This is a genomic window from Chryseobacterium sp. ISL-6 (assembly GCF_018613715.1).
GTDB lineage: Bacteria > Bacteroidota > Bacteroidia > Flavobacteriales > Weeksellaceae > Chryseobacterium > Chryseobacterium paludis.
Genome location: NZ_JAGGPT010000001.1, coordinates 1 through 57,671 on the forward strand (window position 1 = coordinate 1; position 57,671 = coordinate 57,671).

Sequence of the window (57,671 nt, forward strand, 5' to 3'; positions counted from 1 at the left end):
CCCGCTACTAAGAATAAAGTGTTTTCGGTAAACACTCTAAAGATACACCGCGGGATGGAGCAGTAGGTAGCTCGTCGGGCTCATAACCCGAAGGTCATCGGTTCGAGTCCGGTTCCCGCTACTAAAGCAAAAAGAGAATCACATTGTGGTTCTCTTTTTTGTTTGAAGTTATTTTCATCTTTATATAAAAAAAACATACAGTTTTGAAAATTATTTGCACTGAACCGGCAGGAGATTACTTTAATTTTTTCAATAGGATTTAGAACAAGTTTAGGCTTAAAATAGCCTCTTTATTATTTTTTTGTGGCACTAATTATGGTCTTAATTCTATCATAAGGATAATTCAATAGTTTTATTTCTGAGCTATCTTTTATTATTTTAAGATTTTTAATTTTATGCAATAAGATTCCTGAAAGTATCATAATCAGATTCTTTTTGATCAATGAGTACAATTGTTTGTTGCTTTTGTTTTTTTAGTCCTGCTGATAGTGAAAGCATACGCTCATTGTCACTGTAGTTTGTACTGTAGTCAACTATTGGTTGGCTTATTTTTTTATGGCAACTTGCAAAAATTATCAAAACAACTATTGTAAAATATCTCATATCAGTGTATATAGTAAATATAGCAAAATTTTATACCATTCCAGTTCCAGCGCCTGTGCAGTTGGCTACATTATTATGTATAATGAAAGAATATAAAAGATGTTTTTTGTATTATAATTTTCTGTATTTCGTTCTGTTTACTTTCTAAATAACTCAAATAGATTTAATAACATACAGATTATTGGATGAAAAATAGAGCTTTGAAACTGTGAAAAGATCAGTTTGTCTATAAATATGTGAAAATTGAATACATATTCTTACTAAAAGTTAAAGTTTCTGATTGGGTCTAGTAAAGTAAAGTGCTAATTTTATTCATGAAGAAATTGGTATCGGCTATGACTTACTTTAAATTTCCAGATGACCTATTTCTATTACTCAAGTTATGAATATTCATTTCAATATTTGTATACTCTTTGGGAACTATATAATAACATAATGTTTGGTGAGAATAAAAAAATAAAAAATAAATATCTGGGGTGAGGTTGAAACAGGTATAGTATTACTTTTTGGTGAAAAAAAATCCCGCTTTAGAAGCGGGATTATATATTATTGAGCGAGTTGATTATAAGGTGTTAAGTTGATGTCTTCAGCCATATTCTGCCCCAGAAACTCGGTCTTTTGACCCCCTTTCATTCTATTGGCTGCATTATTTCCGTTAAAGTACGCTTCATTTAGCTTAGTTGTAATTTCTCCTGGATTGAAATCGATCTTAGTATCTCCTTCAACACCCAGATATCCATTCTTCTTCGTTAGATACGTAATGTAGTTTTTGTAATTGATTAAAGTATTTCTCAAATACTGAGTATGATACTCCATACATTTTTTTGCTTTTTTAGAAGAATTGTTCAGAATGCAATTGTTCATATTTCCTCTGTATAAACGCCATTCAGATTCTAAAATACCATATTCCTTTCCTAATGCGATCTTTCCGTTGGTAAGAATATTATTGTCCCCTTCTTTGGTTGCTATCGCCTGTAGGTGTCCGATAACAGCTGGAACCGTTTTTTCAATTTTAGTTTTTGCTTCTTTTAAAGCGCTGAAATCTGCAGCAGGAGAACCCTTCTTTTGAGCAGTTGTCACGTTAAAAATAAGTAGTAATAGTACAATCAGTAAATTATATCTTTTCATGAGAAATTTTTAAAGCACTAAAATAAATATATTTTCTCAGTTTAAACATATTCATTTTAATTTTATTTAATAAAATTTAACAAGTTTTAAGAATTTAGATTATAATTCAATGATTTAGTATTGATAATTCAGCTGATAATGAATACGCATTAAAAATTTAACATATTTTAATTAAAAATATTTAATTGATTATCAGTTAGTTATGATTTATTAAGGTTTATCACTAAAAAAATAGTTGTTTGATTGATATTTATTTCTACATTTGTATAACTAATTTCATAGTGATATAGAAATTCATACAATATCATTAATGAATAAATGAACAGGATATGATAATTCAGACTTTAACAAAAGCAGAAGAACAAGTGATGCAATACCTTTGGAAAATTGAAAAAGGATTTCTAAAAGATATTCTTGATTTATTTCCAGAACCTAAGCCACATACCAATACGGTTTCTACTATTTTAAAAGTATTAAAGGATAAAGAGTTTGTGGATTATAATGTATACGGAAGGCAGCACGAATATTTTCCGTTGATCACTAAAGAACAATATTCTGGGAAAACCATGAAAAGCCTTGTGAAAAACTACTTTAAAGGTTCGTACAAAAGTGCAGTTTCCTTTCTTGTAGAAAAAAACGAAATGACTGTTGAAGATCTTGAAATGTTATTAAGCGAACTCAAAAAGAAAAACTGATGGAAACATTATTTCTATACTTTGGAAAAGTTATTTTATGCTCAGGTGTAACGTTTTTGTATTATCAGTTGTCTTTAAAGGACAAGACATTTCATCATTATAACAGATTTTATTTGTTATCGGCCATATTACTGTCATTATTATTACCCCTTATAAAGGTAGATGACTTTACAATAGAAGTGAATAATGAGGTGTACCTGTTAATAAATAAAGTACAGAATTTTAATTCAGATAAAAACATAAGCAATGACCACATTTATTTTAGAATTATTTTTTCAGCTTTGGGATTGGTTTCTCTCTATTTTATAGGAAGATTCATCTACGGGATCATCAAGATCCAGCAGCTTAAAAATCAATTTCATAAAGAGAGTTTTGATGGGATCAATTTTTACCATACCAATCTCACTGAAGCACCTTTTTCTTACTTTAAGAACCTATTCTGGAAAAATTCAATTGTATTGAACTCTGATATAGGTAAACAGATCTTAAAGCATGAAATGGTACATATTGAGCAGAAACATTCATTTGATAAAATTTTTATCGAAGTGGTTACTTCCGTTTTCTGGTTCAATCCGTTCTTTTATCTCATCAAGAAAGAACTTACATTAATCCACGAATATCTGGCTGATAAAAAGGCCGTCAAACAATCGGACACAAAAGCATTTGCGCAGATGCTTTTAGCAAGTCACTTTTCCGGAACACAGTTACCTGCAACCAGTCCGTTTTTAAGTTCAAATCTAAAAAAACGATTAAAAATGTTACAAAAACCCAAAACCAAATTCGGATATGCGCGAAGAATTTTTGCATTACCGGTTTTATTTACTGTTGCTTTTGCCTATATGGTAAATGCTAAGAATAAGGAAATTAAAGAATCGAATATAGCTATTCATGAGGCTGTAGCTCAAATTAAGGAAGAACCTCGGGTGAAAAATATGACCGAAATTAAAAAGGACACTATTACACCGGGTAGACTAAGCAAAATTGATGAGCCTCAGCAAAAAATATTAAGAAAAAGGGAAACTGAGAAACTAAAAGACCTTGGAAAGAAAATTCAGGAAAAAAGCCTGGCCTTAAAAGAGCTTAAACCTGAAAGTAAGGAGTTTCAAAAGAATGTCGATGAACTAAGTACACTTTCTGCAGAAATGGGAAAAATTACAAGTTCTGATGATTTTAGAATGGCTTATACGATCAATGCAAATGAAGTGAAAAAGATCAATGATTTTTTCAAATCTGATGAATGGAAAAATAAAGTAAAAGATCTTAAGAATAATATGGATATCGAAATTCCAGAAATTCCAGAAATTAACTTTGATTTCTCTGAGGTTCCGTCACCCCCATCACCTCCTAATGCTCCTCGAGTGAAAGTAATGAAATTCAAGGATATTAAAGACATGAAATGGGATGCTGCAGAACTTACTAAAGCTTCTGAAAATGCAAAAGGGGCTATGGAGTACGCAGCAAAAAGAGCTAAAATAGACAGGAAAAGAGCAAAACTTAATGAAAAAAGGGCTAAACTGGATGTTGAAAGAGCTAAGCTTGAAGCGGAAAGAAGAGCTTTAGATGGTAATAACAGAAGAGCGTATATATTTAATTCCAGTACCAGTTTCAGTGATTTAAAAGAGCCGGCTATGTTGATGCATGCAGACTTTGTAAAAAAAGACGGAAATGGAAATATTACGATGAATGGAGTGAAGAATTTTAAATTTAATGGAAATGATGATGCCAAAATTTTTATAGATGGCAAGCAGGTTACTAAAAAAGAGATGGAGGCATTAAATCCAGCTAACATAAAGAGTATGAATATTAATAAACGTTCAAAGGACGGAGATTCTTCCAGCGAAATAAGAATTGAAACCAAAAAATAAAGTTCCAACTGGCTTTGTTAATATTAAGGAAATTTATATTGACAAAGCCTTTTTTATTAATAAACTATGAAAAATAATATTCTACTCTTTTTGCTTTTAAGCCTATTTGCTAATGGACAGGTAAATCGATTTTATTATGATTACAAATATATTTCAGATTCCACCAATAAAGCAGATGTGAAAAGTGATGTAATGCTTTTGGATATCGATAAAAATGGTTCAAAATATTACAGTCGGGAAAAATTTGTATCTGATTCTACAGCAAAGGCTGATATTGCAAAACAGATGAAAGGCGGATTTGGGGGAAGTATCAATATCAAGAAAAATATAAAGCCGGGAATGATCTTTACAAGCGTTACAAAGACCTATCCCGACTATAAGGTGTCACTTTCAGAAAGAATAGGAACAACAACCTATAAAATATCGGAAGATCAAAAACCTGAATGGAAAATTCTTTCTGAAAAACAAAAAATAGGGGAATATAATACTCAGAAGGCAACAGCAACGTATGGTGGCAGGGAATGGATCGCATGGTTTAGTACGGATATTCCTTTTCAGGACGGACCATATAAGTTTTATGGACTACCAGGTTTAATTGTAAAATTGGAGGATAAAACGGGGTCGCATATAATGACTTTAGTTGCGAATAAAAAAACAACTATAAGTTCAGAAGAAGACGTGCAATTGCCGGGTGTTACAATGATTGGTTTAGGTGGTAAAGATATTGAGGTAACTAAAAAGCAATTTAAAAAAGCCTGGAAAGATTACCAGACGGATCCTACAAAAGACATGAAGCAAACCATGAGTACGCTTCCTCCCGGTGCTGTAGTAAGGATGAAAAATCAGGATGGGAAAGATATTGACACAAATGAGATGTACAAGAGCATTGAAAAGAAAGCAAAAGAAGATATGCAAAAAAACAATAACAGAATAGAACCTGATTTATACAAATAATAAAAAATCCCGAAACTGAATTTCGGGATTTTTTTTACCATATTGTTGTTAGCTATTAAGCTAATTTCTGAGAATCTGCGATGAACTGAGCCAATCCGCTATCCGTTAAAGGATGTTTCAATAAGCTCAAGATTGGAGGCAGTGGAGAAGTAATAACATCTGCACCGATCTTAGCACAGTCGATGATGTGCATTGAATGACGGATAGAAGCTGCTAAAATTTCTGTTTCATACATATAGTTATCAAAGATCAAACGAATCTCCTGAATAAGATTTAATCCGTCAGTTGAAATATCATCTAATCTTCCTAAGAAAGGAGAAACATAAGAAGCCCCTGCTTTCGCTGCCAAAAGAGCTTGTCCTGCAGAGAAAATTAAAGTACAGTTTGTTCTGATTCCTTTATCTGAAAAATATTTTAACGCCTTGATACCATCTTTGATCATTGGGATTTTTACCACAATGTTTGGGTGGATTGCTGCCAATTCATCACCTTCTTTTATCATTTCTTCATAAGTAGTAGAAAGTACTTCTGCAGAAATATCACCATCTACGATCTCGCAAATTGCTTTATAATGGTTTCTGATAGCTTCAGCTCCCTGAATTCCTTCTTTTGCCATTAACGAAGGATTTGTGGTTACACCATCTAAAATCCCAAGGTCTTTTGCTTCTTTAATTTGCTCTAAATTAGCAGTGTCAATAAAAAATTTCATTTTGTTAAATAGATTTATTTATGCAAAGATAATGAATACTTTGTGAGTGGAAAATTAATGGGGAGATACTTGCTGTTTTGTTAGAAGTTGAAAATTAAAGTTATCATTTATGAAGAATATAAATAAGAAACAATTTTTTTAAATTTGTTATCCATGAAAAATAATCTGTTTACAGCCCAGCTTGAAATTATCGGGATCAATCCTTTTATTTTTGTTCCAGAAGAGGTTTTAAAAATAATCTTTGAAGCTTCGGAAAGAAATAAAAGTCCAATACCGGTTAAAGGAACTGTGAATGGTGTAGAGTACAAACAGAATTTGATGAAGTATTTAGGGGAATGGAGGTTGTACATTAATCTTATTATGCTGAAAAATTCACCAAAGAGAATTGGAGAAATGTTGGAAGTTTCAATAGAATATGATAGTTCAGACAGAAGTATAAGCATTCATCCGAAACTGGATCAGGCAATTAAAGAAGATCCTGTTACGCTCCGTAACTTTGAAAATTTAATTCCTTCAAGAAGGTTAGAATTGATCAAGTACATCAACAATCTGAAAACTGAAGAAAGTATTCAGCGTAATATTGAAAAAATCATCAGGCATTTAAAAGGGGAAACTGATTTTTTCGGAAAGACAATTAATTAGAAATAAACCATTACAGTAAAGATTAAAAAAATCCGGGAAATTTTTCCCGGATTTTTTTAAACTATGAATTTAAAGTTTTGCTAAGTTTTACAGCATCCTGATTGCTAGGATCATACTGTATCGATTTAGCGATATGTTCTTTTGCTTTTGCAGGATCACTTTTCTGTTCTGTAAAGGCCAGATAAAAATAGGCGTAAGCTAAGTTCTTCTTATTTTGTTCCACTTCCTCTGGTTTTACAGTAGCGATATACTTTTCATAAGCAATTTTTGCATTGGCATCATCTTTAGCGGCTTGATATGCATAAGCCTGACTATAATAAGATGGAGCCCAGTCTGGTAATAATACAGATATTTTTTTCCAGGTAGCAACTGCGTTGGTCCAGTCTGACGCTTCTTGATATGCTGTAGCCAATTTTCCTAGTGATTCTGTATCCTTTGGATTGGCCTCGATTTGTTTTTTAAGGGCATCTATAGTAGTCGGACTTGACTGAGTTGCAGCAGTAGTAGCTGCTGTATCAGCTGTATTATTTGTACTGTCCGTTTTAGTAGTTTGTGCATTTAAAAAACTGGCACTTCCTACAAATAATAAACCTAAAAATAGATTTTTGATATTAATTTTAATCATTTTCATAATCTTATATTTTAAAATTCTATAGTCTAAAGTTCAATAATAATTCCACAAAGGCTCAAATTTTAGAAGCTTTAAGTTTTTTTAGAAAATATTAACGGATAAGTGTTTTTTTTTAGCTTAATTTTTGATTCGTTGATGTTTGAGTTTATCTTTGTAGTTCAACTATTTTTTTTACAAACCATATAATTTCCTTCTATGAATATCATATTAGCCTCAACATCCACAATTTTCGGCGGAGAATATTTAGAATACTTAAGAGAAGAATTAATACAGTTATATAAAGGAATTGACGAGATCATTTTTGTTCCTTTTGCCAGACCAGGTGGGATTTCCCATAACGATTATACATCAAAAGCCCGTTCTTTCTTTGAGACAATCAATATAAAGGTGAGGGGTCTTCATGAATTTGAAGATAAAGTTGAAGCTTTAAATAACGCCAAAGGATATTTTACAGGCGGCGGAAATACATTTTTATTGGTTAAAACTTTACATGAAGAAAATGTGATGAAAGTTTTAAAAAATAATGTAGAAAGTGGAAAACCTTATTTAGGATGCAGTGCCGGAAGTAACATAGGAGGACAAAATATGAAAACTACGAATGATATGCCGATCGTATATCCACCAAGTTTCGATTGTATGGGACTGGTTCCTTTTAATTTAAATCCACATTATTTAGATCCAAACCCTGAATTAAAACATAATGGAGAAACAAGAGAGACAAGAATTCTTGAATTTTTAACCCAGAATGACTTAAAAGTAGTTGGACTTCGTGAAGGAAACTGGATCAGAAGAATAGGCGAGAAAATTACTGTTGAAGGAAGTGAGTTGACCCGAATTTTCGAAAAAGGAAAAGAACCTTATGAAATTGAGACCGGAAGTTCATTAATTTAATTCAAACAATCTTTTTTATATTTGAATAAAGAATTGAATACTTAACATTTGTTTATCGTATAATAGATTTATGCAAATGAAGGATAGATCAATTTTATTAAACTAAAATTCAATGAAAAAAACACTTGCTGTTCTTATATTTTCTACACAAATAGTTTTTGCTCAAGATATTACTCAAAAATTAGATGATGCTACGAAAGATTTGATGAACTCTTCGGGAGGGATTGCATCCAGTTTATCTTTTTATGTAGCAGATGAAAAGGGAAATTTAATTTATGAATATCAAGGTAATAAAGGACTTTCTACAGCATCTACACAGAAAATATTTACAGCAGGAGCGGCATTGGAAACGTTAGGGAAAGATTATACTTTCAAAACGACATCAAGCTACTCAGGTGCTATCTCAGGAAGTACCTTAAATGGAAATCTTTTTATTGCTTCCAATGGAGATCCGACCTTGGGAAGCTGGAGGTATGAAGCTTATAAGCCCGAAAGTTTTAAGAAAAAACTCATTGAAGCTATTAAAACATTGGGGGTAGCAAAGATTTCTGGAGATTTAATTATTGATGATTCTTATTTTGATCATCAGACTATTCCCGGCGGCTGGCCCTGGGATGATCTTGGAAACTATTATGGAGCTGGAGTATGGGGAGTGAATTGGCGAGAAAATCAATTTGACATCAATATAAACGGAACTGAATTTAAAAGCTTTTCTTATCCTTTAGAAGGGGTACAATGGCTAAATGATCTGAATGCTGGTGGAAGTTCCGACCAGAGTCTTATTTTTACTGCACCACGCTCTAATGTGGCCCTGATTAATGGAACCTTACCAAGCGGTAAAACAGTAACGGTATCAGGAGCTACTCCTAATCCACCATTACAGTTAGGGGTGGAGGTGAAACAGTGGCTTAAAGAATCAGGAATTGATTTTTCGGGAAAAGTAATTACCAATTCGCAACTTGAAATGGAAGGAAAACAACCTCTTGAAACTCCAAAGAAAAATATAATCCTTACATATCAATCACCAACATTGGATAAAATTATTTATTGGTTTTTAAGAAAAAGTATTAACCTTTATGGTGAAACGTTAATTAAAACTTTAGGAAAAGAGAAAAAAGGAAATTCAAGTTTTAAAAGTGGAGTAGCTTACCTTAAAGAATTTTGGAAATCGAATGGTATCAATCCGAATATGATCAATTTTGCGGACGGAAGTGGCCTTTCTCCACAGAATTATGTTTCAGCAAAAGCAGAAGTACAGGCTTTATTATATGCTAAAAAACAATCTTGGTTTGAATCTTATTATGATGGTTTTCCTACTCAGGAGAATGGGATGAAAATGAAAAGTGGTACCATGAGGGATACAAAATCTTTTGCAGGGTATCAAACGGCTAAAGATGGAAAAAAATACGTATTTTCTATAATTATTAATAACTATCAGGGAAGTGGAAATGCAGAATTGCAAAAAATTCTGAATATTCTAAAATAAAGGAGTAATGAAAAATCGTCCGTTTTTATCGAGGATCAATAACTGGTTTGTATTTACATTACTTACGGTAATCGTTATTGCCTTGATCGTCTCTTCGAATATTCTCATTAAAAACTTAAGAGAGAAAGAGGCAGAAAGGATAAAAGTTTTCGCTACTGCCATAAAAATTTTACAGGATAACAAGCAGAAAAGCTCAGAAACACAAGAACTATTATTTGCGATCTTAACTGAGAATGATCAGATCCCATCGATTTTAACGGATGAAAATAAAGAACCTTTTATTTTTGAAGGAAGTTCACGGAATATTGCGAAAGAAATTCTTGCAAACCCACAGGAACTAAGAAAACTGATCGCAAAAATGGAAAATAATTATGCACCATTTGAAATTGAAGTGGCCAATGGTGATAAGCAGTTTGTTTTCTATGATAACTCATCACTGCTTAATAACCTAAGGTACTATCCTTATTTTCTGGGTTTATTCATACTCTCTTATCTGTTATTTTCATTCTGGTTCCTAAGAACGATTAAAAAGACCGACGAAGGATATGTCTGGGCCGGATTAGCAAAGGAAACAGCCCACCAGATAGGAACACCTCTTTCATCCATGATTGGATGGATGGAAATCATGAAATTGGAAAGTCCGGAATCTGAAGGGATTTATGAGATCGAAAAAGATATAGAAAGATTGAGAACCATCTCCGAGAGATTTTCGAAAATTGGATCTGTACCGGAGCTGAATGATATGAATTTTAATCAGATGATTCAGGAAAATTATGAATATTTAAAATCACGGATCTCTAAGAAGATCAGTTTTACCTTACAGTTGCCAACATATGTTATTTTGGTTCCCCACAATAAGATTCTGATGAGCTGGGTGATTGAAAATTTAGTTAAAAATGCGGTAGATGCAATGAAAGGGGAAGGTTCATTACAGATGTCTGTTTTTGAAAGAAATAAAAATATTCTGGTGGAAGTAAAAGATAGTGGAAGCGGAATGACAAAAAATCAGGCGAGAAATGCTTTTAAACCCGGTTATTCTACAAAGAAACGGGGGTGGGGATTGGGATTGTCGCTGGCAAAAAGAGTGGTACAGGAATACCATAATGGAGATATCAAAATCTCACAAACAGAAGTTGGAAAAGGAACTACTTTTAGGATAACCATTAAGAAAGCTTAATTAATTTATATTTAGTCTTACTATACTTGAATAAAACAAAAAAGCGGGGATTAGTCCCCGCTTTTTTGTTATTGTCATTTTGTTATTTCTTGCCAGTTAACCACTGATCCTGCAGTTTTTGTTCCGCTGGTGTTGGGCTAGCTTTAAACTGAAGTGATTCTTTTGTCAGTTTATCTAAAATTGCTTTTCCCTTAAGATCTATTTTATCAGTCTTGTCACCATTTTTTCTTAAGACAGTTACAGTAACATTTTGTCCGTCCTTAATTGTTTTGGTATAACTGATGAAAGCAGGTATGTTTTTAACATCAATCGTTTTTCCGTCTATTGCAAATACTTCATCCGTGATTTTAAAACCTATACTTTTTGCAAAAGGAGATAATGGAGAATTCTCATCAAAAATAAAAGTATTATTTTTTTCATTAAATCCTGTTTGATTTGGATCTTTGATCATCCAGAAAATAGGAGGTGTTTCCTGTTTAGTGACTTCAACACCAACCTGACTTAAATATTCTGCATAAGGAGTTGGTTGGCTGCCGGCAATATATTTGTTGTAGAAATCTTTGATCTGTGGATATCCGGTAACAGTGACTAACTCATCGATCAGTTTGTCATCTTTAAATGGCTTGTTTTCTCCAAATCTCTGAGATAGCTTTCTGATCATATCACGATATCCCATTTCACCATTCGACAACTTCCTCAATTCAATATCCATACACATTGCAAGCAATGCTCCTTTTTCATACACATTTCGGTATTGATCTTTATATGGTTCTACAAGTACATTTTTACTCATTACTGTAAAAGGCATCGTATCATTGAAGCTTTTTGAATTGCTTATTTTCTCGCCCATTCTCTTCAGGAATTCATCTTTATTGATCAATCCTTCCTGAATCTGGAATAAATTAGCAAAATATTCTGTTCCACCTTCATACATCCAAAGATGCTGAGACATTTTAGGATCTGCATAATTAAAATAATGAATTTCTTCAGAATGTGTTTTCAGTGGATTTACTGTGTGAAAAAACTCGTGAGAAACAACATCTGTAATCGTTTGGTCAATCGCTTCTTTCGGCATTAATTCAGGTAATACAACACTTGTAGACTCATGGTGCTCCAGTGCTCCGAAACCTTTGATGTGTGGTCCGTCTGAACCAGAAAGGTAAAGCATAATTGCATACTTTTTATTGGTATTCATATCACCCAAAAACTTCTTCTGAGCAACAACCATCTTTTCAAGATTTTCTTTAAAATCTGCAGCTTTATATTTTCCTGTTGGTGAATATACCCCTAAAACCAAATCCATACCTCCTGCATTGAAAGTAATATAATCAGGTTTTGTATACATTAATGGAGAATCTGTTACTTTAGCATAATTAGCCAGGGTAAAAGTATCTGTAGCTTCTGATTTATCCTGATCTACCAATGCTGTGGTTCCATAAAAATCATTTGGTTTCTGAATCACCAGCTGATAAGGTACATCCTGCATATCATCGATATACCCAATGAATCCATGAGTATTGATCAGGTATATTTTTCCTTCCTCGATATCTGTTCCTGAAGGAGAAAATACTGCTTTATGTTTTTCAGTATTACCTTCATCATCGAAACTATCGTTTACCAGATACGTTATCTTCGTTAAAAACTGTGCATTTTTAAGAGCATACGAATTGTCATCCACTTTAGTAAAAGCCAATTCTTTTCCTTTGTTGTCTAAGAATTTAATGCCTTCTATAAATCTGCCATAATCATCCACAGAATACGTTCCGGGAACTGTTTTTGGAAAATGGAATTTTACATTACCGGATTTCATTTTAGGGAACTCCATGGTAACGGCCACTTTATCGTCTTTCACATTGACTAAGTCAATATTGGTTTTAATAGACTGGGCATTGGCCAGAACTGCGGCTAGAATACCTAAGCTAAGTGCTATTTTTTTCATTGATTAGAATTTATAGTTAAGTAGTTGCTCTAAAAATGATTTTGTTACAGATTGAAGTCAAATAACGTATTAAACTTTTCTTAAATTTTATTCACATAAAGTGACTAAAAAATAAAAATACTGAATTTATGATTTAATAATCTTGAATTTTTACTTCTATTGCACCTTCTTATAGTTGATATAATAATTCTTATTAAACTCTATTGGGGTACCTTTTTTCAACTTTACCGTCTGCCATTCTTGGGTTGGAGTTATCGTTTGATCTCCATCTATTCTGATAGGAAGTTTAATATTCTTAACGACGTTCGTATATCTGAATTTTAACGTTTCTCCTTGCTGAGAATATTCAAGTGTAGGAATTTTAATTGTTCTTAAGTATTGATTAAAGATACTTGAAAAATCAATACCCGATTTAGAATTGATATAATTTTCAATTTGTTGAGTAGTTACAGTCTGATGATAGAATTCTTTATTTAAACCTCTTAAGATCTGTCTGAATTTGTCATCGTTATTGATTATCTGTCTGATGGTGTGGATCATATTCGCTCCTTTAGGATACATATCTCCACTGCCTTCATTGCGAACTCCATATTTACCAATAATCGGAACATCGTTACTTACAATATTTCGAATTCCGATTGCATAAATATCCGCAGATTTTTTATCCAGGTATTTTTCGGTGAAAAGAACCTCAGAATAGTTGGTGAAGCTTTCATGGATCCACATATCAGCCTGGTCTTTTGCTGTAATATTATTGGCAAACCATTCATGTCCGCTTTCATGAATAATAATAAAATCCCATTTCAGTCCAACCCCAGTTCCGGATAAGTCTTTTCCCAGATACCCATTCATATATTTATTTCCGTAAGCAACACTACTTTGATGTTCCATTCCCAGGTAAGGGGAGTCAACCAGTTTATAAGAATCTTCATAGAAAGGATATGGGCCAAACCAATACTCAAAGGCTGAAAGCATTGGCTTTACCTGTTGGAATTGTTTTTTTGCTTTATCTAAATTGTAATCCAATACCCAATAATCCAGATCCAGTTTTCCTTTTTCACCATTAAAAGTATCTTTAAAGTTTACATATTTTCCAATGTTTGGAATGATAGAGTAGGCATTAATAGGATTTTTAACCTCCCAGGTGTATGTGGTTTTATCGCCTTCTGTTTTTTTATCAATTAATTTTCCATTCCCCACACCTACAAGATCTTTAGGTGTAATAATCTTCATGATCATTCCATTGTCAGGTTCATCACTCCAGATATCTTTGGTAGGAAGCCATATTGAAGCTCCGATTCCTTCATCAGCAACACTCATCCATGGATTTCCATTTTCATCTTTGGTAAAAACCCAGCCTCCATCCCAAGGTGCCTTTTTAGCAATGACAGGATTTCCGGAATAGGTAACATCGATGGTATATTTTTCTCCTTTTTTAAAATTCTTATTGGTCGTAATAAAAATAAAATCACCATCCTGTTTGAATTCACTAATAGGAAGACTTCCTTCTATTTTATCAGCTTTCATAGGTTTTTGGAGATCAATTTGAAAGATGGGGTTAGTTACGTCCTTGATGATCTCAAAACTGATTTTATTTGTTCCCTTGATGCTTTTCTGGTCGAAATCGGGTTCTACCGAAAGCTCATACTTCTTAACATCCCAAAAGTTTCTGAATTTAGTGTTAGACCCTTTTAAAGTATCTTGTTTTGTAAAGGTTTCAGGTTTCTCGAAGAACTGACCAAAAGCCAGGCCTGATGCAAATAAAAGTGTATATGATAGTTTTTTCATTTTTAAACTTTATTAATAATCTTTTCAAAAATAGAAAATTAAATTAACAGCAAAATTGTGAAAAAGCAAAAATATAAATAATGGAAAGAAATTGTCCGTATTAAAAGCATAAAAAAGCCCGGCTGCATTGCCGGGCTTAACCTAAAGAATTTTATTTTTTACTTTTTAATAAATTTCAAATTGGAAGTTGTGTTTTTGTCTTCTATTGAAATGACATAAGCTCCTGCAGTCAGTTTTGATACCGAGATTTTATTATCTGTGATCTGGCCAGTCATTACAATCTGGCCAGTCATATTAATGATGGTATATTTGGCTTTTGCGGAAACTTTAGTTACGTTTAATAGGTCGCTTGTTGGATTAGGATAAAGCTGAATGGAATCATTGTCCTTTGTTATGTTGTTGGTATTAAGTGTATTATCCTGTATTCTGATTGGGTAGTCCTCAATCTCTCCGTATGATGGACTGATACATGCATCTAGTGGCTGCTCGTCACTCATCATCACTCTCATTATAGTATCTTTTCCTGTATAGGCATTTGCAGGTACTGAGAAGGTTCCGGAAACAGGGGTTGTTTCATCAGGAGCACTGGTGAAAATTATTTCATAATCGGAAAAGATTCCATCTCTATTGAAATCTATCCAAGCGGTTACTCCATCGCTAAATTGACCTTCCGGCCATTGTTTTGTTATGCTAATTTCATTACCTGAAGATCCTTTTGTAAGGGTAATTAGTTTTGTAGGATCTGTAGTATAGTCTGTATAAGGTGATGGACCACTGTCATTTGAAATAGCAGACATTCCATTAGGGGTTACTGTAACATTGGATATGAATTCAAATCTAGGAAATGAAGAAACTGTACAAGGAGAAATTGTAAGAGTTGTGAAGTTAATAGATGTAGAATAGTTCCCGATAGTGGATCCACATATATTGGCTATCTGAACTTCATATTGGGTATCTTCATCTAATCCGGAAGCATAATAAGAGTTTGTTGCTACAGGAGTTGTTGTCCATGTGGCAGTTCCTGTTTTTCTATACATTAGTGAATAGGTAGCTCCTTGCAGGGCAGGCCAGTTTATGCTGGCAGAAGATTTTGTAATCCCGGAAATAGAAACTCCTGTTGGAGCTGTTGAAGAACAGGCTTCTGAGGCTGAGACAGTAGCATTGCCTATGGCATAAAATATATTATCGACAGCACTTACCCTTATTTTTAAACTTGAACCTGTGGCAAGCGAAGCGAATGAATAGGGCTCTGCTCCATCATTAGGGGTCGATGGGGTAATAACTGTCCAAGTATTTCCATTATCTGTAGTATAGTCTATTTTAACGTTTGATACATTATAGATGCTGTTATTAGTATCTACAACATCCCAGGTAATAGCTCCGGGTATATCATTGTACACTGTAGATGAGGTTACTTTAAATGGCCCATCATTCCCAACAACTATTTTGGCTAGAGCACTTTGTGTCTGCTGTTGAGTAACAGCTGGATTATTGTCTCTTACAGTTACCTTAAAGTTCATTTCTCTGGTTACATCGGATACGGTTTCCCAATCCTGAGTGTTGGTAAGGGTTCCATTAAGAACACTTGAAAACTTTGGAAAATATCGTGTTGGGGAATCTGTAGGAAGTAATGATCTGAAATTGGCTCCATCAGTTCGGGTAGGACTTACCTGATCAAGCGTAGTTGATGCAAGATCATATTGCTCCCATGTATAGGTCATCGGGTCATTTTCTGTATCTATTGCAGAGGCTGTCAATACGAAGGCGGTTCCTTTGGGAATTGTTTTATTAGTAAATGCTTGTATTGTCGGTGGAGTGTTTGTAATAGGGGTTACAATACCGCAATTTTGAGAGTTTGTATATGCCTGTACCTGTTCAATGTTTCTGATGTGAAAATAAGGATCTGAATTCATCTGTACATTAGCGGTGGTAATTCCTGCATATCCCATAATCGTTGACCCTGATCCGGGCTCCATTTGAGAGCCATGTAGCTTAGTAGACATTGTGTGTTCAGCACCAAACTGATGGCCTAATTCATGGGCAACGAAGTCTATATCAAAGGTATCGCCGTATGGTTGATCAACTGTGCTAGGTGAGGTGATCCCTGCTCCTTTTGAAGTTTTATCATCATTATTGAAAGGGTTTCTACATACATTTCCGATATCACCAGCAAGTCCTCCGGCACCTCTGTGTCCAAAGAAGTGTCCAATATCGTAAGCGTTGTTACCTATGGTAGAGGTAAGGGTTTGTTGGATCTCTAAAATCCATTCCTCAGGATAGTTCCACCTGCTCTTTTGTACATCCCATATAACATCTGAATAAGGATCTGTAGCAGGATCCGTAAATATCAGCTGTGGGAGATCCTGAACAATCATATGGACACCAAAGTCCTTTTCAAAAACACCATTTACCCGGTTCATGGTTGTATTGATGCGGGCTGCAGCACCAGGAACACCTCCTGCGAGTTGGGTATATTCACCATTTACAGAGATCGCTAATCTGTACGTTCTGTATTTCTGGTCATTACTTTTAGCCAAATTTCCTATATTATTGCCATTTCTTTTTGATCGCAATAACTTTTTCATCTGCTTTTTTGATTGCTCAGATTCGGATGTTTTACATTCAAAAGGACTCCCGTCCGATGTTTTATTAGATTTAAAGAATACTCCGTATACATCTTTTTCTTTATTGATGGGTTCTATAAATTCATATTGCCCTGTTTTGGTATCAAAAAGCATCGACTGGAAATCATTGGGAGCAGTACTGAATCTAATCTGCTTACTGGGATTATCCAATCCAACACCTGAATAGGCTCCAAGCTCATATCTGTCAGCCATTGATTTTTCAACTGAAGGGGAACTGTAAACAGAGAATCTTTCAATCCTGCCGTTTGTTGTAGGTAAAGAAATAACTACAGGAGTAGCTCCTTTTCCAGCTTCTGGTGCATTTTTCAAAAGCTCTCTCAGGGAATTGAGATCAACTTTATAAGAATAGATTACCTTTACTTCTTTCCTTATTGGAGTGATCTTTTGGGAAATAGGCTCCCAACGCTGTGCATGTAAACTCGTTAGGCTGGTAGCTAACGCAAATGCGAAAATAAATTTCTTGTTCATCGTGTTTATAATTAAATTGATTTAATTTATGTTTTTGTTGCAAAAATAAACATTTAATTATAAGAATATTTGTTTTTATGCTTATTTTATGATTTTTGTTTGTTTATATGAGTGTTTTTTTTATAATAATGATAATTTGTTTATTATTTGTTTTAATGCTGTTGTTTTAAAGAAAAAAATAATTTGAGTATTTAATGTTTACAGGAAAAAGAGCCGATTCTCAATGATGAAAACCGGCTCTTTTTATTATAAATTAATTATTTATTTCTGAACGACAGGAAGATTTCCGTCACGCTTCTGAACTTTTTTGTAGGTGTAAGAACACATTACAATACTGAATTCATACAATAAAAGCAACGGTAATGCTGCCATGATCATGCTTAAAACATCTGCAGGAGTTATAATAGCAGCGACTACCATAATAAGAACAATGGCATGTCTGCGGTAAGTCCGCATGAATTTTGGATTTAAAATTCCTATGCTTGTAAGGAAGTAAATCAGAATTGGAAAAAGGAAAACAACCCCCATTCCCAGAACTACCTGTAAAAACAAAGTGGTATAATCACTTAAATCGTAAAGGGGGATAATGATATCTGAAATCTTAAAGATCACCCCAAAGTTAACCGCAAAAGGAAGGATTAAAAAATATCCGGATAAAACTCCTGACATAAATAAAATCCAAACTGCATTGATAATGAAAATTGAGTTTTTCCTTTCATTAGGATGTAAAGCAGGACCTATAAAACGCCATAATTCCCATACAATATATGGAAATGCCAAAACAATCCCGCCAAAAATAGAAACAGCCATCATTACATTGAACTGTTGGTAAAGTCTTTGTACACGAACAGGAAATTCTTTAGGTAGATGAATACTATCACTTCCTAATATTATTCTTGAAAAATGATTGACAATTCTAAAAGTAGGGAAGTCATTTCTTGTAGGTCCAAAAAAGATATGGTCCATGATCCAATTGATATTAAAACCAATAATAAAAGCGGCGATTATAATAGCAATAATTGAGCGGACAAGATGACCTCTTAATTCTCCAATATGTCCCAGAAAGGACATTTCTTTACCTTCACTCACAGAATATGTATTTAAGCTTCAAATTTATGAAATATTTATAGAATCTGGTTTTTAATTTATCAGGGCTTAAGTCTGGCCTTTAAATAAAACTCCAAATATCTGAGTTTAGTTAATTCCTTCGTCCAGCAGTTTATGCAGATCTATAATTCCGAAATACTTACCATTCTCAGTAACGATAAGTTGTCCGATGTTATTTTCTTTCAGAACTTTCATAGCTTCTTTAGCTAAAACATTTTTTTCGATTGTTTTTGGATGAGCAGACATGATATCTTTAGCCAAAACCTTGGAAACGTCTTCACCTTTCAGAAGCATTCTTCTTAAATCCCCATCTGTGATCACGCCGATAATTTCTTCGTCGTTGGTGACTACAGTGATTCCGTGGCTTGATGCACTGATTGAAATAATAACATCTCTTACAGGAGCATCTTCTGTAACCTGAGGTTTTTGTGAAGAAAGAAACTGTTCAACTCTTGAGGTTAAATTTTTCCCTAAGCTTCCACCAGGATGGAATTTTGCAAAATCATTTTCTTTGAAATCATTAAGTTCCATCAAGCAGATTGCCAAAGCATCTCCAAGAGCCATTTGAATGGTAGTGGAACTTGTGGGAGCGAGTTTATTGGGACAAGCTTCCAAATCAACATGGGTATCAAGAATAATATCAGAAAATTCTGCCAGTTTACTTTTTTTATTACCGGTCATTCCAATTAATGCAGAAGAATAATCTTTTAGAAACGGAACGAGATTGGTAATTTCCGGAGAGTTTCCAGAATTTGAGATACATAAAACAACATCTTGTTTTTGAATTACTCCCAGGTCTCCATGAATGGCTTCTGAGGCGTGTAAAAACTGAGAAGGAGTTCCTGTAGAATTTAATGTGGCCACAATTTTATTTCCAACGTGAGCTGATTTTCCAATTCCTACAACGATTAATTTTCCTTTCGCAGAATGAATAACCTCTACTGCTTTTACAAATTGATCATCTATTCTGTTCTTTAATTTTTCAAGTTCTGAAATTTCTATTTCTAATGTACTTTTTGCTATTGAAATGATATTATCTCTTTCCATTTTTACCTTTACAGTTTGTATACAAAATTCTTCCGATATAAATTTATACTTTAAAAAGAATATTTAATATAAATTTTATTTTTTATAAATTCGTTCGCTTTTATTATAAGCAAAAATTTTATAACTTTGGATTAGATGCAAATTTAGCAATAGAAAATTAGATGAGCGCAAAAAAAGCCAATTTATCAGGCGAATTGAAAAAGTATTTCGGGTTTTCTACTTTTAAAGGTCAACAAGAACAAATCATAGAAAACCTGTTAGAGGGGAAGGATATATTTGTTTTAATGCCGACAGGAGGAGGTAAGTCATTATGTTACCAACTTCCGGCACTTATTTCCGAAGGGACGGCAATAGTAGTTTCTCCCTTAATAGCTTTAATGAAAAATCAGGTAGATGCCGTAAATGGTCTTTCATCTGATGATGGAGTAGCCCATGTTTTAAATTCATCATTAAATAAAACACAGACTAAACAGGTCTTTGATGATATTAAAAGTGGTAAAACAAAATTACTCTATGTTGCTCCGGAATCATTAATTAAAGAAGATTATCTCGATTTCCTTAAGGAAGTTAAAATTTCTTTCTTTGCTATTGATGAGGCACACTGTATTTCAGAATGGGGGCATGATTTCAGGCCTGAATACAGAAATTTAAAAACAATTATTGATAAAATCGCAGATGTTCCTGTGATCGCACTTACCGCAACGGCAACCCCAAAAGTTCAGGATGACATCCAGAAAACCTTGGGAATGATTAATGCATTGGTATTTAAAGAAAGTTTTAACAGGGCCAATTTGTTCTATGAGGTTCGCCCGAAGGTTAATGTAGATCGGGAAATCGTTAAATTTATTAATCAGCATAAAGGTAAATCAGGAATTATATACTGTTTGAGCCGCAGAAAGGTAGAAGAGTTTGCCCAGTTATTACAGGTGAATGGGATCAATGCACTACCTTATCATGCCGGTTTGGATCAAAAGGTAAGAGTGGCTAATCAGGATAAATTCCTTATGGAAGATGCTGATGTTATCGTTGCTACCATCGCATTTGGGATGGGGATTGATAAACCGGATGTCCGTTTTGTAATCCACTATGATTTTCCAAAATCCTTGGAAAGTTATTATCAGGAAACAGGACGTGCCGGAAGAGATGGCGGAGAAGGATATTGTTTAGCTTTTTATGATCCTAAGGATATTGAAAAGCTTGAGAAATTCCTGGCTCAGAAGCCTGTTTCTGAAAGAGAGATCGGGTTGCAGCTTTTAAATGAAGTAGTAGGTTATGCTGAAACTTCTATGAGCAGAAGACAGTATATTCTATATTATTTTGGGGAAATTTTCGATCCTGTTACCGGTGAGGGAGCTAAAATGTGTGATAATGCATCGAATCCACCAAAATTAAAAGATGCCACGAAAGATTTGAAAAAGGTTCTGGAGCTGATCAAAGAAACCGGAGAAAAATTTAAATCTAAAGATCTGATCTCTGTTATCGTAGGAAAAGAAAATGCGGTGACAAAGTCCTATAAATTAGAACAAACTTCTTATTTCGGTTTCGGAAAGGAGGAAAAAGATAATTACTGGAAAACAATTCTAAGACAGGCGACTGTTCAAAACTTTTTACAAAAGGATATTGAAACTTATGGTGTTTTAAAGATTTCTGAAAAAGGGCTACAGGTTTTGGATAATAAATTAGAACATGCCTTTTTAATCGCCGAAGACCGTGAATTTGATCTGTCACAAACAAAAGCAGAGAGCGATCAGGTTCAAATGGAAGCGGGAGGTACTATGGATAAGAATTTATTTGGACTTCTAAAAGAACTAAGAAAAAAGGTAGCTAAAAAATACGGAATTCCTCCTTACACGGTATTCATGGATCCTAGTTTGGAAGACATGACGATTCAATATCCGATCACGTTGGAAGAAATAGCTAAAATTTATGGAGTAGGTGAAGGAAAGGCAAAAAAATATGGTAAGGAATTCGCAGATTTTATAAAAACTTACGTCGAAGATAATAATATTGAGCGTACTCAGGATATGGTTTTGAAGCAGGTTGCCAATAAATCCAGCCATAAAGTATTTATCATTCAGAGTACAGATAAAAAAATTGATCTTGAGGATATTGCAAGAGCCAAGAATTTAACGATGAATGAATTGTTAAAAGAAATGGAAAGTATCGTTTATCAAGGGACAAAGCTGAATATCGATTATTATGTTGAAGATAATTTTGATGAAGATATTGTAGATGGTTTCATGGAATTCATGAATGACTCTGAGAGTGACAGTATGAAAGTACTTTTGGATGAATTCGGAGATGAGCTTTCTGATGAAGAGGTAAGAATGCTAAGGATAAAATTCATTAGTGACGTCGCTAATTAAATTTAAAAATATGAACCTTATCCGATATTATGGGTAAGGTTTTTTTACTATAATGAAAAAGATTTCTGTTATTTTTATTCTGCCTGACTTGGAAACCGGAGGTGCAGAAAGGATTATTACCACTATTGCAAATCATCTTTCAAGGGATCGTTTTGAACCTAAGATTTTGCTTTTGCGTAAACAGGGTGGATACCTTGAATTCCTCAAAAAAGATGTTGAAATCATTGATATCAATACGAAAAGAATCAGACATTCATTAAAACCTATTCTTTCGGAAATCTATCGAAGAAAACCGGATATTGTATTTTCTGGATTTGGAGAAGTTAATGCCTATTTATCTTTATTTATAAAGCTTTTTCCAAGGACTAAATTTATCGCCAGGGAAACCAATGTGGTGAGTGAGCATGTTACCCGTAAAGAAATCAGGTTTTTCTATAAATTTTATAATAACTATCAGCAGATCATTGCACAAAGTGATGATATGATGAAGGATCTTACGAAGAATTTCAATATACAGACTCATAAGATCGTAAAAATAAATAACCCTGTAGATTTTGATTTTATTGATCAGAAGCTATCCATTTCCAAAAAACCGGAATGTTTTAAATATAATTACAAAAATGTTGTAGCCATAGGAAATTTATCTTCCAGAAAAGGATTTGATAATTTATTAAAGGTTTTTTCAAGATTAAAGAATGAAAATATTTTACTTCATATTTTAGGTGATGGTAAGGACAGAGAAATCCTACATCAGATGAAAGATTTTCTGGGACTAAAACATGTTTTCTTTCATGGAAGGCAGGAAAATCCATATCAATATTTAAAATATGCAGATCTCTTCATACTTTCTTCCAGATATGAAGGCTTTCCTAATGTACTGTTGGAAGCCGGAGCCTGTGGAACTTACGCTTTAGCTAATAATTGTCCCGGAGGAATTAATGAGATCATCCAGCATCAGGTTAATGGCGAAGTTTCTGATATTGATAATCATGAAGATTTTTCTCAAAAGATCATGAGTATTTTACATAAAACGTACGATAAAGACGCTATTAAAAATTCTATTAAATCAAGATTTTCAAAGAATATTATCCTGGATAAATATGAGAAAGTGCTGTTAGACCTTATGAACAGGTAATTTAATAGATATGATCATTGAAGGGGTTTCTTTTTCAGGAATAGCAGTAGCGCTTTTATGTATACTTCTTCTTCTTTCAAAAAAACGGAAAAGGCATGATGATCATTATTTGATCTTATGGTTACTAGTCTGCATAACCAATCTGAGTTATTATGCATTTTCCAATTTCCTTCCTGCAAGTTTACAGAGTTTTGGGTTTACACTGCCCGTACTCAGTGTAGCTATGCTCTATCTGTATGTGATTTCGATGACTTTTAATATCCAATTTAGGTTCACATACATTCTGAAACATGCCCTGTTTTTCATAGTTTATAATTTTGTTTTCATAATGGTTTCCATCTTTTATGAAAAAATTGTATTCATTGATGGCATCCCTTATTTTAGTGCCCGGGGAAACAACCTGCTTATTAATGCACTGACTTTGCCGATGGCAGTTGCTCCGATACTATATATAATCTTCAGTTTTTTAGCATTGAAAAAATACCAAAAGCTCCTTCCTGAATATTATTCAACTTTAGAGAAGATTAATTTAAACTGGATGCAATACATCATTCTTTCTCTTATTATTCTTTTTTTCATCGTTATCGGGATTATATCATTTGGGACAAAATTAAATGCAATTCCTATCAATCATATTTTTAAAATAGTGGGTGCAGTACAGGCAATCTATATATCCTGTATTGTGTTTTTCAGTTTAAGACAAAGCATTGTTATCAATCAGAATATTTCTTTCACTAATGAGAATAAGGAAAAGACAGCTTTGCCCGATGATAAACTCGTTGGACTATCCCAAAATGTACTCGCCTACATGGCTGATGAAAAACCATATCTTAATGAAGAACTCAGCCTTTCCGTTTTATCCGCTTCATTGGGGTTATCAACAAACCAGCTTTCACAAATCATCAATCAGACATTGGATACTAATTTTTATAAGTTTGTCAATGCGTATCGGGTAGAAGAAGTAAAATGTAGGCTGAAGAATCGTGAATATAACCGATATTCTATTCTGGGTATTGCTTATGAATGTGGTTTTAATTCAAAATCAACTTTCAATAAAATATTTAAAGAAGAAACAGGTATGACACCTTCTGAATATAAGAGATTTTCCCAAACGAATTAGGTCCTGATCTATAGAATAAGACGAATAAGATAGGTGTTTTAATGATTTTTGCATTCAAAAATATATGGACGCAAATTTTCATTTAACCAATATTATCATTCATGTTATAAGCGGGACTATTGCGCTTTCTATCGGTTTTCTTATTCTGCTTAAAAAGAAAGGAACACTATTTCATAAAAAAGCAGGTGTTTTGTTTGTATTCTTTATGGTTTTGATCATTATTACAGGTATTTTAGGAGTTGTAGTTTTCAAGCGTAATTTATTTTTACTCGTGATCACAGTTTTGGCGGGTTACAATACGTATTCGGGAGTAAGAATTGTGAAAATAAAGACCAATACTTTATACCTACAGGATGTGTTAGTAATGATACTGGCAATGATCATCACATTATTTTTTTTATATTATTTAAAATCTATTGGTTTTTATTGGAGTCCTGTTGTTATTTATTCAACAGTAGGATATTTATTTCTGGTTATTTTCTATGATGTAGTAAGATACTCGATTCCTAAATTCAAATATGGTAACCTTTGGATGTATGAACATTCCTGTAAGATGATCAGTGCATTAAGTGGATTATTATCAGCTTTTATAGGTACAGTTTTATCAGATTACAAACCTTATAGTCAGATACTCCCTTCCGTATTGATGACTTTTGTGATGGTACTTTTTATCATACAGATTTACCGGAAAAATAAGAGACAGCATTTGTAAAAATCTCCTGTCGATTTTAAATAAATTACTATATTGCTTCCCAGTCTAAGATTAAATCTATGAATCCGATCTCAAAAATCAACTGTACATGCGAAAGTCCACCCATTAGCTATAAAGATTATGATAGTTATGAATTGGGAACGGACCATACCAATGGAAGATATGGTGAAGTAACGATTGAAATATGCAGAAGATGTAAAAGAAAATGGGTTAAATATTTTGTTGAATATGAATCTTTTTCCAGATCAGGAAGATGGTACCGAGGAATTATTAATGATAAAAATATTGAAAAAATTACTCCTGAAAATGCCATAGATTATATTGAAAACATGGAATGGTATCTTTATGGTGGGTCTTATTTTTCGCATACAGGAGCAATAGGAAAAGGGAAAGTATATGTTGATTTATAACTTTCAGAAAATGGATAACGGGTGGTATTTTAAAATTGATAAATCTCACTTTGGTGCTTGGTAATTTATCATTAAATTTGTGAGACTTAAGATAGATAATAATAACAAATTCATAAAATAACATGAGTCAATTCGATGTTACCGTAATAGGTTCTGGTCCTGGTGGTTATGTTGCTGCTATTCGTGCTGCACAATTAGGCTTCAAAACAGCAATTATTGAAAAATATTCAACTTTAGGCGGAACTTGTCTTAACGTTGGATGTATTCCTTCAAAAGCACTTTTAGATAGTTCTGAACATTTCGAAAATGCAAAGCATAATTTTGCAAGCCACGGAATCATTATCAATGAGCCGCAGGCAGATATTGCAAGAATGATAGAGCGTAAAAACGAAGTTGTAGATCAGACAACTAAGGGAATCCAGTTTTTGATGGACAAAAATAAAATCACTGTTTTTGAAGGATTGGGAAGTTTTGAATCTGCTACTCAGATCAAAGTAACTAAAAACGATGGTTCTTCTGAAACGATTGAATCAAAATATACAATCATTGCAACAGGTTCTAAGCCGTCTTCACTTCCTTTCATTACGCTTGATAAAGAAAGAGTGATCACTTCTACAGAAGCGTTGGCCCTTAAAGAAATCCCTAAGCATTTAGTAGTAATCGGAGGGGGTGTAATCGGTCTTGAATTAGGTTCCGTATATTTAAGATTAGGAGCTCAGGTAACAGTAGTTGAGTTTATGGACAAGATCATTCCTGGAATGGACGGTGCATTAAGTAAAGAATTGACTAAAGTTCTTAAGAAACAAGGAATGAAGTTTATGCTTTCTACGGCTGTTTCTGCAGTGGAGAGAAATGGAGATACTGTAAAAGTTACCGCTAAAGATAAAAAAGGAGAAGAAGTAGTTGTAGAAGGAGATTATTGTTTAGTTTCTGTAGGAAGAAAGCCTTATACAGAAGGTCTTGGGCTTGAAAAAGCAGGTGTTGAGCTTGATGAAAGAGGAAGAGTAAAAACAAACGATCACTTACAAACTAACGTTTCTAATATCTACGCGATCGGAGATGTGATCAAAGGAGCGATGCTTGCTCATAAAGCGAGTGAGGAAGGTACTTTGGTTGCTGAAATATTAGCAGGTCAAAAGCCACATATCAACTATAACTTAATTCCTGGTGTTGTTTATACATGGCCTGAAGTTGCTGGTGTTGGTAAAACTGAAGAGCAACTGAAAGAAGAAGGTGTTGCTATTAAAGTTGGTTCATTCCCAATGAGAGCTTTAGGAAGAAGCCGTGCAAGTGGTGATGTTGATGGATTGGTTAAAATCATCGCTGATGAAAAAACGGACGAGATTTTAGGAATGCATATCATCGGAGCCAGAGCAGCTGACTTAATTGCAGAAGGCGTAATTGCAATGGAATTCCGTGCAAGTGCTGAAGACGTAGCAAGAAGTTCTCATGCTCACCCAACGTATGCAGAAGCGATCAAAGAAGCTGCATTGGATGCTACAGGTAAGAGACCTATTCATATCTAATATTTTATTGAAAGATTAAAAATTTCAAAATTTAAATAAAAAAAGAGAAACCTATTTTAGGTTTCTCTTTTTTTTGGCATAGAAATAGAGATGCACATATAAAGTAAAATAAATGAAAAAAATATTTATTGGTTTAGTATTGTTCGCCGGAATTTATTCTTTTGCTCAGGAAGCTGGAAAAGCAGGTGAACTCTTAAAAAATGAAGCTTCAAAGACAGAAATGCAATCTGCAAGAACACAAGGTTTCGATAATAAAAACAGCAACAAAAATAATTCAGGTTTTAGGAATCAGAATAATCAAAATAATGGTTTCAGGACTCCAAATTATCAATGGAATCAAAACTATGGTTATGCCGAAGTTTTTCTAAGAATTCCAGAATTGGGTTACTTTACCGTTGAACTAGGAGATCAGGCAATTTCTAATGGTTCGGGTAAATATCGTTTTTTTGATTTGCAGTCTGGTAGAATGCCAATATCCATTTATGATAATGGTTTTCTAATTTATAAAACCACTTTAATGCTTCGGAATAATAACAGATTGGTATTGGATTTTTTTACGAATGAAGGCTTGTATCTATTGGATTCATATCCTGTCAAGAGCCAGTCTTATGGTTTTAATGATTGGAATGATGTATGGAATGATCCTTATGGGAATCAATCAGGAAATTGGAATCAGTCAGGAAATGCGATGGATGATCGTACTTTTAGTCAGTTTTTTGAAATGTTGCAAGACAATGAGAAATTTGATGATGGAAAAATTCGTATGATCAATCAGCAAATGCGTAATTCAATGTTTTCTTCTCGGCAAATAAGAGACCTGGTAAAGTCTTTAAGTTTTGACAAAAATAAATTGGCGCTGGCTAAATCTATGTATCGTAATTGTGCAGATAAAAACAAGTATTTTTTGGTTTATGATGCCTTTGATTTCGATAGCAGCAAACGGGAATTGATGGAATTTATAACAAAATCATGATAAAAGGAAGGGAAGCTTAGTGCTTCTTTTTTTATTGTATCACTTTCATTTTCTCATAAAATTTAGATGATTTTACCGGAGCCATATTAAACTGTACTCCAAAGTAATTCCTTTAAAATTTTTTTTCTTTATCAATTTTTAAATCATAACCTGTATTGAGATGCTTGAAATTAAAGAGTGATAGGCTTATTCTTGGTTCTATAGAATATGGATTTATCTATCTTCAATGATTATTTATTAATGATTAATTTTATATTTCCGTACCTTTGCAGACTAATTCAATCATTAATGCAACTCGGAAGAACTCAGACTTTAAAAATTTCAGAAAAAAATAATTCAGGATGGATCTTAAGTGATGAATCTGGTGAAAAAGCTTTTTTGCCTAAGGTGTTCACTCAGGAAGATAAAGAAATTGATGATGAGGTTGAGGTTTTTGTTTATCAGGATGATGGTAAATTAAAAGCAACAACCGAAATTCCATTGGCTGAAGTGGGAGAGTTTGCTGTAATGAGCTGTGTAGAAAGTCTTCCTAGTGGAGCTTTTATGGATTGGGGAATTATTAAAGATTTATTTATTCCTTACAAACAGCAAAAATCCAAGATCATTGAAGCAAAGAGATATCTTGTATATCTTTATGTAGATGAAGATATGGACCTGATTACAGGGACCACAAAATTCAAAAGAAATCCTCAATATGAAAATCTGCCATTCCAAAAAGGCGATAAAGTAGATTTGATCATGATGAATGAAAGCGAAATAGGCTGGAATGTGATCATCAATAAAAAATATATCGGATTGATTTATGCTTCTGATGTTTTCAAAAAACTGTATCCATTATCTGAAGAAACAGGGTATATCAAAACAATCCGTGAAGATGGTAAGATAGATGTTTCTTTACAGCCTGAAGGATTTGAAAACGTTGATGAGTTTAAACAAAAGATACTTAACAAGCTTGAAGAAAATTATGGACTTCTTCATTTATCAGACAAGTCCTCTCCTGAAGAGATCAAAGATGAGATCCAGATGAGTAAAAAGAACTTCAAGAAAGCGATTGGAGGACTCTATAAAGATAAAATTATCGATATTTTAGAAGATAAAATTAGATTATTGTAAAAACAAAACGAGCAGAAATTTCTGCTCGTTTTTTATTTTAGTCTCTGTTTTTAATGAGTAACCATCCATTATATATCCTTCCGTCTGATACTTTTATTAGGTACCAATAATTTCCTGTTGATAATGGAGTTGAATTGTATTTTCCATCCCACTCAAAGGGTTTTTTATTAATGATGTCTTTAAATACCGGGATGCCTTTTCTGTCATAGACTCCTATTTCAGTTCCAGTATAATTTTCCAGACCTTTTATTCTCCATTTGTCGTTGAAGCCATCACCATTAGGCGTGATCATGTTCGGAATATTAAAAATAGAAAAGTTTTTTTGCCCAATGATACATCCTGATTTCGTTCTTACATAAACAATGTATTCTCCCATACTCAGATTGGTAAATACATTAGAATCCTGCCAGTTGATATTATCTAACGAATATTCATAGTTTCCGGTTGCTGAAAGAAGTATTGTTGCGGAATTATTGGTAATGGTTACAGAAACAATCTCTGCCAGAATAGAGTAGCTGACTTGTGTACTGGCAATGTTTTCACAACCGAAACTATTAGTCACTTTCACGGAATAATTTCCTGGAGTTGAAACCACAATCGTTTGTGTAGTCGCTCCCGTATTCCAAAGGTACGATGTGAATCCGGCTCCTGCATCTAAAGTTATAGTCTTACCCTGACAAAAATCAAGCTGATCCGGAAAGTTGATCTTCGGTTTTGGATTTAATGTTAAACTCAATCTTACCACGGTGAAACATCCATCAGCGGTAGATACTTTTACATGAATAACGGTGGAACCGATGCTCATTATATAACTGGATGGGTTTGGAATAATATTTCCAGTACTGTCCGTATAAACAAAAGTATAATTGTTTGGATTAGCAATGATATTGGCTTCATATGAATGAAGATTAATACTCATTGTAGCTCCTGTTGTGTCATTGCATATCGCAGCTGTGAGATCCTGAGCAGGAACATTATTCACCGATAAAGTAACTGCAATAGCTTGTTTCTCAGATTCACATCCATTTATAGTTTGTGTTACAAAATAAGTTTGTCCGTGAATTAATGTTGTACTAAGTGGTAGAATGTTTCCTGCTCCATCATAAAATACCAGGGAAGTTCCTGTAACGACCAGATTAGCTAATGTTGGATTTATTGAGGCACAAAAATCCTGAGCTGTATTGGCTATTGGTTTAGGAGTCGTATTTACGGTTACCTGAATGGCTGTTTTATTACTTTCACATCCATTAATGGTTTGAGAAGCGTAATAGGTTTGTCCGTTTACAAGTGCTGTTACAGGTGTTAAAATATTTCCATTAGCATCATACCATTTGATATTTTGACCTGTAATTTGAAGGTCTGAAACTTTGGGCTGATTCGTTAAACAAAATATTTGTGTTGGATTTGTTGTTACAGGAAGAGCCGGGGAACTGATAATTACATTTTGATTTTGTGTTGCCGTATTCCCATGACCATCATTATAGGTCCAATGAACGACATATGTTCCAGGAATTGAATAAGAAAGCGGGTCCGTAGTTGTTGCATTGATAACTCCAGCGCAATTATCTGTTGCGGCAGGAAAATTAGAAATTGTTGTATGACAATCTCCTGTGATATCTGGTAAGTTTGCAATATTGGGAATTGGTGCTATATTATCTCCAACTACTACATTTACAGTAAAAGTTCCATCGCAACCTAGTGAACCAGAAATATGGCAGGTGTACGTTCCCGAATTGGCTACTGTAGCATTTGGAATTGTAGGATTTTGTTGATTAGAAGTGAATCCATTTGGTCCTGTCCAGTTGTACGTTGTTCCGCCGGTTGCATTTAATTGGATGATTGAACCATTGCAAACAGGAGAATTTGAAGAAAGTGGATTAGGATTTTGAGAATTTGAATTATATTTGTACAAAAGCACATCAACATGTCCGTTTCCACTGTTATTATTTATAGTGCTTCCATTCATTACTATTGGTTTACTAGTAAAATTTGCAGAAAGATAAATATCGTCATTATTGACAAAAATTTCGTTAGCTGCATTTAATGTATCATATTGATAGGTTGGAATAGTTGTATTTGATTTGACTAAATATTCTGGATTAAAATTACTTAAGTTAATCTTGAATAAAACAAGATCTTCATAGGCATTATTTGTGCCTGGATTAGAACCTGTAATTGTTGTGTTTCCAAGTGTTAAGCTATTAGCAAAGCTTCCAAATACATATAAATAATTATTAGTTTCTGCAAAATACGCTTTGTTTAATGTTCTCGTATTACTATTACTTTCTTTTGGTATTTCTAAATAGGAGTTGTTGTAAAACTTTAAATATCTTAATAAACTTAAATTATTAGTATCAAATTCTGTAATTATACTTTGTATTACTCCATTGCTTGTACTGTTTGTAGTAAAGGGTATACTATCTATTTTTGTTGAAATTGCAAAACTACCATAAACATACATTTTATTGTTTATTTTATTATAGTGTAAGTTAGTTGGGCAATATGCCCAATAAGAACTGGTGTTGTTTGAAATTTCCTTGGAGAGTATTAATTGTAAATTAATGTCAAACTTTTCGATCTTACTATATTCAAAGTTGGCGTGAGATTTTGATATATAAATATTTCCATCATTATCCATTTCTGAATCTTTAAAGAATTCCATATTTTGACCTAATTGTATTGCATTATAAAAATTTCCATTAGTGTCAAATTTTGCTATAAATGCACGGGGATAGGGCTGAGTATTACCACTATTATTAATTAGCTGTACTTGATTTGAAAAATTTAAAGTATAGCTAAAAACTCCAGTAACTATTACTGTGTTTTGATGGATAAAAATATTCTTTGCGAGCCTATTGACCTCTCCTGTAAATTCTTTTTCCCAAATTAATAATCCATTACTATCATATTTAGTAAGTTTATTTACATAATTCATATAATACCCTGATGTACCTAAAGTGTAAATATTACCTTGATCATCTATAGTAAATGATTGTATATTTTCTGTCTTTGTCCATATTTGATTGCAGTTAAAATCAAATTTGATCATCTTGGAGTAGGTACTATTATCATAGTGATAAACATATAAAAAACCATTATTTGTTTTTTTTATTCCAACCATTTCATCATGAACCCAATCTCCAAAGTTTTTAGAACAATTATTACATTGTGAATAAATAATATTTGATAATAATGAAATAAACAAAAATAAAGTTTTCCGCATCGATTTTTAATTTGCGGCAAATATATAAAAATGCCTCACTTTATTGGGATTAAGAATCATTAATCTCTAACTGTTTGTTTTAAAACATGATGTAAATCATAATAATTGTTTAATTATTTTGTTTAACAATTTTGTCAAAAAAAATTTTTGATTTACATTTGCACAAATTTGTTTAACAAAAATGTCAAACCAAGCAAAAAAAGACCAAACACAAGAATTGATCAAAGAAACCGCGAAGAATTTATTCTTTGTGAAAGGGAAATTTGATGCTACTACGCAAGAGATTGCAGATGAAGCCGGGGTAAACAGAACGCTTATTAATTACTATTTCCGTTCCAGAGATAATCTGATGCAGATCGTTTTTAATGAAGCGCAGAAGGTAGAACAGGAGAAATCTAAGATTATTCAAAACTCTTCTTTACCATTTAAAGAAAAGATGAGCCAGTTTATAGAAGGCAGTTTGGCTACAAGCTTACAATATCCTTATCTGGAAACGTATATTGTTTCGCAGATCAATAAAGGAAACTGCCACCAGAAAGATATTGAAGAGGAGGATTTGAAAAAGATGTATGAAGATATTGAAAAGGAAATGGAATTGGGAAATATTGAAAGAATGAAACCCATTCAGTTTATATTAAATATGGTTTCCCTTTTAGTTTTTCCAAGTGCCATACGACCTCTTTTAATGGAGAATCTAATGATAAGTGATAAAGAATTTGATAAGATTATATCAGAGCGAAAAGAGATCATACTTAACATGTTATTTAAAAATTAGTTAAAAACTTAAAGTATTTTTAAATATGATACGTCCTTTAGGAATAAAGTATTTTGAGAACAACATTCTATTAAAAAATAAACGAAGTAATAAATTATGAAAAGAAAACGTATAACTGCAATCAAGCTAAAAATTGGGATAGCTGCAGCATTTATGATTTTCGGCTATTCATCAGTGTCTGCTCAACAGCAGGTTTCCCTACAGGAAGCTATCAAGCAGGCGCTCCAAAATAAAGCAGAAGCCAAAAAAGCTGCTTTACAGATCAAAAAAGCTGAATACAAAATTGATGAAGCCAGAGCAGGGGCATTACCTCAAGTTACTGGTACTGCTGCCTTAACCTATAATCCTATTATTCAGCAGTCGTTGCTGGAATTTGGTGGACAAAGGATAACAGCTCAGTTGGGACAGCCTTGGAGCACCAATGCAGGAATAAATGTTCAACAGGCCCTATTTGATCAAAGAGTTTTTACTGGTCTTAAAGCTGCAAAATCAACAAGAGAGTTTTACATCCTGAATGCTCAATTGACCAATGAACAGATCATTGAAAATGTAGCGACGGCTTATTATCAGGTTTTTGTACAGGAAGAAAACCTTAAAACGGTAGAAGTAAGTTATTCAAACACCGAAAGGGTAAGAAATGTGATCAAAAGCTTATTGGATAATGGATTGGCCAAATCTATTGATCTCGACCGTACAAATGTACAGCTGACTAATATTGGATCAAACAGACAGCAGCTGATCAATTCCGTAGAACTTTCAAAAAATGCTTTAAAGTTTTATATGGGAGTTCCTATTGATACCAAAATCGAACTTGAAGAAAAAACGATTGAACCAAGACCTGAGCTTATTATGAGCAATGTGAATCTGGACGATCGTTTAGAGCTGAAAGTAAAGAACAAAAACAGAGAGCTTCTCGTGTTTAATAAGAAAGCGACGGAAGCTTATCTTTATCCTACTGTAAGTCTTCAGGCAAACTATGCGTGGGCTGCAACAGGAAAGAAATTTCCTCTTACCAATGGTCTGAGTAATGGTGTACTTTGGAGTGATTATTCTGCAATAGGATTGAATATAAATGTTCCGATCTTCACAGGTGGTGCTACAAAAGCTAAGATCCAACAGGCGGAAATTGATATTCAGGATTTAGATCAGGATATTCAGAATACCCAGTTAAGTTTAAGTTTGGATTATAAAAATGCAATTTCCAATATGGAGAATTCAATCATTAATATCCAGAGCATGAAAGATAATGTAGGCCTTGCAGAAAGAGTACAGAAAAATACTCAATCCAATTACCAGAACGGTTTGGCTACGCTTACAGAAGTTTTGGATTCTGAAAATGCTTTAACAGAAGCGAAACAGAATTATTCAAATGCATTGTTAGACTATAAGCAGGCTGAGATCAAATTAATTAAAGCTAAAGGAGAATTAAACACACTACAAAACCCATAACTAAAATGAAAAAAACTTTAATATATATCATCGTAGCAGCCGTACTTATAGGTTTAGCGGCATATAAGATTGCAGGAAACAAGGAAAAACAGACGCAGGAAGTTAAAGAAGTTGCAAAACAGGTTGACAAGATCAATGTGAATGTTGTTACTGTAAAAAGAGAAAATATAGATACAGATTATTCTGCTAACGGTACTTTTTTACCAAAGCAGGAAATGAATCAGGCTTCTGAAATTGCCGGACGTATCGTGAGTGTTTTGGTAAAAGAAGGTTCAAGAGTTTCTGCTGGTCAGACTTTAGCAACTATTAAAAGAGATGCTATCGAAGTTGATGTAACACAGGCTCAGAACAACTTACAAAATGCCATTATAGATAACCAACGTTATGAAAATGCATACAAGACTGGTGGTGTTACTAAACAACAATTGGATAACTCAAGATTACAGTTAAAAAATATGCAGGCTGCCGTAAAAGCTCAGGGAGTAAGAGTAAATGATACAAGCATCCGTGCAGGTATCAGTGGTACCGTTAACAAAAAAATGGTTGAACCGGGAAGTGTTGTTGCAATAGGAAATTCAATGTTTGAAATTGTTAATATCAACAGCTTAAAACTTTCTGTATTAGTGGACGAAAGCCAGATTGGAAGAATTCAATTGGGTCAGGAGGTTCCAATTAACGTAAACGTTTTACCAGAAGGTTCTTTCAGTGGAAGAATTACATTTATTGCTCCTAAGAGTGATGCTTCTTTAAATTTCCCGGTTGAAATTGAGATTCAAAATAACGGACAACTGAAAGCAGGTATGTATGCTACAGCCATATTTAAAACCAATCACGGAGCTGAAACTCAAAATATGTTAACTGTTCCTTCAGAAGCATTCGTAAATGGAGTAAGTTCAGGTCAGTTATTTGTTGTTCAAAACGGAACTGCCAAACTGATCAAAGTAACGATTGGAAAAGTATACGGAGATAAAGTACAGGTTTTATCTGGTCTTACTGATGGACAACAGGTAATTACCAGTGGACAGATCAACTTGGATAACGGGTCAAAAATCAATATTGTAAAGTAGTAGACCATGAAGTTAGCAGAAATATCGATTAAAAGACCATCGTTAGTTATTGTATTATTTACAATTCTGACATTGGGAGGTATCCTGAGTTATACACTCATGGGATACGAATTGATTCCGAAGTTCGAAACCAATATGGTAACGATTTCTACGACCTATCCTGGAGCTTCTCCTGCAGAGGTGGAAACTTCCGTTACCCGGAAGATTGAGGACGCCGTTGGATCTTTGGAAAACGTAAAAAAAGTAGAATCTTCTTCATACGAAAGTTTATCTGTAATCATGGTTCAGCTGAACGATGGAGCGGATGTAGATTATGCTTTGAATGATGCTCAGCGTAAGGTAAATGCAGTTCTTAAAGATCTTCCGGATGATGTAGATCCACCTTCACTGAACAAATTCTCTTTGGATGATTTACCAATTATCACGATGAGTATTTCATCTGATAAATTGAACAATAAAGAGCTTTATGATCTTTTAGATAAAAAAATAGAACCTATTTTCTCTCGGGTAAATGGTGTGGCACAAGTTGATCTTGTGGGTGGACAGGAAAGAGAAATTCAGGTAAACCTTGATGAGAAGAAATTGCAGGGTTATGGACTTTCCATTGCTGATGTACAACAGGCTATTCTTTCATCAAACTTAGATTTCCCTACAGGTAGTTTGAAAACGAGAACTTCAAAATCTACGATCAGATTATCAGGAAAATATAAGTCAACTCAGGAAATGAACAACCTTGTGGTTTCTAATAAAGATGGAGCTCAGGTTCGTTTATCTGATATTGCAACGGTTTTTGACTCTCAGAAAGATGTTGAAAAAGTAGCAAGGTTCAATCAGTTTCCTACGATCTTAATGCAGGTTAAAAAACAATCGGATGCCAATGCGGTTGCCGTATCTGAAAGTGTTCAGAAAACGATTGCAACAGTAGAAGCAGCCTATAAAGTTCAGGGAATAAAAGTAAAAGTAGTAAATGATACTACAGACTTTACCCTTGAATCTGCCAACCACGTAATTTTCGACTTATTCTTAGCGATTATTCTTGTGGCAGTGGTGATGTTATTATTCCTTCACAGTATTAGAAATGCCTTCATTGTAATGGTTTCCATTCCGGCTTCATTAATTGCTGCTTTCATTGGAATGAACCTGATGGGGTATACTTTGAACTTGATGAGTTTACTTGGACTTTCCCTTGTGGTGGGTATCCTTGTGGATGATGCGATCGTGGTACTGGAAAACATTTACCGTCACATGGAGATGGGTAAAAGTAAGATCAGGGCTGCATATGACGGAGCTTCGGAAATTGGATTTACCGTTGCGGCGATTACATTGGTAATTGTGGTGGTATTCCTTCCGATTGCGATGAGTTCAGGTCTGGTAGCAAATATCCTGGGGCAGTTTTGCGTCACGGTAGTTATTGCCACCTTATTATCATTGTTGGCTTCATTTACAATCATTCCTTGGTTATCATCAAGATTTGGTAAACTGGAACATTTAACAGGTAAAAACTGGTTCGAGAAATTCATTCTTTGGTTTGAAGGGTTGATTGACAAATTCACACACTGGATCACTGGAATTCTTGAATGGTGTCTGAAATCAACATTAAGAAGAATATCAACAGTGGTGATCACTTTTATTATTCTGATCTCTTCATTCATGTTGGTAGCATTTGGTTTTATCGGTGGTGAATTCTTCCCTCCAATTGACCGTGGTCAGTTCTTGGTTCAAATGGAATTGTCAAAAGATGCAACGGTTGAAAAGACCAACCAGTTAACATTAGATGTTGAGAAATATTTAAGAAACGATAAAGATGTTGTTGATTTGATTACAACAGTAGGTCAGCAGTCAACAGGTTTTGGTGGAGCGCAGGCTACAACCTACCAATCTGAAGTTCAGGTAAACCTTACCGATAAATCTGAGCGTGCTGAAAGTACCAACATCAAAGCGGCTAAAGTAAAAAGAGCTTTAGAAGAGAAATTTACAGGAGTTGAGTTTAAAACTGCGCCAATTGGTATCCTGGGAGCTGAAAATGCACCGATCGAAATGGTAGTAACAGCTCCGGATAATGCTACAGCAGTAAAAGAGGCTACAAGAATTCTAGAACTCTTGAAAAAAGTTCCTGGAGCGGTGGATGCTGAATTATCAACAGATACCGGTAACCCTGAAGTTCAGGTGAACATCGACAGAGATAAAATGGCTTCTTTAGGCTTGAATCTTCAAAGTGTAGGACAAACAATGCAGACTGCATTTAACGGAAATACAGATGGGAAATTCAGAGCCGGAGAATATGAATATGATATTAATATCCGTTTCGGAGATGCCAACAGACAGTCTATCGATGACGTTAAAAACCTAATGTTTACAAATCCTAAAGGAGAACAGGTTCGTTTGAGCCAGTTTGCAGAAGTAAAAATGGGTTCTGGACCAAGCTTACTTGAACGTAGAGATAAATCTCCTTCCGTAAAAGTAAGAGCAAAAGCAGTAGGTAGACCAGTGGGTGACGTTGCCAATGAATGGGCAGACCAATTCATGAAGAGCGATAAAAAACCTATTGGGGTAGATTACATCTGGAGTGGTGATATGGAAAACCAGCAGGAAGGTTTCGGTACGTTAGGTATTGCTTTATTAGCGGCTATCGTATTGGTTTACCTGGTAATGGTTTCATTGTATGACAGTTTCGTTTATCCGTTTGTGGTATTGTTCTCAATTCCATTGGCGATGATCGGGGTAATGGTAATCCTTGCCTTAACTGCGAATTCACTGAACATCTTTACGATGCTAGGGATGATCATGTTGATTGGTCTGGTAGCAAAGAATGCGATCTTGATTGTCGACTTTACGAATGCCAGAAAAGCAGCAGGATCAAATACACACGATGCATTGGTTCAGGCTAACCATGCCCGTCTTCGTCCGATCCTTATGACAACAATCGCGATGATCTTCGGGATGTTGCCAATTGCATTGGCTAGTGGAGCAGGAGCTGAATTTAATAAAGGTCTGGCGTGGGTAGTTATCGGTGGTTTGACATCGTCTCTATTCCTTACCTTGATTATCGTACCGGTAGTATACTCTTTATTTGATTCAATTCTTCGTAGAATGGGTCAACATAAGAAAACTGACTACGATGCTGAAATGAAAGCTGATTATGTACATAAAGAACTAAGTGAAGACGGATACACTCCGAAACATTTAGATTAATATAACAACCTTAATTAACCTAGAAACCGTATCAATTTTTGATACGGTTTTTTGTTTGGATTCTTTATTGAATAGTTTTATGACTTGAGGTATAAGTTTAGATTCCTACGGAATGACAAAGTGGGTCGAAATCTAGATGAAAATCTGCGTCATCTGCTCAATCTGCTAAAGAAAAAGTCAATCAATAGGAGCAGGTTTTAACCCGCTTATCAATAAGCATAAACAATTTAGCCAAAACTTAAAGATCTCATTTTTTCCATAACAAAAAAGGCTTCCAGAACAAACTGAAAGCCTTCATTATCTTTTACAGAAAAGATTAATCTGCCATTACTTCACCAGACTTTCTATAGATAAAACTTCCATAGATGTGTCTTCTTGCAAAGCGGCTTGGTGAATCAGCATTAACCATTTTAATATAGGTATTTCTTGGAACCCCAATATATTCATACATTTTGCCATTCAAATGTTGAACTTTTAAAATCTGCTTTTCAAAATAGAAATCCTGAATAATAGATTTTGTAATCGTTTCCGTATATTCTTCTTTGTATTTTTCCTGTGTTTCCGGGTTGATACTCACCAAAAAATGGTAAGCTTCGATCACAGATTTGCTTTTTTCTTCTGCTTCCAGTTTCCCGGCTTCGTCATTGATGAATTTATCAGGATGTGAATCTTTCATCGTATTTCTATAAATCGTCTTTAACTCTTTTAAAGTAACTGTTTTATCAACCCCAAGAAGCTTTCTGTGTTCACCAACTCTTTTCATAACTAAATATTTACTGATTTTTAAGGTTCTATCTAATTGCTATCTTCGTCAGCATTTATTTGTGTAATACTGTTAGTGAAGAAGTCATCATATGAATCCTTATTTCGGGGTGCAAAATTAGGCAATTAAAATTTAAAAAGCATAACTTGTTCAATATTAATTTATTTGATCTCCTTTTGTACTATAAAATGATAAAATACAATTGGGAATAAATTGTTTTTAAATATGACTTAGAGGCATTTAAGGAAACAAAGTCTTATTTTTTTTATATTTGTAAAAAAGCAGATTATGCAAAAAGAAAAATTACGTGTTCTAAGGAAGAAAAAAGGATATACTCAACAGCAAATTGCTGATGTAATTGCTACCGATGTATCCAATTACTGTAGAAAGGAAGGCGGAGATGTGAAAATAATACATGAGGAATGGGATAAGATTGCTAATTTTCTTGAAGTGCCGGTTGAGGAGATCTATGAAGAGGATGAAGGTAAAGTCATTATCGAAAATCCGGTATTTAATGATAGCCCGGGTTCTTCAGTTAATGGAAATGTTTTTGGTAATCATACAGTAAATATTACTAATGATTTAGCTATAGAAATTATTAAAAATTTGCAGGAATATATTGGCTTGTTAAAAGAAGAAGTTAAAAGATTAAAAGGCGAATAGTTTTAGCGGTAGTTTATTTAAACATACAAACAAAAAAACATCTATCTGAATGCTTTTTTATTATGTAATAGATATATTATTAACATATCTATTAAAATGGGATGATTGAGTCTTCTAAGAATTTAATTTTTATAAGTTCATCATTACTCACGGTTTGATATATAAAAGCTTTGTTTTTATTTTCTGAAAAGGAAAGTAGATCATAGAAAGATTGCAATGTAGAAATTTGAATTTCACTAAATTCCTTTATGTCTAATTTTATTTTGTTGATAGAAGTGTCATTGATATAGTTATATAACTTTCCAATAAAACCTATTAATATATCTGATAGTTGAATTAATTGATTGTTTGTTGAGTCAATAAATTTATAATTTTCAATTTTTTTGTTATCGTAAGTCAGATTTAATTGATTTAATAATTCTTCAATAGTCACTTCATTATCAAAAAGATGTTCAGAGTTAATAAACAGATAAATTGTTCGTAGATAAAATGTTTGAAAATCAGTGATTAATTCATGATTTTTTTCATCCATTATAAAATATAAATTCTTTGTTTCTTTACTATTCTTTAATAGCATTAAAATAATTCCATTTTCTAAACTTGGTGGTTCTAGTTCATAAATTTTAATTAACTCATCAAGAAAAAATATAACTTTATTTTCTTTTAAATTAGGATAGTCGTAATTAAAAAAAACAGATATAAATTTAGTTATGTTTTTTTTAACACATATATAGAGATTATTTTTTAATAGCCTATTGTAGGGTATTAAATCATCTGCCTTTGATGCTATCAATAGTGAGTCAATGATATCAACTATTGAAAAATACAAAAAATTCAAAGATGAATAATGAATAGCTATATTGTTTTGTTTTAAAAATTCAAAAACCGAAGAAAGATGATTTGATTTTAGACAATTTAAAAAATCTCCTTTGGCAATATGTTTTAATTTGACTTCCTTGACATTGTGTTGAAGTTTAAAATTGGAAAATAAAGACTGTGTGTCTATATTTTCATCATTTTCTAAAACAATACCACCTAAAATGAAATTTGTTTTAATAGATTCATTAAATGAATCTTCTTTTAAATAATATCTTCTAATATTGTTGGTTTCATCGTAGTAAAATTTATACTTTTTATCTAATTTTTTTAAATTAAACATTTCGATATTGGAAGATCTTAATTCTTTGGTTTCCATAGTTTATCGTTTTTAAGTTTTTTACTAATATTTGTTCTTTTTTTATTCTAGTTTTAAGATTATCTTGTTAATTTCAGTGATTAAATTCTCAATCATCTGTAATTTCAATTTTTTATCTAAAAAATTTTTCTTTTTTATAATTAAATTGTCTTTAAGTCCTTTTAAAAAATTGATTTCTTCTTTTTGAAAATCTTCAACTATTCTTGTAGAATAGTTTTCAGGATAATATCTATAAACAAAATATTCTTTTAACTCAAAAATATCTTTATTTTTTAAGTTTATTATTATTTCTGAAAATTTTTCAGAATCTATATTTTTGAATATTGGTGTATTTTCATAAATTTTTCTGCTGAAATTATCATACTGTTTAAAAACAGTGTATAAGTCATCAATCGTTTTTTCATTAATATTATAAATAATATCACTTACGTAGTTTTCAGATATCTGTTTTTGTTGGCTTAATATACAATTTTTAAAATGTAAAATGAGTTCTTTAAATTCTTCGGTATTTTCAGATGCATAAGATTTTTTTAATGTTCCATGAAGAATTGAATTGAGATGGATGATTTCATGAAGGTTTTTTATATTAGAGATTAAATTTTTTGCTCGAGTGAGCACTTCTGCTTTACTTTTATTATAAAGATTATTGTCGACTAGACTAAATAATATTCCAGAGATATGAAGGATTTCTGGAAAATTTAAATCTTCACTTTCAAAAAAATCTTTTTCAACTTTAGGTAAGATTTCTATAAATTCTTCATCCTCTAGATATTTCCAATACCATAATTTTTCCCAGTTTTTTTCTTCAGATGGATTATATATAATAGAATGATTAATTTCATTAACAATTTTTTCATAAACTCCATTCGCTATATAATTAACTAATTCAGAAGACGAAAATAATTTAGTTGAATGAAGTAAATTATCAGACTTAATTGCTTCTTCATAGTTTTGGAGATTTCCTTTTCCTTCAGAAATAAATATTTGTTGAAAATTATTAATATCTAAATTTCCAGTGTTATATTCTAGATAAAAAATTAAAAAATAAGCTAAAAAATTCTTAAATAAATATTCGAAATTTTCTAGATGCTTTTTTAAAGTTGGATCAGTCAAGTTTATTAGTCTTTCGAAGTCAAATATGGCTCTCTGAAGAACTCTTAAATTTTGTTTCTCGGAGGTAACAAATATTTTTAAGATTAAGTCTTTATACTTAATTAATAGATTTTTTATATCAGGAGATCCAATTTGATCAATAAAATATTGTATTGCTGCATCTGTATTTGGAGAAACTTCAAAAGTCTTTCCTATTACTTTTTCTTTAAAGGTTAAATAGGAATATTTTGGTTTTTCCAATTTATCTTTTTCTATGATTTTTTCTTCATCTGATATTAAAATTATCTTACATTTTGAATGTTCCACAAAATCGTTGATAAAACCATAAATCTCATCTACTGGGATTTTGCATCTTTCAATATCATCAAATATTATTACTCTATTACCTTTGATATTATCGTTATCTTGCTTAAAAATTGAAATAACATCAAAATTTAGAGTTAAAGCGCTATCAACTTTTTCATCTTTATTATAGTCAAAATCTATTTTTAATGTTGACTTTATAAATCCTTTAAGGATTGCAGTTGCAACTTTAACCCCCTTAGAATGTAGAAATGGGGAAATCTTTTCTTTTAATTTATCGATAATTTCTTTTCTTGAATTCAATCCGTTTAAAGAAATATATATGGGACTTAATACGATGAAATCATCATCAGCAATATTGGGAGTTGACCATTTCTCAATTAACTTCTTTATAAAGAAAGTTTTTCCGGATCCCCAACTTCCTTTTATTAAAATTGCAAAGTTTATATTCTCTGCTTTCACATAATAATCTAAATAATCAATAATATGTTTGTTATCCATAGTTTTAGTTTGATCAAATTTAATATTATAAATGTAAAAAACCTTTCTTTAAGTAAAAAAAAGACAGGAGCTTTCACTCCTGCCTCAATAAAAAATAATAATCAGCTCTATTAAACTTTCTTTAGCATAAGCTGCTGTCACTTCTTTGAAGTTTCATTCTATAGCGATAACATTAATAATGTAATTAATAAGTGTATTAGTTTTTAATACCAAAGCCATTCTCAAGAGAATGGCTTTGAACTACAAAAAAAGGAATCATTTAAAACTTTCCATTGTTATTTTTCCAATTTTCTTTTGATGGAATTTCTTCTATAGTATCCCAATGTTCGATAATTTTTCCGTTTTCGATACGGAATAAATCGTAGAAAGAAGTGTGTTTTCCGGCAAAATGACCTTCGCTTGTTGTGAGCACAAAATTACCTTCACCCAATACTAAGTGAATGGTGTCGTATTGCATGGTGATGCCTTGAGAAGCCATATGATCCATGGCCTTTCCCAATCCCGATAGGCCATCGCCTATTTGCGGGTTGTGCTGGGTATAGTTTTCACCATCAATGTAACTGTTTAATCTTTCCATTTTCCCCTGTACTAAAATATCTTCTACAAAGTCTCTTGCTAATGTTTTGTTAGCTTCTGTTTTCTCTAAATCCTTAATCGTCGTTGTACCATCTGTCATAGTGTGTCCACTTGGGTTTGGAGCAGATGTTTCCTGAAGATTATCCCAGTGTTCTACAGCCTTTCCATCTTCGAAACGGAAGATATCGAAGCCTGTTTTTGGACCAAAAAAGTTGTAATCTACATGGCAGAAAGCATAATCACCGTCTTGAAAAGCTCTTATGATATTTACCTTTGTTGTATCTATCGGAAGCTGAGAAAATAAGGTGGCTAAGCCTGCGGGCCCTTCAGCAATATTCAGATTGTGTTGCACATACTTCGCCTCATTGATGTGATCAAGATGTACCCGAGTTTCAATAGCATTTAAAAGTGCTATTGCTTTTTGTTTGTTTTCCATTTTTTTTGTGTTTTTTAATTAAGGAGCTTAAGATATGAAAGATGGAGCTAATAAAAAAGCAGGAGCTTTCACTCCTGCCTCAATAAAAAATAATAATCAGCTCTATTAAACTTTCTCAGTCGCATAAGCTGCAGCGACCTCTTTCGAAGCTGCTACCATAGCGATCAATGCTTTTTCAGTTTCATCCCAATGACGGGTTTTTAATCCACAGTCTGGATTTACCCAAAGTTGTTCTGCCGGGATTACGGCTTGTGCTTTTTTTAGTAATGCTACCATTTCCTCTTTCGATGGAACTCTTGGAGAGTGAATGTCATAAACTCCCGGACCGATCTCGTTAGGGTATTTAAAGTCTGCAAAAGCATTCAGTAATTCCATTTGGCTTCTTGAGCATTCTATTGTGATTACATCAGCATCCATATCAGCGATATTGTGGATGATGTCATTAAATTCAGAATAACACATGTGTGTATGGATTTGCGTAGCATCTTCAACACCGCTTGCAGAAATTCTGAAAGCTTCAACGGCCCATTGCAAATAATTCTGCCATTCGGCTTTTCGTAAAGGAAGACCTTCTCTGATGGCAGGTTCATCGATCTGGATAATTCTGATTCCTGCTTTTTCAAGATCGTTTACTTCGTCACGGATTGCCAAAGCAATCTGCTTACAGGTTGTAGAACGAGGCTGATCATCGCGTACAAAAGACCACTGAAGGATCGTTACAGGACCTGTCAACATTCCTTTAACCCATTTTTGCGTTAAAGATTGAGCGTATTGTGACCAATAAACGGTCATCGGTTGTGGTCTGTGAACATCTCCATAAATGACGGGTGGTTTTACACAACGGCTTCCATAACTCTGAACCCATCCATTTTGAGTAAAGGCAAATCCTGCCAGTTGTTCACCAAAATATTCCACCATATCGTTACGCTCAAATTCTCCATGAACCAACACATCAATTCCTATTTCTTCCTGCCAGTTGATGGTTCTTTGGGTTTCTTCTTTAAGCAATTGATCATACTTCTGAGCCGTCAGATCTCCTTTTTTGAATTGGGCTCTCCAGCTTCTTACTTCTTTTGTTTGTGGGAAAGATCCGATCGTTGTCGTTGGGAATAAAGGAAGCTCCAATGCATTCTGCTGTGCTTCTTTTCTTACATTAAAAGGACTATTTCTCTTTGCATCACTTTCTGTAGTTATCGCAACGCGGTTTTTCACATCCTGATTATGAATTAAGGTTGAAACTTTACGGTTTTCAATGGCTTGTTTATTTTCAGCCAATTGTTGCAGTGTGCTGTAATCTGGATTTTCTGAGGCTAGTTTTTTCAAAGTAACAATTTCAGAAACCTTCTGTTTGGCAAAAGCCATCCATTGCTTGATTTCAGGAGATAATATCTTTTCATTTTTCTCCAGATCAAGATCGAAAGGAGAATGGAGTAGTGAGCATGAAGGAGCAATGAAAACTCTTTCAGAACCTAATGCGGTTATGGCTTTCTTGATAAAAGCCAGTGAATGGTTGAAATCATTTTTCCAGATGTTTCTTCCATCAACAACTCCCAATGATAGAATCAACGTTTCAGGAATGGCAGTAAGAACTTCATCCAACTGTTCCGGAGCGCGTACCAGGTCGATGTGTAAAGCATCAATAGGTAGCGTAGTTGCTAGTGAAAGATTATCTTTTAGTCCATCAAAATAGGTGGTAATGATGAATTTAAGATTCGGGAATTGTTCTGTGATCTGGACATAAACAGATTGGTAAACTTCTTTTGCTTTTTGATCAAGATCTAAAGCTAAAAAGGGCTCGTCAAACTGGATCCATTCAGCACCATTATTTTCTAACTCTTTTAAAATTTCAGTATAAACAGGAAGCAAGTTCTGAGCTAAATCCAATTTGTCAAAGCCATCTTCTTTTTCCTTTCCTAATAGTAAATACGTAACCAATCCAATGATAACAGGTTTTGCACTGATCCCTGCTTCTTTAGCTTCAATAAACTCATTGACGATCTTATTGGAGAATAATCTGAATTGCTGATCTTTCTGAAATTCGGGAACGATATAATGGTAATTGGTGTCAAACCATTTTGTCATTTCCATCGCCGTAATATCTAAACCTTCTTTCTGATGGCCTCTTGCCATAGCAAAATACAGATCAATCTCATTTGAAGTAATGTCCTGATAACGCGCAGGAATAGCACCAACTGACAGGGTCATATCCAATACTTGGTCGTAAAATGAAAAATCATTTGATGGAATAAGATCGATTCCGGCATCCTGTTGTAATTTCCAGTTTTGTTTTCTGATGGTTTTTCCAACCTCTAAAAGTTCCTGTAATGTTGTTTTGCCCGACCAATATTGCTCGCAGGCTTTTTTGAGTTCTCTGTTGCTACCAATTCGCGGGTAACCTAGGATGTGTGTTTGCATTTTCTTTTAAACTTTTAATTAAATTTTAGTTTTTAAAAGTTCTTTTAGAATGCTTCGTAATACGATCGGGAAAGAGTTTTCAGCAATAGAGAAGATACAATATGGACGTAATTTTCCTGTTTAAGGAAGAGATTAGAGAGTAACTTTGAAATAATTTTTTTTAACGCAAAGTTTATTTCTAATTCTTCTTATTTAAGAAGGCAAAGGAGAAATCAATTTCATTGATTTTGAAGAAGCATGCGTTTTATCCATAAGCTTCATCAGCGACAGCGTCGCATCTCTTTGCTCCTTAAAACTAAGGAATCTTTAGAATAAATCTTTGCGTTTAAACTCATATCCATTCCAAGTCTAAACAACCCAATACGTTCAAAAAGTATCATCTGTATGACCAAAAGCTTCAAACCGCGAAAGCATTGTCAATTCGGAAAAGGCAGGTCTCCTGACTTGTAACAGTTTTGTCATCCTTCCCGCTTCTGGCAGTGGATCTGCAAGGACAAAAACCTTTGGTGTGTTACTTACAGTTGCGCGACAGTTCGTGATTTTCACACGATTCCCTATTAATTTACTTTAAGTAAAACCTTTTCCGTTTGATGAAGTATGTTAAAGAACAAAATAGGGTGTAAAGGTATTGAATAAAGTAATTTTATTGGTATTGTTTTAAATATTAGGAATAAAATTTTGTTTTAATTTAATTTTAAAGTTATTTATTCTGTAAATTTGAAAAAATCAATCGAAAAAAGAATATTATCCTGTGGAAAGACTCGACGATAAGGATCTTCAACTGTTAAGAATCCTGCAAAAGAATGCTAAACTGACGGTTAAAGAATTGGCCAAAGAAATAAACCTTTCTCCATCACCAGTTTTTGAACGGGTAAAAAGACTGGAGCAGGAAGGCTATATCAAACATTACGCTGCGGTTTTGGAAGCTGAAAAACTAAATCGTGGTTTTACCGTTTTTTGTCAGGTGAAATTAAAGATTCACGATCGGTCGGTAGGAAATGAATTTGTGAAAGAAATTGTACAAATTGAAGAAGTAGCAGAATGCTACAATATTTCAGGAGATTTCGATTTCCTGCTTAAAGTTCAGGTAAGGGATATGAAACATTACCAGGATTTTGTATTCAACAAATTAGGGTCTGTAGATTCCATAGGAAGTACCCACAGTACTTTTGTGATGGCTGAGGTGAAGAACAATCATGGAGTTACGATATAAACAATCAGAGCTTCAATATTACTTTTTTGCTCTTATCCTACTCAACGAAACAGAGGTTATCCCCAGATAGGATGCAATATAATATTGCGGAACGCGGCGGAAAATTTCCGGTGATTGTTTAAGCAATTCGGCATATCTTTCTTCGGCACTGTCCTTTATCCGAGAAATAAAAAGTTTCTGATATTTAAGCAGACGCTCTTGCAAATAACTGTAATAGAATTCCTTAATATGCGGATTAAGCTCCATCTTTTGCCTGAACTCTTCAATAGAAGTACTGTAAACAACAGAAGGCTCTATCATTTCGATATTATAAATACTTGGTGAATTGTAAAATAAACTTTCCCATGATGAGATAAGGTTACCTTCAAATAAAAACTGGAAAGTAATTTCCTTACCATCATTATTAAGCCAGCCTCTTGCTACTCCTTTTTCAAGATAGTAGAATTTACGGGCCATTTTACCTTCTTCCGTTAATAAGGTTTTAGGAGCAAGTTCCTCCTTATCAAAACCATTTAGTATTTCGTCTAAAACATTTTTATCCAGGGACATACTTATGACGGGATTTAAATATAATTACTTACTTCAATAAGGTTCATATCAGGATCTCTGAAATATATTGATCTTATTTTGCCCATCGCACCTGTTCTCTCGACGATACCTTCAATGATCTCAATGTTTTTATGTTGTAATTCCTTTAAAACCTCATTGATATCTGTTGCTGCAATAAAACATAGATCTGCAGAACCGGGAGTTGGATGTTCTGCTTTGGGCTCAAACTCTTTTCCTTTTTGGTGAAGATTGATCTTTTGGTTTCCAAAAGTCAACGCTTTTCTGTTATCTCCGAAGGTTACGACTTCGAAGCCGAGAATATGGGTATAGAACCCGATTGTTTTATCGATATTGGCTACGGTTAAAACGATGTGATCGATGTTTTTGATTTCCATTGTTTTTGTTTTTTTTAAACACTAATGACACTAGTATGTATTTGTGAATATTAGTGTTACATATTAGTGATATTTGTGTTTAATATTTTAGATCTTTATAAGATTATTTTAACCTGTAACTCTAAATCTTCAAACTTAATTAATATGATTTTGAATCTTTGGATTTTTGAATTTTACGCTTTAGTAATAAATAAATTAAAGCAGATACTAAGAAAATAACTGATTGGATAATAATGACAGTTATTTCTGACTCAGGTTCAGCAAATCTAATCATAAAGCTAAAAACTGAAATGGGAAATGTTATGATTAGACCATAAATTGAATATTGAGTAAAAAATATATATGAAGGATAGCAGCCCAAAACTGAAACAAATGCAATTATTTGATAAATTAAAAATAGTAAGAAAAATACATTAAGTTGTTTAATGCTTGATATTTTTAAATTCATTTAGGATTGAAATTTTTTTTAATATTTAATCCATCCTCTGCTGCTGCAAATACGTCAAAGTAGAATTTTTAATAAATTCTTCCATCGTGGTTTCTTTACTCGCATTTTTATTGGTCAACTCAAACAGATACTGAATTAAGTTACCCAGTTTATTGTCCTTACAGGTAATTCTAAACCTCTTGGCTTTAGGATTTGAACCTAGAAAAGTGAGTTCAGTTGTATTGCTTAATTTAACATTGTTGACATCAAAACCGGCACGTGGATTTTTTTGAAGACGTAGAAATCTTTTTTGGGTTTTATCCGTGCTTTCTTCTATGAATTTTTCCATTTGATAATCCGTTAGAAGCTGTGGATAAATTAATCCCTGTTGTAATATTAAACTGGTTACCTTATCAGATTTATCATATAAGATCGTTTTGTCATCAAACTGAATCTGAGTGTCCTTTACAACAATCTTTCCTTCAAATCTTGGATAGGTTTTCTTCTTGTATTCATTTTTGAATTGCTCAGTAATAGCCTTTTCTTTGCTGCTTGAGGTTTCTTTTTTCTGACCAAAAGTAGCTATTGATAATGATAACAAGAGGATAAATGAAAATTGCCGTCTCATATTTTTTTGATTTTTAAAATGTATTTCCCCTTCCTTTTTTAAGAAATTCTTAAGATGAAAATACGGAAATGAAAATACATATTTTTATTTTAAAATTAGTTTTTATGGATTTTAGTTTTTTTAGCAGCAAATATGATGCTATAGAATATTTTTAACGCGTAAATGCTGAAGAAGCATGATTGTTTTTGCATCTTTAATCTCACCAGTATCGATCATTTTTAAGGTTTCATTAAAAGAAAGTTCTAAAACTTGAATATCTTCACCCTCTTCCTCAAGCCCACCACCAGCTGAAGTTTTCATTTCTGTAGAATATTCTGCAATAAAAAAATAAAGGATCTCAGTGACGGAGCCTGGTGACATATAAGATTCAAAAATCTTTTCTACTTTGGAGATCTGATATCCGGTTTCTTCTTCCGTCTCCCTTTTAATACAGTCTTCAGGATTGTCATTATCCAATAATCCGGCACAGGCTTCGATAAGCATACCTGTAGTATTCCCATTAATAAAAGTAGGCAATCGAAATTGCCTTGTTAAAATAACGGTTTTTGAATTTTTATTGTAAAGTAAAATAGTAGCACCATTTCCTCTGTCATAAGCTTCTCTGCTTTGAGTTTCTATGGTTCCGTTACTTTTTAATTTTTCATAAGTAACTTTATTTAAAGTGTACCAATTATCGGATAAAATTTCTGTCTTTGTAATTTTTACTTTATTATTCTGCATGTGGAATATCTTCAATATTATAGTAAACTTTCAAACCTCTTTCTTTAGCAATTCTTACATCTTCATCTGCACCTTTTGAAGCACCCTCCAAACGTAATATGGCATCACATTTTTCCAGAATACGATGGGCAACAGGGTATTGTATCTCCTGCCATGCTTCATCACCTAACTGTTTGGAACCCGCGAGATGGATTAATGGCAGAGCCACCCATTCTCCAATCATGGGAATATGACCTTTTCTGAAAATAGGTAATGCAGCTGATTCAAGGTTATTTAAATTCTGTTGTATGAGTTGAGGGTCGTCATTGGTGCCACTGCGATAGGGTCCGGCAATAAGTATGAGCATAATATTTTCTATTTTGAACAAAATAACAGAACTTAAAATGTAAAAAAAATAAGATAGTTTAAGAGTCGTTATTTTTTGTGTTTATTTGTTTTTATTGTACTTAAGAATTCGGGTGTGATCCCCAGATAGGATGCAATTTGCTTTTGTGTAATCCTTTCTGCTGCCAATGGATATTTTTGAAGAAAAGCATAATACCGCTCTTCGGCTGTCAGTGAAAGATTTTCAATAATTCTAAGCTGCTCTCTTGTGTATGCATTTTGCATCATGATCCTGAAAAATCTTTCAAACTTTGGAATTTTCTGGTACAGATTATCTAAATCATCTTTTTTTAACTGTAGAACAACACTGTCTTCTAATGCTTCAATATTCAGCATTGCAGGGTGGTGATTAATAAAGCAGTACATATCTGTAATCCACCAATCCGGCATAGCAAACATAATAGTAGATTCTTTCCCTGAAACATCCATGTAAAAAGCTCTTAAAAGTCCTGATTGAACAAAGTAGATCTCTTTGCAGAGTTGCTGTTGCTTTAGAACTAATTCTTTTTTTTGAACTGTTCTTTCTTTCAATAAAGAGTTGAAGTAGGTAACTTCCTCATTATTAAGCGAAATGTGTTTGGTTATATTCTTTAAAATTAAACTGTCATTCATGGGTACCCGATGGTCACTATTTCTTTACATACAAACGCTAAATTAATGTTTCTTTTTCAAGAACCTTTCATTATTCCTTTGAATTCAGGGAAATTAAAGGGATATCTGTAGAACATCAAGGGTTTAAAGCAGTTATGATTAGTGATTTATTTACCGTTCAAATGTTTTTTCAAATATTTCGAAGTTTCAGAATGATGATCTTTCAGTAAATTTTCTACGGTTCCTTCAAATACAACTTTACCGCCCAATTTTCCTGCTCCAGGACCAATATCGATGATCCAGTCGGCTTGTGCAATAATATCCAGATTGTGCTCAATAATAATCAGCGTGTTACCGGTTTTTATTAATTCCTCGAAGAATGAAAGTAGCTTTTCATTATCAATGGGGTGAAGTCCGGTGCTGGGTTCATCGAGAACGATAACCTTCGCTGTATGATTCAATTCTTTAGTAAGTTTTAAACGTTGCCTTTCACCTCCCGAAAAGCTGTCGAGCCGTTGTCCCAGAGTTAAATAATCTAATCCCAGTTTGATCAGTAAGCTGAGTTCATGTTCGAATTCTGGTTTTGGAAAAAAGTGCAATGCATCCAACACGGTCATTTCCATGATTTCAGCGATATTTTTTTTGTGATAATGATATTGTAAAACTTCTGGTTTATAGCCTGAACCCTGACATACCTCGCAAGGCTGTTCAATATCATCCATAAAGGCAAGATCTATTTTTTCAACACCTAAACCTTTGCAGTTTGGACAGGCGCCTTCTCCATTACGACTAAAAAGTTTATCAGATACCTTATTGGCCTGTGAAAAAAGTTTCCTCACCGTATTTGATAAATTTAAATAGGTCAATAAATTGGAGCGGCTGCTGGCTGTAAAAACGGACTGATCTATGATGGTTACTTCAGGATAGAAGAGGGGTAGAATTTTATTAATTAAAGTACTTTTCCCTGAACCTGCAACACCCGTTACCACGGTCATAATTCCTGTTGGAATCTTTATGCTGATATCTTTTACATTAAAAAGGCTGCCATTTTTTATTTCAATAGATCCTTTTGCTGAACGTGGATTTTTATTAAAATTTCGTTTTTTGCTAAAGTAACTTCCTGTTTTACCTTTAGCATTTTTTAAATTTTTAAAAGTCCCCTGGTACATAATTTCACCCCCATTTTTCCCTGATTCAGGTCCCATATCAATAATGAGATCAGCTATTTTAATAAGATCGGGATCATGTTCAACGATCAAAACTGTATTTCCTTTATCTCTGATTTTTTTGATGATGTCTACAATATGGTCGATATCTTTAGGATGTAGTCCTATACTCGGTTCATCAAAAATATATAATAAATCAACCAAACTGTTTCCTAATTGCTTTACCATCTTTATCCGTTGAGATTCACCTCCGGAAAGGGTATCCGTTTGTCTGTCCAGAGTGAGATACTGTAAACCGATGTCAATTAGATTTTGCAGTTTTTTTTCGAGTTCCTGAAAAATCGAAGAATAAGTTTTGGATGGGATGTCTTGCAGAAAAGCGAAAAGATCATCAACAGATAATGCTGTGCAGTCTGCAATGTTTAGCCCTTCAATTTTACAGGACAAGATTTTAGCGTTTAATCTTTGGCCTTTACATAGCGGACAATTCTTTGTAATAATAACTTTTTTTAAAGTCTCTTTTCTGGTAACATTTTCTTGAGAGTCTTTTTTTAAGAATGAATTTTCAATTCGTGGAATGACTCCTTTATATTTCACTGTTTTACCCCATTCTTTGGAAGGCTTTTTAGGCGTGTGTTCTTCTGCATGCAACAATAGTTCCCATTCTTCTTTTGTAAAATCCTTTAGCTTTTTATCATTATCAAAATAACCGGAATGAATATAACGGGTTAATCGCCATCCACCAGGCTGAAAAGTAGGGAATTGGATGGCACCTTCGTTCAAAGATTTATTTTTATCGAATAGCGTTTCGGTGTTTACGGTCTGAACATATCCCAACCCTTCACATTCCGGACACATCCCTTGAGGATTATTAAAGGAAAATACATTAGAATACCCTACAAAAGGTTGACCTATTCTCGAGAAAAGTAATCGGAGGGAGGCGTAAATATCTGTTGCTGTTCCTACCGTTGAACGGGCATTTCCACCCAGTCTCTTTTGGTTGATGATAAAAGGAACATTGAGGTTTTCAATTTTATCAACATTGGGAACTCCAAAATGTTGCAAGCGGTTTCTGATAAAACTATTTTGTGTTTCATTGATCTGCCGCTGGGCTTCAGCTCCAATAGTTTCAAAAACCAGAGAAGACTTTCCAGATCCTGAAACACCCGTAAAAACGGTGATTTTGTTTTTTGGAATTTGTAATGAAATGTTTTTAAGATTATTCTGTCGTGCTTTGGTTACAATGATGTCTTTCATAATTTAATATTTACAGATGAAATCAAGTACTTCAATATTGAACAGATACTTTCTTAAGAGGTATCTTTCTGAGAATGGATATTACTTTTTCAGTAAATCTTCCAGTGCTTTTTTTAAATCTGGAAACTGGAATTGAAATCCTGCGTCCTGAATTTTTTGAGAATTAACCCGTGAGCCTTCTAAAAACGCTACAGACAATTCTCCAAATATAAGTTTTAATATAAAAGCAGGAACATTGGGCATAAACAAGGGCTTATGCAGGACTTCCGCTATTTTTTTTGTAAAATTTTCGTTTGTTGTATGTTGCGAAGAAGCTGAATTATATGCTCCCCTCATCTGTGGGTTTTTTAATGCAAATTCATAAATCCCACTCATGTCTTTTAAATGAATCCATGGCATATACTGTTGACCGCTTCCTAATGGTGAACCGATCCAGAACTTAATAGGAACAGCCATCTTTTTTAAAGCTCCTTCCTTTTCAGAAAGGACAATAGAAGTTCTTATTTTTACGACTCTTTCTGCAGCATTTTCTTTAAGGAATTCATCAGCTGCCTCCTCCCACAGAATAACCACCTTTCCAAGAAAATCATTGGCTTTTTCATCTTCTTCGGAATAGATCTTTTGTGAGGTCTTGGCTCCGTAAATTCCAATAGCAGAAGCCGAAATGAAAGACTTTAGTTTGATGTTTTTCTTTTTTAAAGTTTCCAGGATCAGCTTTGCAGAATCAACACGACTGGAAATTATTTCTTTCTTCCTTTCTTCTGTCCATTGTTTTTCAGAAATATTAGCTCCTGCAAGATGAATAATATGGCTCACATTTTCAAATGCAGATTCATCGATTGTTCCTTTATTAATATTCCATTCGTATTCGTTGCTTTTTTCTTTTTTTCGCGTTAAAAATCGAACCGTATATTCCTTATCAATATTTTTCGATAGTTCACGGGCGACCATTCCATTAGCTCCGGTAATTAAAACAACTTCTTTCATAGTATTAATTTAGGTTGGTGTACTTATGCTTGATTTTTTACGATCAAAACAAAATCGTCTTCTAAAAGTTTGTAACCGTAGTCATAAATAAATTTATATTCAGAACCATTTTTATAAACCTTTAGGTTGGTGAAGTAATCAAAATCAAAACCTAAGCCATCCAGTTTCGATCTGGCGATTTTAGTTTTACCATCAATATTGATTTCCGTTAGAATGCGGTAATTTTTACGGAGTTTATTATTGATATTCCGCATCAGATTATTAGAATCTTTGTTCTGTTTATTGTTGTAGGCATTTCGACAGGCATCATTACAGAACTTTTTATCAGACCTGCCAAGTATTTTTTCGCCACATTCAAGACAATCCATACTTTTATTTTTTCATTTTATGTTCGTGTTTTTTTCTTAATAACTTTTTTAACCTGTTATGATTAGGATAGCTTCTGTTGGGAGTAATATTGTTAAAGAATAAAGCCACAAGCAATAGGATGATACATCCTGATAGAACAGGAGATAGCGCATACCAGTATCCCAATTCAGGAATTTTACCAGAGGACGTAACGGCAATCAATGCTGTAGCACCACCCGGAGGATGTAATGTCTTGGTGTATTGCATCAAAACAATTGAAAATGCAACAGCTAAAGGTGCAGAAAGCCAAACAATATCAGGAACGATCTTATATATCGTAACACCTACCAATGCTGAAAGAACATGTCCGCCGATTAAATTTCTGGGTTGTGCAAGTGGACTTTGAATGGCTCCATAGATCAAAACACTGGATGCTCCAAATGAACCAATAAGAAAAATGTTTTCCTGTTCCAAAAGATAATGGGATTGTATAAATGCAATAATCCCAATTCCGAAAAATGCACCTAAAAAAGACCAGAAATGCTCTTTGTAATCAACAAGTGTTTCTTTATAAATTACGTATTTTGAAACCCTGAATGTTCTTTTTATTTTCTGCTTCATATTTTCTGCTTTAATTTTTTATCATTTGCGTTAAATTCTCAATAAAAGCCCTTGTATAAAGGCCTTCCTTGTCATAGTCAGGGTCTAATATAGTGATTTCAATTCCAAAACACTTATTATTTTTCATCAATGGAATTAAAATTTCTTTGAGATTATCATAGTCAATTCCATCTTCCATTCTACTGTCTACAGCTGGCATAATTTCATCTTTTAAAACATCCACATCAAAATGGATAAAGAAGCCATCTAAATTCTTTTCCTGAATCATTTTTAAGAAATCTTCAGTTGTTTTTGTGAAACCGTTTTTTCTTAAGTTTTCAAGATCATAATAATGTACATCAGAATTGATAATCTGATCAACATATTCTTCGTCATCCATTTCTGCATTTCCGACACAGAAAATGTTCTCTTCTAAAAAATAAGGTTTTAGATCTTCAATATTCGTTAATTTTTCATGTCCCATTCCTGAAACAATAGCCAGATCCATTCCTGCAACACCCCCGCTCGGAGAGAGTTGTGGTGGAATAAAATCGGTATGACCATCGAGGTAGAACAATCCAAAATTTCCAAGCTTTTTTAGTGCAACGGCAGCTCCGATCAGAATACTGCAGTCACCTCCAATCATGATATTGAATATATCTTTATTAAAATTATTGAGAATAAGTTCGGATTGCCTTTTTGCATATTCAATGATCTGATCAGGATTTTTAACCTGTGTTTCTTCATCAAAATACATGGTATATTCCGGAGCTTCTAACCTGAACGTATTTCTGGGACTAAGTTTATCGTGAAAGCCAAATTTTCGAAGCCAGTCAGGAAGTTTTCTAACACCTGGCTCTATCTCGTGTTCTTTTTTGGTGAGACCCAAATTGAATGGAAACTCAAAAATATTGATCTCTCTTTTCATAGACTGAATGTTTATTCAAAGATAAGGATTATCCGTTTGTAAACGACTACAAACGAGTTTAAATAGTTTGTAACCGACTGCAATGTTTCGGGATGACAATCTTTGCAACAGAGATTTGAGAAAGCAGTGAACGTCTCGGATCTAATTATTAATCTTTAAAATATATAGTTATGTCACTAAGAAACAAAGTAACATTAATTGGTTACACAGGAAAAGAAGTCGAAATGGTAAACTTCGATAGCGGAAATGTAAAGGCAAGTGTGTCTTTAGCAACGACTGATCATTACACCAATGCAAAAGGGGAGAAGGTAGAAGAAACCCAATGGCATAATTTAATTGCCTTTGGAAAAGTGGCTGAAATCCTTCAGAAGTATGTTCCTAAGGGAAAGGAAATTGCAATCGAAGGAAAACTGACATACAGATCCTATGATGATAAAGATGGTGTAAAACGATACATTACAGAGATCAGAATTGATGAAATTCTCTTGTTAGGAGGAGGTAATAAATAATATAATAAAAACACAAATGATGAAGGTAAAAGTTTTTAAAATAAGATTGCCTGAAGAATATCTGTACAAAGATCAACAGATATTAGATGATTTTCTTGGAAATCATGACGTTATCAAGTCGGAAACAGCTTTTGTACATGATGAAAATTATTGGTCGGTTGTTTTGTA

At 33.5% G+C, this 57,671-nt stretch carries 48 protein-coding genes, 1 tRNA gene and 1 riboswitch (1 of these 50 running past the window's edge); of the genes, 24 read left to right on the forward strand and 25 right to left on the reverse strand.

What is annotated here, in order from left to right:
- Positions 1 to 48: 48 nt before the first annotated feature.
- Positions 49 to 121 (forward strand) — tRNA-Met (locus J7E44_RS00005).
- Positions 122 to 1,149: 1,028 nt separating this feature from the next.
- On the opposite strand, the gene J7E44_RS00010 is transcribed toward J7E44_RS00005, so the two are convergent.
- The gene (locus J7E44_RS00010) at positions 1,150 to 1,731 is read right to left on the reverse strand and encodes a hypothetical protein (RefSeq protein WP_214824060.1); all 582 of its coding nucleotides are present in this window, start codon (positions 1,729 to 1,731) and stop codon (positions 1,150 to 1,152) included.
- A gap of 329 nt (positions 1,732 to 2,060) precedes the next feature.
- On the opposite strand from J7E44_RS00010, the gene J7E44_RS00015 reads away from it, so the two are divergent.
- The 3 genes from J7E44_RS00015 to J7E44_RS00025 all read left to right on the forward strand — a co-directional run bounded on the left by J7E44_RS00015 (position 2,061) and on the right by J7E44_RS00025 (position 5,245).
- On the forward strand, positions 2,061 to 2,426 hold the full coding sequence (locus J7E44_RS00015) for a BlaI/MecI/CopY family transcriptional regulator (RefSeq protein ID WP_089029799.1): 366 nt from the start codon (positions 2,061 to 2,063) through the stop codon (positions 2,424 to 2,426).
- On the forward strand, positions 2,426 to 4,291 hold the full coding sequence (locus J7E44_RS00020) for a M56 family metallopeptidase (RefSeq protein WP_214824062.1): 1,866 nt from the start codon (positions 2,426 to 2,428) through the stop codon (positions 4,289 to 4,291). The genes J7E44_RS00015 and J7E44_RS00020 overlap by 1 nt, the downstream gene beginning before the upstream one ends.
- A gap of 66 nt (positions 4,292 to 4,357) precedes the next feature.
- On the forward strand, positions 4,358 to 5,245 hold the full coding sequence (locus J7E44_RS00025) for a GLPGLI family protein (protein ID WP_214824071.1): 888 nt from the start codon (positions 4,358 to 4,360) through the stop codon (positions 5,243 to 5,245).
- Positions 5,246 to 5,300: 55 nt separating this feature from the next.
- Here J7E44_RS00025 and fsa read toward each other — a convergent pair whose 3' ends face one another.
- Complete coding sequence (gene fsa, locus J7E44_RS00030) at positions 5,301 to 5,954, reverse strand: fructose-6-phosphate aldolase (protein ID WP_214824074.1); 654 nt, start codon at positions 5,952 to 5,954, stop codon at positions 5,301 to 5,303.
- A gap of 153 nt (positions 5,955 to 6,107) precedes the next feature.
- On the opposite strand from fsa, the gene J7E44_RS00035 reads away from it, so the two are divergent.
- On the forward strand, positions 6,108 to 6,596 hold the full coding sequence (locus J7E44_RS00035; RefSeq protein WP_214824077.1) for a YdeI/OmpD-associated family protein: 489 nt from the start codon (positions 6,108 to 6,110) through the stop codon (positions 6,594 to 6,596).
- Positions 6,597 to 6,657: 61 nt separating this feature from the next.
- Here the strand turns inward: J7E44_RS00035 and J7E44_RS00040 are convergent, their stop codons facing one another.
- A complete protein-coding gene (locus J7E44_RS00040) occupies positions 6,658 to 7,227 on the reverse strand; it encodes a tetratricopeptide repeat protein (RefSeq protein WP_214824080.1) in 570 nt (189 codons plus the stop codon).
- Between the two features lie 195 nt (positions 7,228 to 7,422).
- Here J7E44_RS00040 and pepE point away from each other — a divergent pair, with 195 nt between their 5' ends.
- From pepE to J7E44_RS00055, 3 genes are all read left to right on the forward strand, one after another.
- Complete coding sequence (pepE, locus tag J7E44_RS00045; RefSeq protein WP_214824084.1) at positions 7,423 to 8,118, forward strand: dipeptidase PepE; 696 nt, start codon at positions 7,423 to 7,425, stop codon at positions 8,116 to 8,118.
- A 112-nt stretch (positions 8,119 to 8,230) separates the two neighbouring features.
- Complete coding sequence (dacB, locus tag J7E44_RS00050; protein ID WP_214824087.1) at positions 8,231 to 9,604, forward strand: D-alanyl-D-alanine carboxypeptidase/D-alanyl-D-alanine endopeptidase; 1,374 nt, start codon at positions 8,231 to 8,233, stop codon at positions 9,602 to 9,604.
- Positions 9,605 to 9,611: 7 nt separating this feature from the next.
- The gene (locus J7E44_RS00055) at positions 9,612 to 10,781 is read left to right on the forward strand and encodes a sensor histidine kinase (RefSeq protein ID WP_214824100.1); all 1,170 of its coding nucleotides are present in this window, start codon (positions 9,612 to 9,614) and stop codon (positions 10,779 to 10,781) included.
- 82 nt (positions 10,782 to 10,863) lie between these two features.
- On the opposite strand, the gene J7E44_RS00060 is transcribed toward J7E44_RS00055, so the two are convergent.
- The 5 genes from J7E44_RS00060 to J7E44_RS00080 form a co-directional block, all read right to left on the reverse strand.
- Entirely contained in the window at positions 10,864 to 12,720 is a 1,857-nt protein-coding gene (locus J7E44_RS00060; protein ID WP_214824103.1) for a M61 family metallopeptidase, read from the reverse strand.
- Between the two features lie 156 nt (positions 12,721 to 12,876).
- A complete protein-coding gene (locus tag J7E44_RS00065) occupies positions 12,877 to 14,508 on the reverse strand; it encodes a M1 family metallopeptidase (RefSeq protein WP_214824107.1) in 1,632 nt (543 codons plus the stop codon).
- A gap of 158 nt (positions 14,509 to 14,666) precedes the next feature.
- Positions 14,667 to 17,621 carry a reprolysin-like metallopeptidase gene (locus J7E44_RS00070; RefSeq protein WP_214824109.1) on the reverse strand — a complete coding sequence of 985 codons (2,955 nt, stop codon included), beginning with the start codon at positions 17,619 to 17,621 and terminating at the stop codon, positions 14,667 to 14,669.
- Positions 17,622 to 17,882: 261 nt separating this feature from the next.
- On the reverse strand, positions 17,883 to 18,710 hold the full coding sequence (gene tatC, locus J7E44_RS00075) for a twin-arginine translocase subunit TatC (RefSeq protein WP_214824112.1): 828 nt from the start codon (positions 18,708 to 18,710) through the stop codon (positions 17,883 to 17,885).
- Positions 18,711 to 18,815: 105 nt separating this feature from the next.
- Positions 18,816 to 19,775 (reverse strand): KpsF/GutQ family sugar-phosphate isomerase, encoded by a 960-nt coding sequence (locus J7E44_RS00080; protein WP_214824114.1) that lies wholly within the window; start codon positions 19,773 to 19,775, stop codon positions 18,816 to 18,818.
- 161 nt (positions 19,776 to 19,936) lie between these two features.
- Here J7E44_RS00080 and recQ point away from each other — a divergent pair, with 161 nt between their 5' ends.
- From recQ to J7E44_RS00120, 8 genes are all read left to right on the forward strand, one after another.
- Positions 19,937 to 22,141, forward strand: a complete 2,205-nt coding sequence (gene recQ, locus J7E44_RS00085; protein WP_214824116.1) for a DNA helicase RecQ — start codon at positions 19,937 to 19,939, stop codon at positions 22,139 to 22,141.
- 52 nt (positions 22,142 to 22,193) lie between these two features.
- Entirely contained in the window at positions 22,194 to 23,276 is a 1,083-nt protein-coding gene (locus J7E44_RS00090) for a glycosyltransferase (RefSeq protein ID WP_214824117.1), read from the forward strand.
- A gap of 10 nt (positions 23,277 to 23,286) precedes the next feature.
- Positions 23,287 to 24,396, forward strand: a complete 1,110-nt coding sequence (locus J7E44_RS00095; protein ID WP_214824119.1) for a helix-turn-helix domain-containing protein — start codon at positions 23,287 to 23,289, stop codon at positions 24,394 to 24,396.
- A gap of 64 nt (positions 24,397 to 24,460) precedes the next feature.
- Entirely contained in the window at positions 24,461 to 25,108 is a 648-nt protein-coding gene (locus J7E44_RS00100; RefSeq protein WP_214824121.1) for a DUF2306 domain-containing protein, read from the forward strand.
- A gap of 59 nt (positions 25,109 to 25,167) precedes the next feature.
- Positions 25,168 to 25,518, forward strand: coding sequence for a hypothetical protein (locus J7E44_RS00105; protein ID WP_214824124.1), 351 nt, complete (start codon positions 25,168 to 25,170; stop codon positions 25,516 to 25,518).
- A gap of 122 nt (positions 25,519 to 25,640) precedes the next feature.
- The gene (lpdA, locus tag J7E44_RS00110) at positions 25,641 to 27,044 is read left to right on the forward strand and encodes a dihydrolipoyl dehydrogenase (RefSeq protein ID WP_214824126.1); all 1,404 of its coding nucleotides are present in this window, start codon (positions 25,641 to 25,643) and stop codon (positions 27,042 to 27,044) included.
- A gap of 112 nt (positions 27,045 to 27,156) precedes the next feature.
- Positions 27,157 to 28,017: a proline and serine-rich protein 1 family protein gene (locus J7E44_RS00115; RefSeq protein WP_214824129.1), complete on the forward strand. Its 861-nt coding sequence runs from the start codon at positions 27,157 to 27,159 to the stop codon at positions 28,015 to 28,017.
- Between the two features lie 288 nt (positions 28,018 to 28,305).
- Positions 28,306 to 29,130 (forward strand): CvfB family protein, encoded by an 825-nt coding sequence (locus J7E44_RS00120; protein ID WP_214824132.1) that lies wholly within the window; start codon positions 28,306 to 28,308, stop codon positions 29,128 to 29,130.
- A gap of 37 nt (positions 29,131 to 29,167) precedes the next feature.
- Here J7E44_RS00120 and J7E44_RS00125 read toward each other — a convergent pair whose 3' ends face one another.
- Positions 29,168 to 32,353, reverse strand: coding sequence for a T9SS type B sorting domain-containing protein (locus tag J7E44_RS00125; protein ID WP_214824135.1), 3,186 nt, complete (start codon positions 32,351 to 32,353; stop codon positions 29,168 to 29,170).
- A gap of 181 nt (positions 32,354 to 32,534) precedes the next feature.
- On the opposite strand from J7E44_RS00125, the gene J7E44_RS00130 reads away from it, so the two are divergent.
- The 4 genes from J7E44_RS00130 to J7E44_RS00145 all read left to right on the forward strand — a co-directional run bounded on the left by J7E44_RS00130 (position 32,535) and on the right by J7E44_RS00145 (position 38,836).
- Positions 32,535 to 33,128: a TetR/AcrR family transcriptional regulator gene (locus J7E44_RS00130; protein ID WP_214824138.1), complete on the forward strand. Its 594-nt coding sequence runs from the start codon at positions 32,535 to 32,537 to the stop codon at positions 33,126 to 33,128.
- A 96-nt stretch (positions 33,129 to 33,224) separates the two neighbouring features.
- The gene (locus J7E44_RS00135; RefSeq protein WP_214824140.1) at positions 33,225 to 34,577 is read left to right on the forward strand and encodes a TolC family protein; all 1,353 of its coding nucleotides are present in this window, start codon (positions 33,225 to 33,227) and stop codon (positions 34,575 to 34,577) included.
- Positions 34,578 to 34,582: 5 nt separating this feature from the next.
- Positions 34,583 to 35,644 carry an efflux RND transporter periplasmic adaptor subunit gene (locus J7E44_RS00140; protein ID WP_214824143.1) on the forward strand — a complete coding sequence of 354 codons (1,062 nt, stop codon included), beginning with the start codon at positions 34,583 to 34,585 and terminating at the stop codon, positions 35,642 to 35,644.
- 6 nt (positions 35,645 to 35,650) lie between these two features.
- Positions 35,651 to 38,836 (forward strand): efflux RND transporter permease subunit, encoded by a 3,186-nt coding sequence (locus J7E44_RS00145; RefSeq protein WP_214824146.1) that lies wholly within the window; start codon positions 35,651 to 35,653, stop codon positions 38,834 to 38,836.
- A 316-nt stretch (positions 38,837 to 39,152) separates the two neighbouring features.
- Here the strand turns inward: J7E44_RS00145 and J7E44_RS00150 are convergent, their stop codons facing one another.
- On the reverse strand, positions 39,153 to 39,599 hold the full coding sequence (locus tag J7E44_RS00150) for a KTSC domain-containing protein (protein WP_214824148.1): 447 nt from the start codon (positions 39,597 to 39,599) through the stop codon (positions 39,153 to 39,155).
- Between the two features lie 288 nt (positions 39,600 to 39,887).
- Here J7E44_RS00150 and J7E44_RS00155 point away from each other — a divergent pair, with 288 nt between their 5' ends.
- Positions 39,888 to 40,262, forward strand: coding sequence for a helix-turn-helix transcriptional regulator (locus tag J7E44_RS00155; RefSeq protein WP_214824153.1), 375 nt, complete (start codon positions 39,888 to 39,890; stop codon positions 40,260 to 40,262).
- Positions 40,263 to 40,353: 91 nt separating this feature from the next.
- On the opposite strand, the gene J7E44_RS00160 is transcribed toward J7E44_RS00155, so the two are convergent.
- The 4 genes from J7E44_RS00160 to metE form a co-directional block, all read right to left on the reverse strand.
- Positions 40,354 to 41,457, reverse strand: a complete 1,104-nt coding sequence (locus tag J7E44_RS00160; RefSeq protein WP_214824156.1) for a DUF3800 domain-containing protein — start codon at positions 41,455 to 41,457, stop codon at positions 40,354 to 40,356.
- Positions 41,458 to 41,499: 42 nt separating this feature from the next.
- Positions 41,500 to 43,374 carry a P-loop NTPase fold protein gene (locus J7E44_RS00165; RefSeq protein WP_214824158.1) on the reverse strand — a complete coding sequence of 625 codons (1,875 nt, stop codon included), beginning with the start codon at positions 43,372 to 43,374 and terminating at the stop codon, positions 41,500 to 41,502.
- 259 nt (positions 43,375 to 43,633) lie between these two features.
- Positions 43,634 to 44,386 (reverse strand): nuclear transport factor 2 family protein, encoded by a 753-nt coding sequence (locus J7E44_RS00170; RefSeq protein WP_214824161.1) that lies wholly within the window; start codon positions 44,384 to 44,386, stop codon positions 43,634 to 43,636.
- 105 nt (positions 44,387 to 44,491) lie between these two features.
- Complete coding sequence (gene metE, locus J7E44_RS00175) at positions 44,492 to 46,801, reverse strand: 5-methyltetrahydropteroyltriglutamate--homocysteine S-methyltransferase (RefSeq protein ID WP_214824164.1); 2,310 nt, start codon at positions 46,799 to 46,801, stop codon at positions 44,492 to 44,494.
- A gap of 412 nt (positions 46,802 to 47,213) precedes the next feature.
- Positions 47,214 to 47,398: riboswitch (cobalamin riboswitch) on the reverse strand.
- A gap of 154 nt (positions 47,399 to 47,552) precedes the next feature.
- Between metE and J7E44_RS00180 the strand changes: the two genes are divergently transcribed.
- A complete protein-coding gene (locus J7E44_RS00180; RefSeq protein ID WP_214824167.1) occupies positions 47,553 to 48,014 on the forward strand; it encodes an Lrp/AsnC family transcriptional regulator in 462 nt (153 codons plus the stop codon).
- Between the two features lie 18 nt (positions 48,015 to 48,032).
- Here the strand turns inward: J7E44_RS00180 and J7E44_RS00185 are convergent, their stop codons facing one another.
- From J7E44_RS00185 to J7E44_RS00235, 11 genes are all read right to left on the reverse strand, one after another.
- Complete coding sequence (locus J7E44_RS00185; protein ID WP_214824169.1) at positions 48,033 to 48,563, reverse strand: Crp/Fnr family transcriptional regulator; 531 nt, start codon at positions 48,561 to 48,563, stop codon at positions 48,033 to 48,035.
- Positions 48,564 to 48,577: 14 nt separating this feature from the next.
- Positions 48,578 to 48,958 (reverse strand): VOC family protein, encoded by a 381-nt coding sequence (locus J7E44_RS00190; protein WP_214824173.1) that lies wholly within the window; start codon positions 48,956 to 48,958, stop codon positions 48,578 to 48,580.
- Positions 48,959 to 49,431: 473 nt separating this feature from the next.
- A complete protein-coding gene (locus J7E44_RS00195) occupies positions 49,432 to 50,013 on the reverse strand; it encodes a hypothetical protein (RefSeq protein WP_214824175.1) in 582 nt (193 codons plus the stop codon).
- A 138-nt stretch (positions 50,014 to 50,151) separates the two neighbouring features.
- The gene (gene nudK / locus J7E44_RS00200) at positions 50,152 to 50,733 is read right to left on the reverse strand and encodes a GDP-mannose pyrophosphatase NudK (protein WP_214824177.1); all 582 of its coding nucleotides are present in this window, start codon (positions 50,731 to 50,733) and stop codon (positions 50,152 to 50,154) included.
- Positions 50,723 to 51,079 carry a DUF4406 domain-containing protein gene (locus tag J7E44_RS00205; protein ID WP_214824179.1) on the reverse strand — a complete coding sequence of 119 codons (357 nt, stop codon included), beginning with the start codon at positions 51,077 to 51,079 and terminating at the stop codon, positions 50,723 to 50,725. Before J7E44_RS00205 ends, nudK begins: the two co-directional genes overlap by 11 nt.
- A gap of 68 nt (positions 51,080 to 51,147) precedes the next feature.
- Positions 51,148 to 51,729 carry a Crp/Fnr family transcriptional regulator gene (locus tag J7E44_RS00210; RefSeq protein WP_214824181.1) on the reverse strand — a complete coding sequence of 194 codons (582 nt, stop codon included), beginning with the start codon at positions 51,727 to 51,729 and terminating at the stop codon, positions 51,148 to 51,150.
- Between the two features lie 146 nt (positions 51,730 to 51,875).
- On the reverse strand, positions 51,876 to 54,131 hold the full coding sequence (locus tag J7E44_RS00215) for an ATP-binding cassette domain-containing protein (RefSeq protein ID WP_214824183.1): 2,256 nt from the start codon (positions 54,129 to 54,131) through the stop codon (positions 51,876 to 51,878).
- Positions 54,132 to 54,212: 81 nt separating this feature from the next.
- A complete protein-coding gene (locus J7E44_RS00220) occupies positions 54,213 to 55,118 on the reverse strand; it encodes a TIGR01777 family oxidoreductase (protein WP_214824186.1) in 906 nt (301 codons plus the stop codon).
- Positions 55,119 to 55,141: 23 nt separating this feature from the next.
- Positions 55,142 to 55,486 carry a hypothetical protein gene (locus tag J7E44_RS00225; protein WP_214824188.1) on the reverse strand — a complete coding sequence of 115 codons (345 nt, stop codon included), beginning with the start codon at positions 55,484 to 55,486 and terminating at the stop codon, positions 55,142 to 55,144.
- 4 nt (positions 55,487 to 55,490) lie between these two features.
- Positions 55,491 to 56,087, reverse strand: a complete 597-nt coding sequence (locus J7E44_RS00230; protein WP_214824190.1) for an HPP family protein — start codon at positions 56,085 to 56,087, stop codon at positions 55,491 to 55,493.
- A gap of 10 nt (positions 56,088 to 56,097) precedes the next feature.
- A complete protein-coding gene (locus J7E44_RS00235) occupies positions 56,098 to 56,994 on the reverse strand; it encodes an arginase family protein (protein ID WP_214824192.1) in 897 nt (298 codons plus the stop codon).
- Positions 56,995 to 57,164: 170 nt separating this feature from the next.
- On the opposite strand from J7E44_RS00235, the gene J7E44_RS00240 reads away from it, so the two are divergent.
- Complete coding sequence (locus tag J7E44_RS00240; RefSeq protein WP_214824194.1) at positions 57,165 to 57,503, forward strand: single-stranded DNA-binding protein; 339 nt, start codon at positions 57,165 to 57,167, stop codon at positions 57,501 to 57,503.
- Between the two features lie 16 nt (positions 57,504 to 57,519).
- On the forward strand, positions 57,520 to 57,671 hold the start of the coding sequence (locus J7E44_RS00245) for an HRDC domain-containing protein (protein ID WP_251040434.1). 304 nt of this gene lie beyond the right edge of the window; only the first 152 of its 456 coding nucleotides appear in the window; it begins with the start codon at positions 57,520 to 57,522; the stop codon falls past the right edge of the window.

What these genes read in the sequence shown, in the direction of transcription:
- J7E44_RS00010 (WP_214824060.1), bottom strand. Translation starts at nt 1,731, where the DNA reads ATGAAAAGATATAATTTACTGATTGTACTATTACTACTTATTTTTAAC.
- J7E44_RS00015 (WP_089029799.1), top strand. Translation starts at nt 2,061, where the DNA reads ATGATAATTCAGACTTTAACAAAAGCAGAAGAACAAGTGATGCAATAC.
- J7E44_RS00020 (WP_214824062.1), top strand. Translation starts at nt 2,426, where the DNA reads ATGGAAACATTATTTCTATACTTTGGAAAAGTTATTTTATGCTCAGGT.
- J7E44_RS00025 (WP_214824071.1), top strand. Translation starts at nt 4,358, where the DNA reads ATGAAAAATAATATTCTACTCTTTTTGCTTTTAAGCCTATTTGCTAAT.
- fsa (WP_214824074.1), bottom strand. Translation starts at nt 5,954, where the DNA reads ATGAAATTTTTTATTGACACTGCTAATTTAGAGCAAATTAAAGAAGCA.
- J7E44_RS00035 (WP_214824077.1), top strand. Translation starts at nt 6,108, where the DNA reads ATGAAAAATAATCTGTTTACAGCCCAGCTTGAAATTATCGGGATCAAT.
- J7E44_RS00040 (WP_214824080.1), bottom strand. Translation starts at nt 7,227, where the DNA reads ATGAAAATGATTAAAATTAATATCAAAAATCTATTTTTAGGTTTATTA.
- pepE (WP_214824084.1), top strand. Translation starts at nt 7,423, where the DNA reads ATGAATATCATATTAGCCTCAACATCCACAATTTTCGGCGGAGAATAT.
- dacB (WP_214824087.1), top strand. Translation starts at nt 8,231, where the DNA reads ATGAAAAAAACACTTGCTGTTCTTATATTTTCTACACAAATAGTTTTT.
- J7E44_RS00055 (WP_214824100.1), top strand. Translation starts at nt 9,612, where the DNA reads ATGAAAAATCGTCCGTTTTTATCGAGGATCAATAACTGGTTTGTATTT.
- J7E44_RS00060 (WP_214824103.1), bottom strand. Translation starts at nt 12,720, where the DNA reads ATGAAAAAAATAGCACTTAGCTTAGGTATTCTAGCCGCAGTTCTGGCC.
- J7E44_RS00065 (WP_214824107.1), bottom strand. Translation starts at nt 14,508, where the DNA reads ATGAAAAAACTATCATATACACTTTTATTTGCATCAGGCCTGGCTTTT.
- J7E44_RS00070 (WP_214824109.1), bottom strand. Translation starts at nt 17,621, where the DNA reads ATGAACAAGAAATTTATTTTCGCATTTGCGTTAGCTACCAGCCTAACG.
- J7E44_RS00080 (WP_214824114.1), bottom strand. Translation starts at nt 19,775, where the DNA reads ATGGAAAGAGATAATATCATTTCAATAGCAAAAAGTACATTAGAAATA.
- recQ (WP_214824116.1), top strand. Translation starts at nt 19,937, where the DNA reads ATGAGCGCAAAAAAAGCCAATTTATCAGGCGAATTGAAAAAGTATTTC.
- J7E44_RS00090 (WP_214824117.1), top strand. Translation starts at nt 22,194, where the DNA reads ATGAAAAAGATTTCTGTTATTTTTATTCTGCCTGACTTGGAAACCGGA.
- J7E44_RS00095 (WP_214824119.1), top strand. Translation starts at nt 23,287, where the DNA reads ATGATCATTGAAGGGGTTTCTTTTTCAGGAATAGCAGTAGCGCTTTTA.
- J7E44_RS00100 (WP_214824121.1), top strand. Translation starts at nt 24,461, where the DNA reads ATGGACGCAAATTTTCATTTAACCAATATTATCATTCATGTTATAAGC.
- J7E44_RS00105 (WP_214824124.1), top strand. Translation starts at nt 25,168, where the DNA reads ATGAATCCGATCTCAAAAATCAACTGTACATGCGAAAGTCCACCCATT.
- lpdA (WP_214824126.1), top strand. Translation starts at nt 25,641, where the DNA reads ATGAGTCAATTCGATGTTACCGTAATAGGTTCTGGTCCTGGTGGTTAT.
- J7E44_RS00115 (WP_214824129.1), top strand. Translation starts at nt 27,157, where the DNA reads ATGAAAAAAATATTTATTGGTTTAGTATTGTTCGCCGGAATTTATTCT.
- J7E44_RS00120 (WP_214824132.1), top strand. Translation starts at nt 28,306, where the DNA reads ATGCAACTCGGAAGAACTCAGACTTTAAAAATTTCAGAAAAAAATAAT.
- J7E44_RS00125 (WP_214824135.1), bottom strand. Translation starts at nt 32,353, where the DNA reads ATGCGGAAAACTTTATTTTTGTTTATTTCATTATTATCAAATATTATT.
- J7E44_RS00130 (WP_214824138.1), top strand. Translation starts at nt 32,535, where the DNA reads ATGTCAAACCAAGCAAAAAAAGACCAAACACAAGAATTGATCAAAGAA.
- J7E44_RS00135 (WP_214824140.1), top strand. Translation starts at nt 33,225, where the DNA reads ATGAAAAGAAAACGTATAACTGCAATCAAGCTAAAAATTGGGATAGCT.
- J7E44_RS00140 (WP_214824143.1), top strand. Translation starts at nt 34,583, where the DNA reads ATGAAAAAAACTTTAATATATATCATCGTAGCAGCCGTACTTATAGGT.
- J7E44_RS00145 (WP_214824146.1), top strand. Translation starts at nt 35,651, where the DNA reads ATGAAGTTAGCAGAAATATCGATTAAAAGACCATCGTTAGTTATTGTA.
- J7E44_RS00150 (WP_214824148.1), bottom strand. Translation starts at nt 39,599, where the DNA reads ATGAAAAGAGTTGGTGAACACAGAAAGCTTCTTGGGGTTGATAAAACA.
- J7E44_RS00155 (WP_214824153.1), top strand. Translation starts at nt 39,888, where the DNA reads ATGCAAAAAGAAAAATTACGTGTTCTAAGGAAGAAAAAAGGATATACT.
- J7E44_RS00160 (WP_214824156.1), bottom strand. Translation starts at nt 41,457, where the DNA reads ATGGAAACCAAAGAATTAAGATCTTCCAATATCGAAATGTTTAATTTA.
- J7E44_RS00165 (WP_214824158.1), bottom strand. Translation starts at nt 43,374, where the DNA reads ATGGATAACAAACATATTATTGATTATTTAGATTATTATGTGAAAGCA.
- J7E44_RS00170 (WP_214824161.1), bottom strand. Translation starts at nt 44,386, where the DNA reads ATGGAAAACAAACAAAAAGCAATAGCACTTTTAAATGCTATTGAAACT.
- metE (WP_214824164.1), bottom strand. Translation starts at nt 46,801, where the DNA reads ATGCAAACACACATCCTAGGTTACCCGCGAATTGGTAGCAACAGAGAA.
- J7E44_RS00185 (WP_214824169.1), bottom strand. Translation starts at nt 48,563, where the DNA reads ATGTCCCTGGATAAAAATGTTTTAGACGAAATACTAAATGGTTTTGAT.
- J7E44_RS00190 (WP_214824173.1), bottom strand. Translation starts at nt 48,958, where the DNA reads ATGGAAATCAAAAACATCGATCACATCGTTTTAACCGTAGCCAATATC.
- J7E44_RS00195 (WP_214824175.1), bottom strand. Translation starts at nt 50,013, where the DNA reads ATGAGACGGCAATTTTCATTTATCCTCTTGTTATCATTATCAATAGCT.
- nudK (WP_214824177.1), bottom strand. Translation starts at nt 50,733, where the DNA reads ATGCAGAATAATAAAGTAAAAATTACAAAGACAGAAATTTTATCCGAT.
- J7E44_RS00205 (WP_214824179.1), bottom strand. Translation starts at nt 51,079, where the DNA reads ATGCTCATACTTATTGCCGGACCCTATCGCAGTGGCACCAATGACGAC.
- J7E44_RS00210 (WP_214824181.1), bottom strand. Translation starts at nt 51,729, where the DNA reads ATGAATGACAGTTTAATTTTAAAGAATATAACCAAACACATTTCGCTT.
- J7E44_RS00215 (WP_214824183.1), bottom strand. Translation starts at nt 54,131, where the DNA reads ATGAAAGACATCATTGTAACCAAAGCACGACAGAATAATCTTAAAAAC.
- J7E44_RS00220 (WP_214824186.1), bottom strand. Translation starts at nt 55,118, where the DNA reads ATGAAAGAAGTTGTTTTAATTACCGGAGCTAATGGAATGGTCGCCCGT.
- J7E44_RS00225 (WP_214824188.1), bottom strand. Translation starts at nt 55,486, where the DNA reads ATGGATTGTCTTGAATGTGGCGAAAAAATACTTGGCAGGTCTGATAAA.
- J7E44_RS00230 (WP_214824190.1), bottom strand. Translation starts at nt 56,087, where the DNA reads ATGAAGCAGAAAATAAAAAGAACATTCAGGGTTTCAAAATACGTAATT.
- J7E44_RS00235 (WP_214824192.1), bottom strand. Translation starts at nt 56,994, where the DNA reads ATGAAAAGAGAGATCAATATTTTTGAGTTTCCATTCAATTTGGGTCTC.
- J7E44_RS00240 (WP_214824194.1), top strand. Translation starts at nt 57,165, where the DNA reads ATGTCACTAAGAAACAAAGTAACATTAATTGGTTACACAGGAAAAGAA.